A 57,671-nucleotide genomic window follows, 5' to 3' on the forward strand; every position below is an offset into this window, starting at 1 on the left:
AACCTGGGTCGGCTGAAGCCGGGGTGGCCTTGGTCGTGTCTTGAGCCTGGGCTAAGTATGCAGATGCGAACAGAAACGCACCGGCTAATAAAAATTTCTTTTTCATTGTGTGATAATTTGGAATTAATGGTTTGTTGTTGAATTAGGTGTGTGTTTATGTGATATAATAAGGACATGGCAATGGCTAACCGGCTGTTTTAGGCAACCTGGCAGTTATGCACAATAAATAACAATCATTATAACAAATAGATAATAATAGCACTGCACGGTTAAGGCATGCAGTGCTATTATAAATATTTACACAGTAAGGCGTTGTGATGTATAACGCTCGTCGTGCTGGCTGGCATCTAAACCAAGCTCTTCTTCTTCGGTGGTAACACGGATCGGTTCGATCAGGTTAACCAGCTTAAAGATCAGGAATGATACGATAAAGCTGAATGGAACTACGATGGCTAAACCCTTTAACTGGGTGATCAGGAAACCTACATCGCCATATAAAGCACCATTAGGACCGGCAGCATTTACAGTTTTGGTAGCGAATACACCGGTTAAGATCATACCTACTATACCTCCTACACCGTGGCAAGGAAATACATCAAGCATATCATCCAGGCTGGTAGTGGTTTTCCAGTGGGCAACCAGGTTAGAAATTATGGCGGCAATAAAACCGATAAAGATACTTTGCGGAATAGCTACAAAACCGGCACCAGGGGTAATAGCCACCAGGCCAACTACGGCACCAATACAAAAACCTAACACCGATGGCTTTTTACCGCGCAGTACATCAAAAAACATCCATGATAAACCGGCTGCACCAGCAGCGGTATTGGTTGTTAATAAAGCCGAAACAGCCAGGCCATCTGCATGCAAGGCCGAACCAGCATTGAAGCCAAACCAGCCGAACCATAACAAACCGGTACCTATTAATACGTACGGAATATTAGCCGGAGGTATAGCCAAACCTTCGATGTGAGCTTTACGACGTTTCAATACAATGGCACCTGCTAAAGCCGCGCAACCAGCGCTAATGTGTACTACAGTACCACCGGCAAAATCCCAAACACCCATAACGGCTAAAAAGCCTTTTGGATGCCAGCTCCAGTGTGCTAATGGCGCGTACACCAGTAAGCTGAATAATACGGTAAATAAGATGTAAGAAGTAAAACGGATACGCTCGGCAATGGCACCTACCACCAAGCCCGGGGTAATAATGGCAAACATTAACTGGAATACCGCGAACAATGAACGCGGGATAGTGGGAGCCAGATCCCAGGGACCGCTTGAATTTACACCTTTAAAAAACAAGTGGGTTCTTGGGTCGCCAATGAAACCACCAATAGAATCGCCAAAGCATAGGCTGTAACCTACCACGATCCATAATACGGTTACTACTCCTGCCGCTACCACACTTTTAATCATGGTTGACAGTACATTTTTACGGGTTACCATACCGCCATAAAAGAAGGCCAGTCCTGGTGTCATTAAAAATACTAAAGCTGATGCCACAATTATCCAGGCAATATCAGCACCGTTATACTTTGTAGCGTCGGCAAAGTCGGGCAATGCGGGGATAAAAATAGATGCGACCGCAATAAGCAGTAACACGATGAAGGGGAGATACCTTTTAAACGAATTTTCCATGCTTTTTTGTCTTTTGGGTTAGTTTTTAATCATTTAAGTGAATATTTAATTTAGTTTTTATAAATTTAGCATAAATAAAATAAAAATCAACAATATAATTTAATATAATTCTGAAAAAATAACATTTCTCACAATTATATACCTGCAATTTATCTTTCAAAACAATTATATTCTTCAAACAACAACATTTCTAACAATTACCCCAAATTATATTTTCCGGCTGCTTTTCATTAAAAAACTTTTTAGCTTACCTGTTTGTAAAGGCGATATTTAAAAAATTTCATTTAAATTTTACATGTTTATACCATATATATATAAGGTATAGCCATATATTTGATGCCGCAAGCCTTAAATACCTAAAAATACATGTCTAATATTCGTTTTCAAGCTCTACAAACTGTTTTAACCCGCACAATACCGGAGATAAAGACTCCTTCTGATAAAATTTCGGATTATTTTGGTGCTAATGTTTTCGATAAAAAGAAAATGAAAGACTACTTATCTAAAGAAGCCTTTCAAAGTGTCATTAATTCTATAGAAAACGGCGAGCCTATTCAGCGTGATATGGCCGACCAGGTAGCATCGGCTATGAAGGCCTGGGCCATTAGCAAAGCTGCAACACATTATACTCACTGGTTTCAGCCGCTCACCGGCACCACTGCCGAAAAGCACGATGCCTTTTTTGAACCCACAGCCGATGGCGGCGCTATGGAAAACTTTAGCGGCGATGCCCTTGCCCAGCAGGAGCCCGATGCATCGAGCTTTCCAAACGGCGGCATCCGTAATACCTTTGAGGCCCGCGGCTATACCGCCTGGGATCCCTCCTCTCCTGCCTTTATTATGGGCCGCACACTTTGTATCCCTACCGTGTTTGTATCGTACACAGGCGAGGCGTTAGATTATAAGGTGCCTTTGCTAAAAGCGCTGCATGCCTTAGATAATGCTGCAGTGGATGTTTGTCAGTATTTTGATAAAAGTATAGAAAAGGTAAATGCATCATTAGGCATAGAGCAGGAATACTTTTTGGTTGACGTGGCCTTATTTAACGCCCGCCCTGATATGTACCTGACCGGCCGCACACTGTTTGGCCACATGTCGGCCAAAAACCAGCAGTTGGAAGATCATTACTTTGGATCGATACCCAGCCGCGTGTATGCCTTTATGCAGGATTTTGAAACCGAGGCGCTGCAATTGGGCATCCCCTTAAAAACCCGCCACAACGAGGTGGCCCCATCGCAGTTTGAGTGCGCTCCTATTTACGAGGAAATTAACCTGGCTATCGACCATAACCAGTTATTAACCGATGTAATGGACCGCGTGGGCAAACGCCATAACTTTAAGGTGCTGCTTCACGAAAAACCTTACACCGGTGTGAACGGATCGGGCAAGCACAATAACTGGAGCATGATTACCAATACAGGTAAAAACCTGTTATCGCCCGGTAAAACGCCTAAGAGCAATTTGATGTTCCTCACGTTTTTTGTAAACACCATCAGGGCTGTTTATGAACATGCTGATATGCTGCGCGCTTCCATAGCCACCGTAAATAACGATCATCGTTTGGGTGCCAACGAAGCGCCGCCGGCCATTATTTCCATATTTTTGGGCAGTCAGCTGAGCGATGTGTTAGACGAGATCGAAACGTCGCGCATCAGCAAAAAAGCCAAGGAAGAGGCCATGCTATGGCAGGGCATTCCTAAAATACCGCAAATACTGCAAGATAATACCGACCGTAACCGTACCTCGCCGTTTGCCTTTACCGGTAACAAGTTTGAGCTGCGCGCGGTAGGCTCATCGGCCAACTCGGCTAATCCCATGACTATTTTGAATTTGATAGTGGCCGACCAGCTTAGGAAGTTTAAGGTGGATGTGGATAAGCTGATTAAAAAAGGCGAAAAGAAGGACGTAGCCTTGCTTACCATCATCAAAAAGTACATCAAAGAATCAAAAGCCATCCGTTTTGAGGGTAATGGTTACAGTGATGAATGGGAGAAAATGGCCGAAGAGCGTAACCTCTCGAACATTAAAACTACCCCTAAAGCGCTGGATGCCCTGGTGACCGAAAAAGCGGAAGCCGTATTTGAAAGCACCGGTGTATTCACCAAGCGGGAAGCCCACGCCCGTCACGAAATTTTACTGGATGATTTCTACAAAAAACTGCAAATTGAAGCCCGCGTAATGGGCGAACTGGTGAACAGCGTCATTATACCTACCGCCATTAACTACCAAAGCAAACTGGTAGCAAACGTTAAAGGTTTAAAAGATATTGGGCTGGACGAAGATACTTACGAAGCGCAGTTAGGCATTATTAAAAAGCTATCGGAGCATATTAATTTCATCCGCACCCATACCGAGCAAATGGTAGAAGAGCGCCGCACAGCTAATAAAATTGAAGATGCCCGCGACAAAGCCATTGCCTACGACGAAAAGGTAAAAACCTTTTTCGACCCTATCCGCTACCATGTAGATAAACTGGAGCAACTGGTAGACGACCAATTATGGCCGCTGCCTAAGTTCAGGGAGCTGCTCTTTATTAAATAAGCATACGAAGCCTCCGCGAAAGCGGGGGCTTTTTTATGAGGATGGTGTTTTGTAGCTACCGCAAGTTTTTAACATGTGATGATGATTACGAAAGTTATAAACTTCAGCATGCGGCTCCCACGAGTTAACTACGCTAAACTCGCGGGAGCGGGTAACAGATCCTCATAATAAAGTTTTTTCTTGCAAATTCACATTTGTTACTTAACTTACAAGCAATAAAACAAACTCTTATCACAACATGAAACAACCTTACCCTAAGCTATGCCATTATCTTGCCTTTTGCGGCTTCCTTTTATTATCAACCATTATTTACAGTTGTAAAAAGGGTTTCACCGATCAGTCAATAGATGCCAAAGCAGAAGTTATAGAAATGACAAAAGAGGTTGACGTAGCTGTACTAAAAAATCTTTATAACCAGGCCGTAAAACCATCAGGGTACCAAACCCGTGATTTGGCCGGTGATGCTAACCGTTATATTTATGGTACCGAGGTAGACTGGGATAATTTTGAACTGGTAGCCCGCCAAGCGAGTAAAATTATACAGTTTGATGTGAAGAATGATACAGCAGCACTCTCATTACGTAAAAGCACAGCAGGAGACCTAAGTAAATACCGCAACCGCACCAGCGTTGTATTTCTGGAATTTAATGATGGCAGCCGCCTGAACTTTTTTATGAAAATAATTGAAGACCTTAGCCAGGCAGGTTCAGTATCGGTAATAGATAAAGTAGGTTATGGGTACATGCCGGCTAAATTTAACGGCCTGGTGATGTACTTTGGCTTAGATAAAAAGTTTATTAACGGCTATCGCTTTACAGGTGGCAAACCAGTCAAAAAGGTAACCCTATCGGTAAAGGATGCGGGAAGTGCGGCTGTTACTAACACTAAAAAGCCTAACCTCATAGAAGTTTGCGAAATATTTGATGTGTATTACAGTTGGTGCAACTGGGTGGGCACTGCCGACAATCCGCATCAATCATACAATTGCACCGAACCTACTTATGTGTACACAGAAACAGAGTGCACTTACATAGAAGTGGGAGGTGGTGGCGGTGACAGCGGCGGTGTTGGCGGCGACACAGGCGGCGGCCCAGCTGGGCCTACCAATCCAGGCTGTCCGCAAGTGGGAGTATCATCGGTACAAAGTGGTAAAAAAGTATTTAAAGTTAGAGACGAGTGTGATCCCGTAGAGGAGGAAATTGTAACAACAGACATCATGCTTACTAGTAGCACAAGTGATTATGTAGATGACGATCTTTCTATTAATAGCCCAGCAACCGGTATTGCTGTAGGTGTACACTTTACTCCATTAGACTATAAATATCCGGTAACAATTGCATCAGGTGCTCAAACAGGAGAAATTAAATGGGTTTATATGAGTGATGCACTTTGTTATCCTGTTAATGAGACTTATATAGGTCCTAATTTAGAATATGTAACCAGGAATGCGCTAATAAGTACATTAACCAAGACTTGGGAACCACACGGGGCACATATGATAAAATGTTCTTGGCAGGCCACTGTATCAGCAAGGTACACCTATAATCCATCTGGTTACACCCGTACCAGAACTATAAATGCTAACTTTTTTGCCGACGTTTCTTACTAAAATATGTTCTTATTTGAAATACCATCATGATAAATGAAAGTACAAATAACATGTTATTCAATAAACTAATTGACAGCCTGGAATTGTTTATCATGACGAGGCAAAGAAACATGATGAAAATAACAAACAGTAGTATGGTAGAACTATTTTGGAAAGTAGGAAAAGTATTTAATAATGTTCTGTTAAAAGAAGGCAATTTGGAAACCGACAGACTAATTAACAATATTTCTTCCCATTTGACAAATTGGTTTGGTCCTTTTTTCAGTACGGAAAACATTATAATAATGCAAGAATTTGCTATCAAATGCCCACAAACTACTGCATCTCAAATTTCTTCTGTTATAGGGTGGGAGTATATTACCGAACTGCTTGTGCTGAATACGCCTGAAAAATGGATTTTTTACACAAGAGTTGTATTGCTTGAGCAATTGACTCCAATTGCGCTAAAAGATAAAATTGCAATAAAGCTTTACGAACATTCACAGCCGTTGAAACTTAAATTTCCAGACTCGCCGTTTTTTGATATTAAGATTATACCAAGTAAAAAAAACTCAATTGTTGAAGCGTATTTATCAAATATATTAGGCAAAAATTTTCGCCAAATATTAGAACCGAATTCGCGCCATAAAAACCGGAAGCCTAACTCATATAATTTATCAATTGTCGAGCACGATTTAATCAATATTACTATAAATCATGTTATCGATTTCCAAAAATTTCAGAATTTATGGCTTAATAGTTTCGTTAATCTCTCTTTTCGTGAAATAGGAACTCAAATTAAAGAAGAAATGAATAAAGCTCAGCTTAAAGAAGTTGAAAAAATTGATATATTAAATAGGCTTGCAGAATATTTTGATTTTAAATATGGACCTCCTTTTTCTAAGTTTCATCTGCTTAAAATTTTTAAAGTTGCTAATCAATCAGTAGATGATTTTATTCAAATTACAAGTTTGTTGCGGTGGGAACATATATTAATATTATCATTTTTAACAGATAAAAATGAACAATTCTATTATGCTACTTTGTCAGCAACAGAAGATTGGAGCGCTACTTATTTAAAAAAACAGATCAAAAATGGTCTTTATTATATAATTGCTAAAAAAACAAATGAGGATGTTGATGGGATTATTGAAAGTAGTTTATTAACAAAAAACATTTATAAAAATAAATATTTCATAGATTTTATGAGTGTTAATCCCTAATTCTATTTTGCTTTATCCGCGTTATATCCGTAGTCTTACTCCAAACGCACTGTCCGAATGTCTCTGACTTCAGATTTTTATGTAGTCAGTGTCTAACTTTACAGCTTATGGCCGGTATTATTAGCGCACCATTAACTCTTCATTATGGTGCTTTCACGTTAGGGTTAGTTTACTATTGTTTCTTAATAATACAGTAATTAACAAAAGTTAACATTAAAATTTCTTTTTAATTAAACAACTGATAACTATACATTTATTCTTCACTTTTTACCGTCCAACCCAAACATTGACCCTCTCTGCCCGTTTGCATGAAAATCATTATCATGAAAAAAGCAATTTTGTTAAGTGTATTTACGGCATCTATGCTGTTGTTTAGCTGCAATTCTAAAGACAAAGGACAAAGCACGGGCGATTCAACCGTTACCGTAGATTCTTCCTCTTCTACGTCGTCGACCACCGTACCTATGGAAACCCCTGCATCACCAGCTAATGAGCCAAAAACGTACACCGTAACATTTGGACCGGATACAGCCTCATTGGGTAAAAATAAAGAAGCCAGCATTAAACTCATAAACGGCAAAGCAACCGAACTGACCGACCCTGATGGTAAAGCTGAAGGTACTGAACTGAGCTTTAAAATGAGCCTTACCAATAAAAATAAGATCGGTGGCAACAGTATCAATGTATCTCCATCTGATTTCCGTTTAGTGTTAGATAACAATACCTCCATATCACGCTACAACGGCAGTTCGGTTTCTGCCGACCCGGAAGCAACCAAACAGTCGGACGATGTAATTACCTTCCGTTTGCCAGCGGGTGCTAAGCCAAAAGCGTTGAACCTGTTTTATGACGAAACCCGTGCTTCGGTATCAGTATCATTGAAATAATTTTGAATTTCTACTTTCACACGAAAGCCTGTTGCTCAGTTGCAATAGGCTTTCATATTTTAAGGCATTATTCGCATCAACCCGGTTAATACTTCCAGCGTTTCAACTGCTGCAAAACGCATCATGAAACATCTAAAAAAATGAAAAAATAGCTAATTATAGGTAAATTTTTGCAATTATTTGATAGGATTTTGAACCGGCCTGGCAAATAAATCGGCGTTTTTGTGTTGCTGTATAAACACCTGCCGGTATTGGCTCAACAACCCCGATTTGGAAATGAAACCCACAAACCGGCCGTCTTTCACTACGGGTAGTTGCCATACGTCCAGGTTATCAAATACGTTCATCACACTGTTTACAGGCTGATTATAGCTAATGATAGCCGGCGGAGTGGCCATAATATCGCCTACTGTGGTATTGGGTTGGGCGGCCTTAAACATTTGTTTACGGATCTCATCCATCCAAATAACACCCTCCAATTGCTGATTAGCACCAAGCACCGCAAATATATTAGCATTACTCTCCGACAGGATATTGTAGAACTCGGCCAATGGCATATCGCGGTTCAAAGCGGTGTATTGCTTGTTAATCACGCTATCTAACTGTATGTTATTCAGCATACTAAAATCCTGATCGGGGTGTATATCTTTTTCATGAATAAGGGCATGCCAGTACGCATTATGCGGGTTAAATAACCGCGCAATGATATACGATATGGCCGATACGATCATCAATGGAATAAAAAGCACATACCCACCCGTAATTTCAGCTATTAGGAATATAGCAGTTAGCGGCGCGTGTAATACGCCACTTAATGCACCGGCCATGCCCACGGCAATAAAATTACTGGTGTTCAGGTGGATGAGCCCCGTTTGGTTGATACCATAAGCCAGCAGCAAGCCTAAAAATGCACCAGTGAACATAGTAGGTGCAAAGGTTCCGCCATTACCGCCAGAACCTAAGGTTATACCTGCCGCTATAATTTTTATTAACACTAAAGCAGCAATAAACAGCAGCATTACCCAAGGCTCGGAGAGCCAATCGGCAAACAGCGATTCCTCTTTTAAAACATCGATATTACCATTTAATATAGCTTGCAGGTAATGATAACCTTCGCCCAACAATGGCGGAAATAACAGGATAAGCACACCCAACATTAGTCCTCCTGCCGCAGCACGTACGTACCGGTTTTGCTTCATTAGGATGCCTTTTTCGAGTCCGTGGCCAACTTTATTAATGTAAACGGCCACCAAGCCGCTCAATACGCCCAGCACCATATAAAAAGGCAAAGCCTCCACCAGCCAGCCCTCCGTTACCAGGTGAAACAGCTGACCAGAGTGCAGCAACTTGCCCACTACCACACCCGTAGCCGATGCTATTAATAGCGGTATAAATGTAGGTATGGTGATCTCCCCTATCAGTATTTCCAGCGCGAACAGCACGCCTGCTATGGGGCTGTTAAACACTGCTGCAATCCCGGCTGCCGAACCGGCGGCTAATAACACCGTTTTTTCGTAATTGCTTAATTTGAAAAACTTTGCTGTATTGGAACCAATAGCGGCACCGGTAACTACAATAGGTGCTTCTAACCCCGACGAACCACCAAATCCTACCGTTAACGAACTGCTAATTAGGTGTGCATAAGCATTATCGTGGGGAATATTACCTTTGTTTTTCTTGATATTCAATAATACATTACCTATGCCCTTTTGCATACTGTCGCGGTTCACCAGGTGCTGATAAACTACCGTTAGTAATATCCCTATTGCAGGTAAAAGTAAAAAGCTGTAATGGTAAGGAACCCGTAAAGCAATGTTCCGGCTTAATTCTTCCATCAGCTGCACCATGTACTTGAGGGCAACGGCGGCAAGTCCGCCTATAAAGCCTACCAGTACGCTGCAATAAATCAAAAAATTACGTTGCGAGGTTTGCCGGGAACGCCAATGGTTAATATGAACTAACAGTACTTTAAACATAGTGTAGAGCTGATGTAAAGCAAAGTAACGATTTTTACTGCCGTAAGCCGTATATTTGACCATGATTTCTGAGCAAAGATATGATCAGCGGGGGGTATCGGCCTCTAAAGATGATGTACACAAGGCTATCAAAAATATTGACAAAGGCCTGTACCCCAAAGCATTCTGCAAAATTATACCCGATATTTTAAGTAACGACCCCCTGTATTGCAATATTATGCATGCCGATGGAGCGGGTACAAAGTCGTCACTGGCTTATGTGTACTGGAAGCAAACCGGCGATATTTCGGTTTGGCGCGGCATAGCACAAGATGCGATTATCATGAACCTGGACGACCTGCTTTGCGTGGGCGCAACCGATAATATCCTGCTATCATCTACCATTGGCCGTAATAAGAACCTCATACCCGGCGAAGTGATTGCCGCCATTATTAACGGCACCGAAGAAATTTTAGAAGAGCTCCGTGGCTACGGCATAGGCATATATTCTACCGGTGGAGAAACTGCCGATGTGGGCGACCTGGTACGTACCATTATTGTAGATTCGACCGTTACGTGCCGTTTGAAGCGTGAGGATGTGATATCGAACCACCGCATACAAGCCGGCAATGTCATCGTGGGTTTAGCCTCTTACGGACAAGCCACTTACGAAAAGGAATACAACGGCGGTATGGGCTCTAACGGATTAACCTCCGCCCGCCACGATGTATTTAACAAAACCATTGCTCAACAATACCCCGAAAGCTTTGACCAGGCCGTACCCGAAAGCCTGGTATTTTCGGGCAGTAAAAACCTCACCGACCTTGTTGATATTGGTAACGGCCAAACCATAACCGCAGGTAAACTGGTACTATCGCCCACCCGCACTTATGCACCGGTTATTAAAACCATGCTCGATCAATATCGCGGCCAGATTGATGGCATGGTACATTGCAGCGGCGGCGCACAAACCAAGGTGCTGCACTTTGTAGATGACGTGCATGTGATTAAAGACAACCTGTTCCAGGTGCCTCCCCTGTTTAAATTGATCCAACAGGAATCGGGCACCAGCTGGCAGGAAATGTACAAAGTATTTAACATGGGCCACCGTATGGAACTATACGTGCCCGAAAGCATAGCGCAAGACCTCATCAGCATCTCGCAAAGCTTCGGCATTAAGGCGCAGATTATAGGCCGCGTGGAAAGCGCCGAACAAAAGCAGGTAACGGTAAGATCTGAGTTTGGGAAGTTTGTGTATAATTAACATATAGATCTTTTAGCATTTTTATATAAAAGCAAAATGCCCTGCTCAAAATTGAGCAGGGCATTTTTTTATGAGGCTTTTTAATTAAGTTTAGAAACCTGAGCCTATAGCAAAACCACGAACCTTTTTAGGGAACTCTAAGCCCGGAGTAGCGACACCTGATATAATACTTACGTTGTATAAGCGGGTTGTGGTGCCTACCGTAAACAATGCTATACCATTACCTGTAGCTACTGGAACAGCAGGGGCGGTTGGATTAGTAGTAGTACCAGCTATACCAATATCAAAACCGTTAACGGCATCAACATCAACACCCAAGGCACCTACAGAGGTAAGTATGCCTGTAGCTGCATCCTGGCGGTAAACCCTATCAGTAGCAGCATCAATACTAAATAATACAGTATTAGTAGTACCTGCAAAATTGTTAGAATAAGCCGATGCAGACACGGCAGGTGTACCTGTACCTGTTGAAAAAGTAACATTAGGGCTTGCAGTCACAGTTCCTAAGTTAGGATCTGCAACTAAATTTTGACCTGTGTTGCTCACAATCCTTATACGATCTGCACTCGGATTAAAATCAAACCCAAATGATGTACCAGCCAAGGCTGTAGTAAACGGCACTGTTCCTACAGCTGTTGCCGCACCTGTACCCAGGTTAATAGTGTATAAACGGCTTGTACTGCCTAAGGCATACAACTGACCATTAAATGGACGGAAATCTATACCTAATACATTTTCACCTGCCTGTAAACCGGTTATTGGTTTGGTTACCGCTGTAGATGGGCTTGAAGTGTTAAAATAGTATAAGGCGTTGGCTTCATCAACAGCGTAAGCAACTGGTGCTGTTGGTATGGCAATACCTATTATAGATGTACCAATAATACCATTGTTACCTGTTGTACTGTTGGGTATGGCAATAAGGCCTAATTCGGTAGCGGCACCGGTCTCCACATTAATTTGGTATAATGTTGTACCTGCTACCGCAAGCGCAACACCGCTTGGGTCAATATCAAAACCACCGTTTACAGTAGCCGCTACTGCTGGAATACCAGTTACACCAACTTCAACCAAAGTACCGTTATTAGGTGGCTCTTGGCGGTAAAGTTTACGGTTAACCAAATCCAGATCGTACAAAACTGTAGATGTTGCACCTGATATATTATTGGTGTATGCGGCTCCAGAAACCACACCTGCCGGGGTACCACCACTCAAATTACCGTCTACTGCAGCAACTGTTGCATCTTCTGGGTTCACCCTTAAGTTTTGACCAGTTGTAGTTACTATACGAATACGGTCTACCGTTGGGTTAAAATCAAATCCCGCAACTGTACCGCTTAACAACGTAGAAAATTGACCGCCTACAAGTCTTGCAGTGGTGCTTGTAGCCGTAACAGATGCCGGTATAGGTATCTGGTACAAACGGCTGGTGTTACCTAAGCCATATAACTGGCCGGTTGCCGGGCGGTAATCAATAGCTACAATACTTTCGCCAACTTGCAAACCATTTATGGTAATGGCCGCACTGGACGCTGCGCTTACATTGCTGGCACTATATCTAATTAGCTGACTTTGTATTGTAGTGGCTGCATTATTGGCAGTACCAACAACTGCTGTTGAATTGGTTAATGCCACAAAGGCTATACCTGGCTTGCTAACAGCCGGGTTTAAGGGCGAAAAATCATCCTTACAAGCACTAAATGTGCCTGTAATTAATAGTAATGCACCCATTACCAAGGATTTTGTTCTATTTATATGAATTGTCATAAATTTATTTTTAGTGGTGATAAGCTTTTTAAAACAACTTTGAATCCTGCAAATTACCAGTTTTTTGCTATTAGTTAAAAAGGTATCTTAAACCAATCTGCATGCTGTAAGTAGAGTTAAAACTAACGTTGTCGCGGAAAAACGTGGTATTGGTTGGTGTTAAACCGTCAAATCTTAAATTGAAAGTTGGTCTTGTAGCCGAACCCGGTACTAAGGAAGTAGCGTTAACCGGCGCTAAAATACTCGACTGAACAACTGATCTTTGAATACCCCAGTTTTTATTTAAAAGGTTACCAAAATTTTGTACAGTTAATTCAAATTGCAAGGTATTACGTTTTTTGCCAATGTTGGTAAATACATCCTGCAAAATTTTAATATCGAATAAGTTAACCCATGGAGCTACACCACCGGCACGTTCAGCATATTTCCCTTTACGTGATAACAGGTAAGAATCCTGCTCTATAAAGCGAAAGAATAAATCACTCTGTTGCTGAGCACTATAAGTTGTAGTTACACCGTTAACCGTTGTGGTAAACGGAACAAAAGTAATTTCGCTCGGGTCTTTTGGTACGTAAATTAAATCTGCCTGGGCACCATCACGGTTAAAGTCGGTAGAATAAGTGTAAGAAATACGACCATTGTTTTGACCTTCATAGAAAAGGGAAATGGTAGTACCTAATTTTTTAAGGTATTCTTTGCGGTAAGTAATGTTACCTACAACGCGGTTCGGCAATACAAAACTTGAGTAGCCCATTTCAGGATTATTACTTCCATTTACAGAAGTAGTACCTTGCCATGAACCTGAAGGCTGATCGCCGTTACCATCAAACAAAGTTTTTGCCTCGCTTCTGATATAGGCTATTGAGGCCGACAATCCTTTGCTGAGTTGTTTTTCTAACTTACCTAAAATTGACCAGTAATAACCTTTTGAAGCGTTATCAAGCACATAGGTATTAAATGGTTGCTGTGTACCTGTTGATGCACTAGTGTAAGCTTTACCTGATGCATCTAATCTATTAATAAATTTATCTGCTGTAGCATTTGGATAGAATAACCTGTTGTCTGGATACCCTGAAACATTTAAAGGTGTTGGGTCAACCAAGTTAGGGTTTCTGAACAATACGGTCCTGAAATCGCGGTTATATAAGCCCTCTAATGTACCGGTGAAACCATAAGGCAATCTAAAGTCAGCAGCTAAGTTGGCTTTGAATGTTTGCGGTGCCTTAATGTCAGGAGATATAATAGATATGGCACTTGGTATAGATGTACCAGCTGCAGGTGGTGTAGCTGGCAAATAGAAGTTGGGATCTGGATTGAACACACGTGAAAGCGGGCTGGTAGTTGGAAGCGTGGCACTTATATTTTGCTCAATCTGTGTAAACTGAACCAAACCAGCGTCACCAACCTGGCTAATGATCCAAACGTTTGGTATACCACCCGATACTATACTGGCACTACCGCGTATCTGGAAGGTCCTGTCTCCTTTAACATCATAGTTAAAACCAAAACGTGGAGAAAACAACAACGCCTTTTTAGGAAGCGCACCGGTATTAATGGTCTCCCCATTCTTAAATTGCAGGGCTGCAATTAGGGGATGGGTTAGCAGGTCTTGCTTATAGGTATAATAGTTTAACCTTCCGCCAAAGGTTAAACGTAACTTATCGGTTACGTTATAATCATCCTGCGCGTATATGGAATATTGCGCATTTTTAAAGGTAGGGAAAGCTTGAGAAAAATCAGGGTTTAAAGAATATGTTTTTGAATATGATAGCGGTTGCGCACCATTTTTAAAATCGTCAAAGCTATTAAATATGTAATAACTAGTACCAAAACGTTGGAAACCATTGATTACCGAAGTAAACTCGGCCTGTGCACCAGCTAATAAGTTGTGGCGGCCTTCGGTCCATTGTACATAATCAACCACCGATGTGCTTTTCACATCGCGCAGGTTACCAAAAGTAAACGGCTCGTAACCAAATGAAGTAAACGGACGACCGTCTCTTAGTATATCAACAAACGGAAAAATAGCACTTTCTGAACTTCTTGGCTCATTTTGTTTGTTGTAGGTAAACCTTAAGGTATTTGCAAATTTACTGGCAAACAACGATGAGTTTAACTCGGCAGATAGGGAATAAAAATTATAATCTGTAAAGTAGTTCGAGTTTTGAAATGCCAGGGCGTTATTATCTCCACGGTTACCAGTAACAGGATACACCGGGGCAACCAACGGGCTTGTAGATGTACTTACAAAAGAAGGCGTTTTACTTTCTAACTGACTGTAACGTACATTGAACCTATTTTTATCGTTAATATTCCAATCTAAACGACCAACAATGTTTAAACGCTCGCTATCAAAGTTGTAACCATCATAAGCACCGGTCTCATAACCGTAAGTAGTACGCAAGTAATTGCTGATGTCATCCAGTTCGGCTCGGCTGGGTCTTCTAACGTTTGGAGACGAAGGAAAAGGATTTTCCGGAGTTGAAGCAAATACGGTAGAACCTGCTCTCTGTTGCTTCTCTGACTCCACATTAGCAAAAAAGAATAATTTATTCTTAATGATTGGTCCGCCTAAACGGAAACCATAAGTATTAGACTTTTGTGCAGCAGGAACCAGTTCTGCATAATTTCTAACTTTGGTACCCAGGTAATTTTCATCCCTGTAATAAGTATAGGCCGAACCTGAGAACTCGTTAGTACCTGAACGGGTATTGGCGTTTATGGCCGCGCCAATAACGTTATTCTGTCTAACGTCTACCGGGTTAACGCTTACCGATATCTCATCTAAAGCATCTAAAGGTATAGGGTTACCGTTACCTGGCAGGTTGGTACCAATACCAAAAGCGTTGTTAAAGTTACCACCATCAATAGTGATATTGTTTTGACGGAAGTTACCACCGCCAATAGACGAACCGTTGGATTGTGGTGTTAAACGCGTAATATCGTTGATAGTACGGTTAATAGTTGGCAAAGTGTTAATGTCGCGGGTGCTTAAGTTGGTAACCGAACCCGAACGATCTGAGTTTAATACAGAACGGGTGTTACCGGTAACTGTAACCGCGTTAAGCGCTGTACCACTTTGCAATAAAGTTGCATTTATAACAAACGGCTCACCTAATTTAAGGTACACATCAGTAGCTTTTTGAGCCTCGTAACCTAAATAAGTAATTTCAATTAAGTAAGGACCACCAGGACGCATGTTCTGGATGGTATAACGCCCGTCGGCCCGGGTTGAGGTTGCGTACACTGTTCCGCTAGGAACGAATGTTGCCTTAACCGTTGCACCTATTAAATTTTCTTTTGAATCTTTAACGGTACCTGTTAAACTACTGGTGGTTACCTGTGCAAAGGTTACCGCCGTAGTAAACAAGAAAAGTAACGCGAGAAGTAAATTTTTCTTCATGCTTTTTGTTTTTGTTTAATGAACGTTTTAAGTTTTAAAATTCCCTGCAAATATATATAATGGCTTCAGTTTCAATGTTAAGTTAGTGTTAATAAATGTTATAAAATTTTCACATATTGTAAATAATTTGTTGGTATGCTTAATAAACACCTACCTCTTACGCACTTTTATTAAATAATGTGCAATAAAAATCGCGTTTTGTCCAAATATTTGCCCAAATTTTTAAGCTTTATTCATTAAAATATTCACCTGCATATCATATTCGTCATCAGGGGCTATTTCAGGCATTTAACATGCTTTATTGTATCATCCTTTTTATTTAGCTTTGACGCTGAACTGATAAAAAAAATATAATGAACTACGATGTAATTGTTATAGGATCTGGTCCTGGTGGTTATGTAGCTGCTATACGCGCTTCACAGCTGGGTTTAAAAACAGCCATCATTGAAAAAGAATCGCTGGGTGGCATTTGCCTTAACTGGGGTTGTATTCCTACTAAGGCATTGTTAAAGAGTGCCCAGGTGTTTGAATATATTAACCACGCCGCCGATTACGGTATTAACGTAGAAATAAAAGGTGAGCCCGATTTTGAAGCCGTTATTAAGCGCAGCCGCGGCGTAGCCGATGGCATGAGCAAAGGCGTTCAGTTTTTAATGAAAAAAAACAAGATTGATGTGATTATGGGTTATGGCAAGCTGAAAGGTAAAGGAGCGGTTGAAGTGAAAACTGCCGATGATGCCGTAACTGAGCATACCGCCAAACATATTATTTTAGCTACAGGTGGCCGCTCACGCGAGTTGCCAAACTTACCACAGGATGGTAAAAAGGTTATTGGCTACCGCCAGGCCATGGTATTGCCTAAACAACCTAAATCAATAGTAGTTGTAGGCTCGGGCGCTATAGGCATTGAGTTTGCTTACTTTTATAATGCCATGGGTACTAAGGTAACCGTGGTAGAGTTCTTAGATAATATTGTGCCCTTGGAAGATGAAGAAGTATCGAAGCAATTAGGCCGTATTTTAAAGAAACAAGGTATCAATATCATGACCAGTTCTACCGTAGAATCGGTTGATAGCAGCGGCGACTTATGTAAAGTAAGCGTTAAAACTGCTAAAGGCGTAGAAGTTCTGGAAGCCGAGATCGTGCTTTCGGCCGTAGGTGTTACCACCAACCTGGAAGGTATTGGCCTGGAAGAAGCCGGTGTTAAGTTTGATAAAGGTAAAGTACTGGTTGATGAGTATTATAAAACCAACGTTGATGGCATTTACGCTATTGGTGATATAGTTAAAGGACAAGCCCTGGCTCACGTAGCTTCTGCCGAAGGTATCCTTTGCGTTGAAAAAATTGCCGGTTTACATGTTGAGCCTATTAATTATAACAATATACCGGGCTGTACTTATTGCTCACCAGAAGTTGCTTCGGTAGGTTATACCGAAAAAGCAGCTAAAGAAGCAGGCTACGAAGTTAAGGTAGGCCGTTTCCCATTCTCGGCATCGGGCAAGGCTAGTGCTGCCGGTGCAAAAGACGGTTTTGTAAAGGTAATTTTTGATGCCAAGTATGGCGAGTTTTTAGGTGCTCACATGGTAGGTTATAATGTAACCGAACTGATTGCCGAAGTGGTAACTGCCCGTAAGTTGGAAGCTACCGGTCATGAGATCATTAAATCTATCCACCCGCACCCCACCATGAGCGAAGCTGTGATGGAAGCCGCTGCTGATGCATACGGCGAGGTGATACATTTGTAGCCCCCCAGCCCCCCTAAAGGGGGAGTTTTTTAAAACTTAAAGATAATTAAGATTCACAGCCCTTCGGATTTAATAATCAGAAGGGCTTTTATATTTATGGTATGACTGCAAATAATCAAACTTCTGCTCCCCCTTTAGGGGGCCGGGGGGCTAATCTATTTACCATCAACACCGGCTTATTTAAACTCGACGGTGGTGCTATGTTTGGCGTGGTGCCCAAAACCATCTGGAGCAAAACCAACCCGGCCAATGAACAAAACCTTTGTACGCTGGCTATGCGGTGTTTGCTGGTACAGGATGATGACCGGCTCATCTTGATAGATACGGGCATCGGCAATAAACTAAGTGAAAAAGTTTTGCCATACTACCACTTGTATGGCGATGATACGCTGGATAGTTCACTTGCCCAGCATGGCTTTAGCCGGGCCGATATTACCGATGTGTTTCTGACCCATTTGCATATAGATCACGTAGGCGGAGCTGTCATCAAAGAAGGCAATCAACTCCTCCCCGCTTTCCCTAATGCCACCTACTGGACCAATGAGCAACACTGGCAATGGGCAACCGTTAATCCAAACGACCGCGAAAAAGCGTCCTTTCTGAAAGAAAACTTCATGCCGTTAAAAGAGAGTGGCAAACTGAAGTTTTTAGAAGTTAAAGACGGAATACAATTTTCTACTAACATACAGGTGCAGTTTGTAAACGGCCACACCAAAGCCATGATGCTGCCATTGTTGCAGTATAAAGGTTGTAAGCTGTTTTATGTGGCCGATTTAGTGCCCACTACCGGCCACCTGCCTGTACCCTATGTGGCAGCTTACGATATGTTCCCACTCCAAGCAATGAATGAAAAACGTACTTACCTGCAACAAGCTTTAAATGAGGAATATATTTTGTATTTTGAGCATGATGCAATGATCGAATGCTGTACTTTAATGCAGACCGATAAGGGCATACGCGTAAAAGATGTATTTAAATTGACAGATATTTAACTCAAATACAGCTACTTGGTACGATTGCTGTGGTACAATTATCAACATTGAACGTGAGAATACAATTTTAACAATTATTATGTGATTGTGAAATTCTATTGTAAAATTAGCAACAATTTTATACCTTTGCACGTTCAATTCTAAATCAAGAATCGAGGTAATAAAGTAAATGAGACAACTCAAAATAACCCAATCCATTACCAATCGTGAATCGCAATCGTTAGATAAGTATTTACACGAAATTGGTAAGGTTGACCTGATAACTGCCGAAGAAGAAGTAATATTAGCCCAAAAAATACGCGAGGGTGACCAGGCCGCGTTAGAACGTTTAACCAAAACCAACTTGCGTTTTGTGGTATCGGTTGCTAAACAATATCAAAATCAAGGCCTTACCCTGGGCGATTTAATTAACGAAGGTAACTTAGGTTTAATTAAAGCGGCCAAACGTTTTGACGAAACTAAAGGTTTCAAGTTCATTTCTTACGCCGTTTGGTGGATCCGCCAATCTATTTTACAAGCCATTGCCGAGCAATCGCGTATTGTACGTTTACCCTTAAACCAGGTAGGTTCTTTAAGTAAGATCAGTAAAGCATTTTCTAAATTAGAACAGGAATACGAGCGCGAACCATCGCCCGAAGAACTGGCAGATATATTAGAGACTACCGTTGATAAAATTTCGGACACGTTAAGCAACTCGGGTCGCCATGTATCTATGGATGCACCGTTTGTACAAGGTGAAGAAAATACGCTTTTAGATGTACTGGAAAACCAGGAGCCAAATACCGACTCTATCTTAATCAACGAGTCCTTATCTGAAGAAATTAAACGCTCACTTTCAACCTTAACCGAGCGTGAGCGCGAGATCATTGTATTGTTCTTTGGTTTAGGTTCTAATCACCCTCTTTCGTTAGAAGAAATTGGTGAAAAATTTAATTTAACCCGCGAGCGTGTACGTCAAATTAAAGATAAAGCTTTACAGCGTTTGCGTCATACATCACGTAGCAAGATCTTAAAATCATACTTAGGTTAATCGCCTGATATTTATTACAAAGCCTTCCCGGCACATCGGGAAGGCTTTGTTGTTGATATAGGTTATGAAACCAGCCTATTATGAGCAGCTTACCGCCGCCCAGGCCGTAGCTTATCAACAGGAATTAAGGCAAATGATAAAATAATGCTTCGTAAGAGATCTGTGATCGAAACAGTCAATGATGAATTAAAGAATATGTGCCAGGTAGAATACTCCAGGCCTTCATTGGTGCGTTTGTAAACTCTTGATATAGGTACATCATACTGTTATTAATCAAGAGTATAGTTCATAATTAAACACCAGGAAATATTCTACAAAAAATTCCCTGGTGTACATCTTTTCCCCTACTTATCCTCCACCTCAAAAAAATCAAAATCAGCAAACCCCTTTTTTACCGGAGCCAGATTAGGATTTACACAGGCAATTCCCATTTTTGCGCCAACCCAACGGCCTTGCTTAATTTTTAAACGCTGAGGAATTTCTGTAAAGTCTTTTCCGTTTAAACTATAACTGTACGAGCAAGTTTGATCCGCATAGATATGGCATTTTAACCAAACCTGGTTTTGTTTAACATCTACACCAAACAGCTCTTTAGGTACAAAGCCTTCGCTTTTATAGCCACTTTCAACTAATGATAAACGTAGCTGATTTTTAATCTGGCGCAAGCATAAAAAGGTATAATACTGGCCAAAAACTGTGAGTCCGGCCATTTCATTTTCCTCTGAAGGATTAAAAACCAGTTTTGTTGTACAAGTTTGTTCTGGTGCAGAAACCTTTTGCAAAAGCAAATTGCCCGCATACCATAAATTACCCAACTCTGTAGGTGAATTATCAGCAAATAAACGTATATAACCAGGCTTTGCCGACAATGAATACCAGGCCGGATTGGGATTAGCCTGCCACTGCCATTGCAAACCGAGTTTGGCAGAGTTAAAATCATCAGAAGTTTGCGGCTTAGCTACAGGGTATATTTTGCCTACATTGGGCTTTTTAAACGTTTTTACCGGAATTCCACAACCATTACCGTCGTCATCTATACCAATTACAGGCCAATTGTTTGACAGCCACTTGCCTGGTTGCAGGTGAGCGATCCTGCCGAATGCGCCTCGATCCTGAAAATGGATAAACCACCATTCTCCTGTTTGGGTATCTACAAAACCGCCTTGATGAGGCCCGTTAACATCGGTATTACCCTGATCTAAAACCTTTTTACTTTCGTAAGGGCCGTAAATATTTTTTGATCTTAAAACGGTTTGCCAGCCAGTTGACACACCACCAGCGGGAGCAAAAATATAGTAGTAGCCGTTCCGTTTCATCAGTTTTAAGCCTTCTAATGTTGGGTTTTCTACTTTGTTTTGATACACAATTACACCATTATCCAACAGCTTTGTACCGTCTGCACTCATTTTATGAATTATCACCGGACCACCTGCCAGTTTGGAATGAGCTAAATAAGCGTTTCCGTCTTCATCCCAAAACGGACAAGGATCTTCCCATTGCGCAATGTCTGCAACATGAAAAAATTCCCAGGGCTCTGCGGGATTGGTAGTGCGTGCCATAAACAAACCTTCATCTGGCGAGCATACATACACATAAAACATCCCTTTATGATACCGGATAGACGGAGCCCACGAACCTTTTCCATGCTTTGGTTTATTATACCAGGAGAAAGGAAGTTTTTGGTACACATGATTAATGATCTTCCAGTTTACCAAATCTTTGGAATGTAAAATAGGAATACCCGGAAATGCCGTAAAACTGGATGCAACCATATAATAATCATCCTTTACACGGATTACATCTGGATCCGAATAATCGGCGAATAAAATGGGGTTTGTATAAGTACCGTTGTTATCTTGAGCTTTGGATATGGTTAAAAGTGTAACAACAATTAATGTAAGCAATAATTTTAGTTTCATTTGAGAATAGATATGAGATATAGACCTGAGTTCAATCAATATGTTAAGAAAAATAGCGAGTAAAAGTGTATATTTTAATTATCTGAAGGCCAAATATTTTAACAAAACCCAATGATTACCTACAATAAAGCTACTGAAATTTTCTGTATAACTGATGAATGTGCAAGAACTTTGAAGAAACCACAAAAAGTTTCATTTAGGTAAACCCTTTAAGCGTACTCTAAAATGGCAACCAGCGAGGTGATGAGGCGAATACGGAAATGACCCCCAACTTTCTATTTTTTAATTCGCTTGTAACTAATAACTACTTTTGAGCGTCATAACCACAACACATCACTATTAAATGCGCGGAGTTGGTTTACTGATCTTACTGTTAACAGCGCTGCTGAATGCCAAAGCTGCGCCTAAACCACGTTTGATTTTTCACACCACTAAGCCAACCGCCCTCAGCCCTCCCGAACCTATTTTCCCTAAAGGCCTTAATACACTGGTTATTCCTATAAAAAGAGCTGGAAATTTGATCATTATTGAGGCTCAGGTAGATTCGGTAGCAGGTAACTTTGTGTTAGATACCGGGGCACCCTACCTGGTTTTAAACGCCACCTATTTCAGGAACATGCCCAATTACAGCGACCAGGAAGCTAACGGCGTTAATGGTAATTCGGCAGGTACCTTTCGCACCGAAGTTAAAAACTTTTCGTTAGGGCTCGATTTGAGCTTTAAAAGATTGACCGCCGATGTTGCCGATCTTTCGGCCATAGAAAACAGTAAGCACATCAAGATATTAGGGTTGCTGGGTACGCAAATTTTCAGAAAGCTGGCCATAACGGTAGACCACTTTCATAATGTGTTATATATACATAAGCTGGATTCAAAAGGTGAGATACCCGCTGGCGAGCGTATTTTTAATAACCCGGAAATGACCACACCGTTCAAATACATGAATGATGTTATTTTTTTACAAGGAAGCATCAATCAAAAAAACTTATGGTTTGCTTTTGATACCGGCGCCGAATGTAACCTGCTATCGGCCGATGCACCAAAAAACGTAATGAGTGTAATGAAAAACATCAACACATCAACCGTAATTGGTGTAGGTGGCGCAGGCAAAAATCAGTTGGTGTATGCTAATTTTAAAGAACTGTTTATTGGTAATTACCGCTTTTTAAATAACCGGGTATTGATCACCAACCTCGATCACCTGGGCCGTGCTTATGGCAATAGTATGGATGCGGTATTAGGTTACGACTTTTTTGCGAGGGGCATATTTACCATAAACTTCGTGAAAAAAGAATTTGAAATGTACATTTACAGGCATTGAGATGAAACAGCTGAAACATTATATATTGATGCTTTTTGTGCTTTGCTGTTTAATTACGGTTGCGGCCATACATCCGGCTGCTCGTTTGGTTACTGGCAGCAGAAACCAGGCTGCTGGCACACCAGGCTACCCGGGCGAACGGCTGTATGGCGTAAATAATTTTTCAAAGATCACCGTACGTGAACTTTCATCGGGCTATACACGTTTCTTTTTCCCTGGCAATACCAACGCCCGGCGGGTACAATTATCGGGTAGTTTTAACAGCTGGACCACCCAAAAAGGCATCATGACCAAAACCGACAGCGGCTGGGTAGCCGATATAAAGTTGGAGCCCGGCCCCTATGCTTACAAATACATTGTAAACGGTCGTTGGATGCGCGATGTCTCTAATAATTTAAAAGAAGAAGACGGCTTCGATAATTACAATTCCATTTACTACCGCTACAACTATACATTCAGGCTTGCCGGTAATAGCAATGCACATCGGGTGGTAGTAGCAGGCAATTTTAACAAATGGAATGCCAACGAATTAATTATGACCTTTAACGGCAAGGGCTGGGAAAAATCAATTTACCTGCATGAGGGCACTCACCTCTACCGTTTTATGGTTGATGGCCGTTGGATTACCGACCCGGCTAACAAAAATATATCGAACAGTGAAAAAGCGCCAAGCTCGGTTTTAGCATTAGGCGAAAACTTAACATTTAAGCTGAATGGTTATACCAATGCCCGGAACGTTTGCCTGGCCGGTAACTTTAACAACTGGAAACCCAATGCGCTCTATTTGAAAAAAACAGCTAACGGCTGGGTATTACCTTATGTATTACCTGCCGGTAATTACCTGTATAAATTTGTGGTAGATGGCCAATGGATAGTTGATCCGGCTAACCCGCATACCATAATAACCGACGAAACAAATTCTTTCATAGCATGTAAACCCAACTACACTTTTATACTTAAAGGATATGATAACGCCAGGCAAGTATGCCTCTCGGGCGATGTGAATAACTGGAACGAGCGAGGCTATACCATGCAGCACCTGGGTAACGAGTGGCGCATCAATATGCATTTAAAACCGGGTAAATACCGCTATAAGTTTATTGTAGACGGCAATTGGATATTAGACCCCGGCAATAAGCAATGGGAGCAAAACGAATTTAATACCGGCAACTCAGTTTTGTGGATGGATAACTAAACCCGTTGGCTACGTTTACCTCATGCTATTTCCTTCCTGCAATACTAATTCTGTATAAAAGGAGTTTGTATGTCTTAACCTTTATCCTCCATGCAAAACCTGCGCATTTTAGTATGGCAATTTTATAAACCTTTTTTGTATTACAACCTGTTTTTTACATGCTTCGGCGCGTTCCTTTTATTTGGAAAAACGGCAGCATTCATCCTGGCATTGGCAGCTAAAATGGTAAGCTACGGCGGCATGATTTTTTACCAACATTTCTTTAACAAGCAGCAGTACTTTTATTACCGTAATGCGGGTAGGCCGGTTAGGCAAATGTACGTTTATACCCTCACCCCCGATTTTTTCATCTTCCTGATATTAAGCTTTCTTATAATCACCTTAAAGCAATATGGCATATGCTGAAGGTAGATAGTGTTTACCTGGAGTTTGACAGCAGAAAGGTGCTACAGGACATTTATATAGACAGCACCGCAGGGAAGGTAACAGGTTTACTTGGCAGAAATGGCTGCGGAAAATCCAGCTTATTAAAAATTATTTTCGGAACGCTGCAACCTGCACATCAATACATCAGCATAAACGGTCAGCACGTTTCAAAAGGATACTTAAAAAACAAAATAGCTTACCTGCCTCAGCATAACTACCTGCCCGGGCATTTGAGCATCAGGCAGTCGGCCCAAATGCTGGTAGATGAACAGGCCTGGGAAGAATTCACCTCGCACGATGTGTACAGCCGGTTTGAAAAGATGAAACCCGGTGAGCTATCGGGCGGTGAATTACGCAAACTGGAAACATTAATGATCTTGTACAGTAAAGCTACCTACATTCTCCTCGATGAGCCATTTACCCATATATCTCCCTTACAGGTCGAAGAAATTAAGGCTATTATACGCAAAAGATGCGCAGTGAAAGGATTTATTGTAACCGATCATCAGTACCGCAATATTTTAGAGATTAGCGATAAGCTGGTGTTGCTGCAAAATGGCGCAACAAAAATAATTAATGATGCTAACGAATTAGTAGCATACGGTTATCTTAGCAATATCTAATTCATATACTCATGACCATCCCTATTTACCAGGCCGATGCATTTACCAATCAGTTATTTGGTGGCAATCCTGCGGCTGTTTGTCCGCTTACAGAATGGCTGCCCGATGAACTCATGCAACATATAGCAGCCGAAAACAACCTGGCCGAAACCGCTAACTTCGTAAAAACAGATGAAGGCTTTCACCTCCGCTGGTTTACGCCCGAACTGGAGATAGACCTTTGCGGCCATGCTACGCTGGCAACGGCACATATTATTTTTACCGAATTAGGTTTTATTGGTGACGCCATCCATTTCAGTACCGAAAAAGCCGGAACGCTTATCGTCACTCAAAACGGGGACCGTTATACGCTCGACTTCCCATCACGCCCGCCCTACCCAACCGAAATGCCCGACGGACTACTGGAAGGGCTTAACTACAAAACACCTACATCGGTTATGCGCTCTCGCGATTACTTTTTAGTGTACGATGATGAGCAGGACATTGTAGATATGCAGCCTAACCATTACGCTTTATCTAAAATAAACGCCATAGGAATTATAGTAACGGCACCGGGCAAAAATGTTGATTTTGTATCCCGTTTTTTTGCCCCCGCCTGCGGCGTTCCCGAAGACCCGGTTACCGGTTCGGCACATTGTAATTTAATACCTTACTGGGCCGAAAAGTTGGGTAAAACCCAATTGCACGCCTACCAGCTATCGACGCGTAAAGGTGAGCTATGGTGCGAGCACAAAGGCGACCGTGTACTCATGAGCGGCCAGGCGGTTACTTACTTAAAGGGGGAAATTTATATTTAAGCGATACATAACCCAGGATTTGTATATTTGGTATATGATACGGACTTTGGTAAAGCCTGACAAGCAAAGCATTTCTATAATATTACCTGAAAATTTTATAGGTAAGCAGGTGGAAGTTATTGCTTTTACAGTAGATGAAGCTACGTCTGTTCCTGAAAGCCAGGCAACCTATGTGGCCAGTGAAAAAGTTTTAGCTAAGGACTGGTTAACCGCAGAAGATGATTTAGCATGGCAGGATTTGTAAAAGGCGATGTTGTAGTTATTCCTTTTCCATTTTCAGATCTGTCGGGCAGTAAAAAACGGCCGGCATTGGTATTAGCAGATCTGCCGGGCAATGATATTGTACTTTGCCAAATCACCAGTCAGCAAAGCAATGATGCATCGGCTATCTATATCACATCAACCGACTTCAAAAACGACGCGTTGCCAGTTTCATCTTACATACGTCCTACACGCATTTTACCGCTGATAAAAATATCATCATTCGTAAGGCCGGAACGGTTCAATCTTCCATTACCAGTCAGGTTTCGCAAATATTAATTAAGCTGTTGAGTTAACTATATTGAATCAACTGCCAGGTCGTTGCAATAAAAATATTTCAGACGAACAAACTTATAAGAAAATATTGCTACACATTTAGATCCGTTGGATTTACGACTCGCAATTACTATTTTCGTTCATAAATGTGTACCTATTACGGCAAGCACAATAATAATATTTTGATAGCCCCTTTAGGGGTTGGGGTATGCAGTTAACAAAGTTAGAGGTCAAGGGCTTTAAAAGCTTTGGCGATAAGATCACCATTAATTTTAACGAGGGGGTTACCGCTATTGTGGGCCCTAATGGCTGCGGTAAATCTAACGTGGTCGATTCTATTCGCTGGGTTTTAGGCGAGCAGAGCACCCGTGCCCTGCGGTCGGAGAAGATGGAGAACATCATCTTTAACGGTACCAAAAGCCGAAAACCCGCTAACCTGGCCGAAGTATCACTCACGTTCGATAATACCAAGAATGTACTGCCTACCGAATTTTCGCAGGTAACACTCACCCGCAAACTTTACCGCACCGGCGAAAGCGAATACCGCTTAAACGATGTGCAGTGCCGCCTTAAAGACATAACCGACCTTTTTTTAGATACCGGTATTGGTGCCGACTCCTACTCTATCATCGAGTTAAAAATGATAGACGAGATTATTACCAATAAGGAAGGTAGCCGACGTAATTTGTTTGAAGAAGCGTCGGGTATATCCAAATACAAGCTCCGCAAAAAACAGACATTCAATAAATTAAAAGATACGGAAGCCGATCTGGAACGCGTACAGGACTTGCTTTTCGAAATAGAAAAGAACCTGAAAACGCTGGAGAACCAGGCAAAAAAAACCGAGCGTTATTACCGTTTAAAAGATCAGTATAAATCACTCAGCATAATGCTGGCCTCGTTTCGTATTGTCTCCTTTAGCGATGCCTTGGTACGTATAGAAGAACAGGAGCAAAAACACCGGGAGCAGCGGTTGGGCATTACCACACAAATTGACACACTGGAAGCGGCTCTGCAAAAGCAAAAACTGGATAATTTAACGCAGGAAAAGAACCTTTCGCTACAACAAAAGACTACTAACGAATTCATCAGCAAAATTCGCGCTTATGAGAGCGAGAAGAAGATCAAGAACGAGCAGCTTAAATTTCAACGGGATAAGGAAGCCCGGTTGACTGAAGAACTGGAACGTGACCGCAACCAGCTGAACCACGTTTTGTATAACATTAAACGCCTTAACGAAGAAAAGCTACAGGAGGAGGAAAACCTGGATACGGTTAGCCGTAAAGTAGCCGACTTAAAACAAGCAGTTGAAGAACTTCGGCAGGAACAAACCGGTGCCCGTGCCCAACTTAACGAGGTAACCAGCATAAACAACCGCCTACAAAACCAAATTTACCAGTCCGAAAAAGACCTGGAGATATTGCGCATACAACAACAGGCCCTGGAACAGGAAGGCCAGCGCAATATGGAAGACACGGCCAGCCGCGAGGTGGAGTTATCGCACTTTAACCAGTTGGTAGCCGAGTTGGAGAATCGTACCCAAACAGCCGAGGGCGAACAACGTACCGCCATAGAGTTTGAAGCGCAGTTACAGGAACAAATTAAAGAAACAGAAGGCAGCATTAATACTCTTAAAGATAAATTAGCGCAGCAAACCCGGCAGTTAGATGCCAAACAAAACGAGTATAATTTAACCAAAAGCATGGTGGATAACCTGGAAGGTTTCCCCGAATCTATCCGGTTTTTAAAGAAGCATGCCGAGTGGGCCAAGCGCGTTATGTTGTTTAGCGACATCCTGTTTTGCAAGGAGGAATACCGCATTGCCATTGAAAATTACCTGGAGCCGCTCATGAATTACTTTGTGGTAGACGATTACGACAATGCCATTAAAGCAATCAACCTGCTTCGAAGTTCATCGAGAGGACGTGCGCAGTTCTTTATATTGAACCACTATGCCGGCTTGCCCAATGTGCCTGTTACTTCGCCTAATGCAAACTGGTTGCCAGCGCTGGAAGTAATTGAGGTTGAGCCGCGTTACCGCCCTTTGTGCAACTATTTGCTGCGCAATGTATATTTAGTGAACGATGCCGCCGAAAACGATCTGAATCCTACCCCCGTTCCGCAAGGTATTGTGTTGCTGGGCAAAACCGGAAGGTTCAGTAAATCGGTGTTTAGCATGGCGGGCGGATCGGTTGGGCTGTTTGAAGGTAAGCGGATTGGCCGGGCAAAAAACCTGGAAAACCTGGCTAAAGAAATCCGCCAAACCGAGCAGCAGATAGGCGCTTACAAAACCGAACAGGAAACGCTGCAAAGCAAATTAGCGGCGCTGAAAGCATCGGGCAAAGTAACCGAGATCCAGCAAAAGCAGCAGGAACTCAACCGCCTGCATACCGAACTGGTTACTGTGACCACCCGCCGGGAGCAGTATCAAACCTTCATTACCAACAGTCGCAACCGTAAGGAAGATATCGCGCAAAAAATCCGAACTATACAGGAAGAAGAACAAAAACTTATTCCGCAGGTGGCCGAACTCAAAACGCAAAAGCAGATACAAAGCGATTTATTATTAGATAAGCAGGAGGCCTTTAACGAGCTCAACGAGTACACCACCGTACAAAACAACGCCTTTAACCAGGAAAACATCCGCTTTCATCAGCAGCAAAATAAAGTATCGGGTTTGGTGAAAGATCTGGAGTATCGCGAATCGCAGCAATACAGCTTAGAGGTACGCCTGCAAACCAACACCAACGAAATGGAAAAGGTACAGGCCGCTTTGCTGGAAACGCTGCAGCATACCGATTTTTCGGACGATGAACTGCTGGAAATGTACACGCAGCGCGAAGAACTGGAAAAAGCCACCAAAGCCGCCGAACAGGATTATTACACTTCACGCGGACAGATTAACGAAACTGAAAATGAGATAACCCAGCTGCGCCGCCAAAAAGACCAGGCCGATGTGATAGAAAACGAACTGAAAGACAAACGCACCAATTTAAAGTTAGAACTGAACGCGTTGAAGGAACGCCTTTCGGTAGAGTTTAACATTGATATACAGGATTTGATGGAGACTGAGATACCAGCCGAAGAGAATGAAGCTGACCTGCGTGACCGTACCGAAAAGCTAAAAAAACAACTGGACGATTTTGGAGCCATTAACCCCATGGCTTTAGAGGCATTTAAGGAAATGAATGAGCGGTACGACTTTATTCAAAGCCAGAAAAAAGATTTGATGGAGGCAAAAGCTTCCCTCCTTTCTACCATACAGGAGATTGACGATACAGCTAAAGAGAAGTTTATGTCGGCATTTACAATGGTACGCGAAAACTTCATTAAGGTATTCCGCTCGCTGTTTAATGAAGAAGATTCCTGCGACCTGATCCTGAACGATCCCGACCGCCCGCTGGAATCGGATATTGATATTATTGCAAAACCTAAGGGTAAACGGCCGCTGTCTATCAATCAGCTTTCGGGCGGCGAAAAAACACTGACGGCTACGGCTATATTATTTTCACTTTACCTGTTAAAACCGGCACCTTTCTGTATTTTCGACGAGGTAGATGCTCCGTTGGATGACACCAATATTGATAAGTTCAACAATATCATTCGTAAGTTTTCTTCTAGTTCGCAGTTCATTATTGTATCGCACAATAAAAGAACCATAGCCAGTACCGATGTGGTTTACGGCGTAACCATGGTAGAGCAAGGCATATCGCGCGTGGTGCCGGTAGATTTGCGCCAACTGACCGACTAATTTTGGGAGTCATAATCAGCTATCAAAACGTATTCTATAATTAGTTGTTAAACAACAAACATAATTATCATGGCAACATTTTCAGAAATAATAAATTCTGCTCAACCAGTACTTGTTGATTTTTCGGCCGAGTGGTGCGGCCCGTGTAAAATGATGGCTCCTATCTTAAAACAGGTTAAGGACAACATGGGCGAAAAGGTGAAGATCGTTAAAATTGATATTGATAAAAACCCATCAGTAGCCGAAGCTTATCGCATACAAGGTGTACCTACGCTTATCCTTTTTAAGAATGGCGAAAATAAGTGGAGACAAAGCGGAGTGCTACAAGCCAGCCAAATACAGCAGGTAATTGAGCAGCATTTGTAAATCTCGCTTAAGCGTTAAGGATTGAAGCGGATACCGGCCTGTGGCTAAGGCCTGTGCAGTATGAGCGGAAAGCCTGACCCGGAGGGAAACGCCCCAAATATTAATTGTATTGGCTATCCGTTGCCTACCATATTAAGGTAAAAACAAAACTTTACTGTACCCTATGAAAGCCCATGGTGCGCCCTATAAATTTAAAATGCCAGTAGCCGGTTACCTTGAGTGTTCCTTCGAGTGTTAAGGATGCGGATGAGTTCCACTTTTTACCGGATTGGGCATCATAGATCATCCCATTCTCCCAGCTATTGGTTTTAGGTTTATAGGTTAAATCTTCCAGCACGTTCATGCCAATAAGTTTGCGCGAGCGTAAGTTGACATCAGGGTTTTTAATATCGGTACGGGTTTCCATTGGTTTGCCGGGTTCGTCCGAGTCGTCGAACCAAAGCAGTTTTGCCTTGTAAGCCTCGCCATCCTTAAAAACCTGCACTATACAATTCTTTTTATCCGACCGCCATTTGCCACAAATCCTGTCGCTTGGTTGTATAGTAATTTGCGATGCATCAATGGAAATGCATACTAAAATAAGCAATAAAATACTGAGCGTGAATTTCTTAAACATAGCAATTATTGCTTTTTACAAGTTAAGAAATAACCTTCAGAATTTTACAATTGTTTTACAATAAATAATTAAACAATAAACATTTGTTAGAACTATGAACAGGACAATGAGCAATATTAATAACGCGATACATAACCATCGTCGGGGTCTATACCGGCATCTCTTCGCATTTCTACCGCATCCTGTACTGCTTTGGGGAGCTTGGATAACAAGTTGTACCCCGTAGCTTTTTCAATATCGCGAACGGTGCATAGGTAGTTGGTCCAGTTGGGTTTAACCGCATTATTGTTGGGTGTTATTACGGCTATTACCCTGGTAGTGGCATCTACCCTGTGCAAATCATTATTGCCGTTAGGCAACACCACAACCACCTTCCATATATAAGCAGGAACAGTGATGCGCCCGCTATCAATGGTGGTGTGAAAGCCACGGGTGCCATAACCGCCGCTGCCGTAGCTACCCATCATTACATAAACCTCATTACCCTTGTTCACCAGCATGCGTTCATAGCCCTCCAGGTTACCCCAGGTATGCTGATTGTTGGCGGGTGCCTGCGGTATCATATTGGTCATTAAAAAAGTTGCTGAGTTGGCTTTTAACGAATTGGAACGATCGGCAGATGGGCAGTTATGCCCGCGCTCGAAACCGCTTCCCTGGTAGCTGGTATTTTGCACATGATACCAGTTGCGCGGAAGCGCATCGTCGGCCCTGAAATCGTTTACCCGCTTAATATCGCCCAACCATTCCTCACCCACATACCAGCTCACCCAATTAGGGCCGCCCCTGCTGCGGTTGTAGCTTAGCGTATAGTATGGCTGTGTAATTAAGTAATTATCGGGCATGCGGGTGCTGGTAACGGCGTTACTTGGATTACCTAAAAGCAGGTTACCGTTATCGCCCACAACGGGTGTATCAGTGGTTGGTGATGTGCTTTTTCGGTCAATAGCGGGCACATGGTCATCAAAACTGTAAACTGTAAAATCATCAATATTAATGCGGTTACCACCGCCCGAGGTTTTGCACAGTTCGAAACGTATAGTACCCTGGTGGTTAATAATGAAGGTTACTGTTTGCAAATGGTGCTCGTTAGTCACCATATCGGCCCCGGCCTGGGTGTATGTTTTACCTCCATCAACGGATATTTTTAGCTGCCAGCCCAAGGTTTTGTTACGGGCATAAGCAGCATGTTTTACCGTTACTTTAGATGCGCCATTTACATCGAACTCCATACGCAGCATGCCTTTGTTGCGCATTCGTACCGAGTGCCGGCCTGCCCGGGCATCTTTATCGGTACTGGCTATCAACGCATCATCAAGGTACCAGGTACCGCTATTGAGCGTTACTTTTGCAGGGTCGTAACTATTTTTAACACCTGCTTCAAAGGTTTCTTTTATAATGGGCGAAACACCTTTATTGATGACGGTATTGTTACCTTGCTGCTTGCTGTTATCGCAAGCGGATAGCAGCACGAGTGCTATAAAGATAATATTATATATAATACTTTGCTTCATGTAAATTAATTAAATACCTAAAGCATAAAGTGTTAAATTACTATTATTGCAAGGAGTTAATGAACGCTTGCGGTTGCTACGTTGCTATCGCTCCTCGCAATAACATAATAATTCAGAACTCAAGACTCTGTACTCTCGCCTCAGATTTTATCCAGTTCGCTTTTTACAAAAGCGGCGAGCTCTTTTACATAACCCGCGCTGAAATCAAATTTAACGCCGGCCGTTTCGTAAATTTCTTTGATGGTTTTGGTATAACCCAGTTTCAGGGCATCCAGGTATTGTTGCAGTCCTTTTTCAGGATTTTCTTTATAGTTTTTCCAAACGGCAATAGCGCCTAACTGGGCCATGCCATATTCAATATAGTAAAACGGCACTTCAAATATATGCAATTGCTTTTGCCATAGGTTGGCTTCGGCTTCAGGGTGTTCGCTCCAGTCAATAAAACCGGCACCAAAACGCTCGTATATCTGTATCCAGGCATCGGTACGCTGGGCATCGGTATGGTCGGGGTTGGTGTATAACCAGTGTTGAAACTGATCGACCACGGCTACCCAGGGCAGGGTTTTCAACACATCTATTAATTGATCACGCTTGGCACGTTTCAGCTCTTCTTCATTGTCGAAATAAACATCCCAATTATCCATAGAAATTAACTCCATAGACATTGATGCCAGTTCGGCCACTTCGCTCGGGCAATGTTTAAAATCGTTCAGTTCAAGGTCGGCAGTGAGGAAAGTATGTACCGCGTGGCCCCCTTCGTGCACCATGGTGGTGAGGTCGCGGAATGTATTGGCCGAGTTCATAAAAATGAATGGCGCACCGGTTTCGGCCAGTGGGTAATTATAACCACCTGGAGCCTTTCCCTTGCGGCTCTCCACATCGAACAACCCGTTGGCCTTCATGAGTTCTAAACGCTCGCCCAAGTAAGGGCTAATGCGGTTAAAACAATCGATAGACTTGTTTACCAGGTCGGCACCATCGGTAAAAGGTTTTAAAGCAGGCTTTCCGGTGATGTCTACATCCATATCCCAGGACTTCAAAGAATTCAAACCCAAAGCTTCCTGACGCTTGTGTGCCTGCTCGCGCAAAATGGGCACTATCTCGGTTTCTATAGCTTCATGAAAAGCATAGCAATCCTGAGGGGTATAATCAAACCGGCCCAATGCCTGGAACATGTAATCCCGGAAGTTTTCGAAACCGGCATTCAGCGATAGTTTATGACGCAGCACCAGTAACAAGTCGAACAGTTCGTTCAGTGGCTTACGGTCTTGCAAACGGCGGGCAGTTATCTTTTCCCAAACCTCCTGCCTTTTGCTGCGATCGGTATCTTTCATTAAAGCACCGGCCTGTTCCAGCGTAAACTCCTTATCGTTTATTAATACCGACATGGCACCGGTGATGCTCTGGTACTTTTGCTGCTCTACCTGGATCTCCGTTTGTACCGGGATATTCTCCTCCCTGAATAGTTCTAAAGCTTTTTTAACACCACGCAAGTATATAAAGTATTTATCGTGGTCAAGATTGCTAAAATATTCACTATCAACTAATTTCTCATTAAGCTGATTATTGAACGGCGCAATTTTAGGTTCTATCTCGGTAGCAAAATATTGAAAGTTGACTAATAGTTCTTCGCTGGCCGTATCGCAGGTCATGCGGATGTAACGCCAGGCAAAATCTTCTTCCAGGGCTGCTTCCAGTTCGCTGCGGTCGCGCAGCCAATACTCCAGTTCTTCAACTGAATTAATAACGCGGGTACTCAGTTCCTGGTAAAACGGCTCCAGGGTTTCCCACTTAATTTCCAATTGAGCGGGTATGTATTTTCTTTCTTTTACAGGTATCATAGTTTAAAAATATGCAGATGTGCAAATGTGCAGAAAATTGTTTGAACCTGAATTTACAGAATATGTCGGAATCAGAATTTACAGTACTTTAGGGTTAGCTGAATTTTGAAAGAGTAGTCATCATTCTGTCAATTCATCAATTCAGCGAATTAGGATCAGGCTTTAAATAAGGTTTGTGATAAGTGCTTAATTCCATCGGCATAAGAAACAGGTTGCACGCCGAATGCCTTTTCAAACTTTGTGGAATTAAATATATAGTGGTGGTTGTACTGGTAATACATTTCAACTGCGCCTCCAGTCACCTTATCAAACAAACCCAGGAGTTGCAGCATCAGTTTGTTTACCTTCATATATTTAGGTTGAACATTAAATACGCTTGCTGCTAAGTTCATAAACTCAGTACCGGTTAAAGGTGGAGCTGTAGGCAGATGCCAGATCTGGTTATCCGTCTCCGGGCTTTGCCCTAACAGGTACATAGCGCGGCCAGCATCGGGTATGTATGTAAAGCTATGCTTAGTGTTAGGTTTACCCAGCCACATGGCTGTTTCGCCTTTGGAATATTTACTTAAAACCATTTTATCCACAAAGCTGTTTAAGCTTTCGGAACCATAAAAATCGGCGGCACGAGCTATGGTAGCCTGTAAGTTACCAGCCTTTACCTCATCCATTAATTGAGTTGACACTTTTGCCCTCACCTCTCCTTTTGCACTTATTGGATTGTATGGCGTTGTCTCTAACATGGGCCCGTCAACCAAACCGTACATGTACACATTATCGAAAAATATAAGCCGGGCGTTGTTTTCTTTAGCGGCATTGATCACGTTTTGCATAATAACCGGCCACTGCTGCTTCCATACGTCCTTATCGTAAATCAAACCCGCGCACAGGTAAATCACTGTCGAACCTTTAGTGGCTGCTATAACTTCAGCCGCTTGCAAGAGATCGGCCTTGTGCCATTGAACTTTAGGGTTGGTTATGTTAACCGGCCGGCGACTAAGCAGGCGAATATTTTGATTGGCTTGAATCAATTGGGCGGTAAGAGCGTTGGCAACCGGTCCACCGGCTCCTAATATAGTATGCATAGTTTTGTTTATTTGTTGAAACAAAACTATGCTAAACCCTAACGTTAAAACGTTAACAAAAGATAAGAAAAACGACTATTTATTTAACCGGTTCGAAAATACGTTTGCGGATGCGCGAAAGCGATACCGGCGTTATGCCCAGGTAATTAGCCAGGTAGTGCTGCGGTATGCGTTGCAACAAAGGCGAATTGCAATTTAAAAGCGTAGCATAACGCTCTTCGGGGGTTTGGGTAACGAAGGATTGCACCCGTTCTTCATAACAGCAAATTAAATACTCCGCAATGAGCCTGCCGAAGCGTTCCATTTTGTAAGCCGTTACCGGGTTATCTAAAAGTTGCTTTACAGCTTTATTGGAGAATGTAATGAGCAGAGTATCTTCTAAAACCTGTATGGATGCCTGGCTGGGTTCCTGCCTCAAAAAACTTTTATAAGAACTAACGAATTCGGCATCTAAACAAAAATAGTTAGTTATCTCTTCACCATTTTTAACAAAATAATAACGTGCCGATCCGGCGATAATCAAGCCTACCTCTTTGCAAATTTCACCAGCGCAGGTAAAGTACTCTTTCTTTTTAAGCGTTTTAAGGCGCAAATACTGTTTAAAGACGTTCCATTCTTCATCGTTAAAAACCACCAGCTTATTGAGGTACTCACGGTAAAAAAGAAGATGCTTCTCTATTTGCGTATCCATAACCTATCTATTAAAAAAAAGGCAGCAAAAACCACACTGGCAATACCGTTGGTGGTCATAAATGCAAAATTAACACGGCTCAAATCGGTAGGCTTAACTAAGCGATGCTGATATACCAACATGCTGCAATAAACGGCTATGCCAATGTAATAAGGAATGCCAAAGCCGCCCGGTGTAATAACCGCAGGAAGTATGACAAACACGGCCGAAAGCACATGCAATAAGGTAGATAAGGCTAAGGCTTTTTCGGTACCCAACGCACTGGGAATGGAATGCAGCTTTTCGTTACGGTCAAAGTCTTCGTCTTGCAGGGCATATATAATATCGAAACCACTTACCCAGCAAACCACCGCCAGCGAAAAGAGCACCGGCAACATGGCAAACTCTCCTGCTACAACCAGGTAGGCCCCTATAGGAGCTAACGAAAGCCCCAGCCCCAATACCAGGTGACATAACGCCGTAAAACGCTTGGTAGCACTATAACCCAGTACTACCAGCAAGGCCACCGGCGAAAGGTAAAACACCAGCAGGTTAATAAACCAGGTAGTGCCAATAAATAACAGGCAGTTAGCGATAGTGAACGTTAACGCCGCACTTGGTGAAATTCTTCCGGCGGGAATATCACGCACCTTGGTGCGTGGGTTTTTAGCATCGATGTCTCTATCCAGATACCGGTTAAACGCCATGGCCGAGTTACGGGCAAATACCATACATAGCAGCATTAGCACCAATTTACTCCACTCAAATGAATGACTGGTGGTAGTTACTGCCAAAAAGAAGCCGATAAAAGCAAACGGCATGGCAAATATGGTATGCGAAAAAGTAACTAAGGAAAAGTATTTTTTCATTTTTATTATCAATTTGATTCGCCTCCTGATAGGGGCAAGTTCCACTACCAATTCTTCACAAAAGCCTTGTTTACACTATCAATGAAGCCAAGCACATCATCCCGACCCAGTTTATTTTCGGCAGAAGTTACAAAGCATTGTGGTACTTCCTCAAAGGTTTCTCCTAAAGCTTTTTTAAACAGGGCCACATTTTGGTCTGTTTTTAAGCCCGATTGCTTATCGGCTTTAGTAAATACCAGCACAAATGATAATCCTTTTTCGCCAAGCCAATTGCAAAAGGCAAGGTCTATTTTTTGAGGCTCGTGCCTACCATCTATCAGTACGAATACACATTGCAGGCTTTCACGTTTATCCAGGTAGGTACGTATAAACTTATCCCAATCCTCTTTTTTACTTTTAGAGATCCGTGCGTAGCCATAACCGGGTAAATCAACCAAATACCATTCTTCGTTGATGTAAAAATGGTTAATCAATTGGGTTTTCCCGGGCGTTTGAGAAGTTTTGGCCAGGCCTTTTTTGTTCACCAGCATGTTGATCAATGAAGATTTACCCACATTAGATCGGCCGATGAAAGCGTATTCGGGCTTTTCGGGTGGCGGGAGTTTAGAAATTTGCGTGTTACTGCAAATAAATTCAGCAGATTTGACAATCATGGTACAAAGGTAACTGTTGTATCCTGTAAATTTGATGTTTAAACATATATTATTATGGATGATTACCAAATACCTGTGCAAACCCGTATAGGTCACGTGCATTTAAAAGTAAGCAATCTGCAACGCTCCATTGATTTTTATTGCGGCTTACTGGGTTTTGAATTGATGATGAAGTACGGTAGCCAGGCGGCCTTTATATCGGCCGGAGGTTACCATCACCATATTGGTTTAAATACCTGGCATAGCTTAGGTTCGGGTCCTGCTCCCGAGCAGTATCCGGGTTTATACCATACCGCAATATTGTACCCGCAGCGTAAAGACCTGGCCGCCATTTTTCAACGCCTGATTGATGAAAAATACCAGCAAATTACCGGCGCATCAAACCATGGCGTATCGGAAGCCATATACCTGAACGACCCCGATATGAACGGCGTTGAACTGTACTGGGACCGCCCTAAAGACCAATGGCCCCAAGACGAAGCGGGCGAACTAACCATGTTTACCCAGCGGTTAGATGTGGAAGATTTACTGGCAGAGTTAAAATAATTAAATAAAGTTAAAGTTGATATAATTTATTCAAATACTTCTTTAACAGTAACTTAATTTACTATTATTACTTTAAGTGATGACTTGAAAAGCTATTTAATAGGGCATGTAACTGCAAACAGTGATTAATTTTTTAAGAATTTAAAATAGTTTAAGGGTTTACACATGCTTTTAATTTTCATGCTAAAACTTCAGACAGGCAGTTTGCTTTAGATATGAACCAGGAATGCAGCTTACCTAAATAAGGGGACAGATAGCCCTGCCGAAAGTACCGTATAGGTTCTCAAAAATACTTCTCTACTTTTAACCCGTAGGTAAGCAACAGGTTTTCGCTTTGGGTGCGCGATATTTTATTGTACGACAGGTTACTGTTGAGATTTAACCAGTTGCTAATTTTAAAACCCAGGCCAAATGTCGAACGCAGTATATAATCGCCCTTGCGGTTTAAAGAATTTTGCAGAAAGTTGCCGCTATCTAAGGTAATGAGGTTACCGATCACAAAGTGAAGTTGCACCCGGAAGGAATTGCGGTACGTGTTGTACACCTCGCGGGTGGTATCGTTGGTGTTAATATCACTCAGGTCGTACAAAATACCGTTGCTTACATTAAGGTAAGCATTGGGGCGGTCATAAATACTATAGGCAATACCACCACCTGCCAGCAGTTGCTTGTTTATTTTGAGCGAGTAGCTGGTGTTATAGTTCACCAATCCCCAATAATAAGCATGCGGTATGGCTTTATACAAGTTAAAATCGATAGATGAAGAAAAATCATTATTGGTAAGATCACCATTGAATTTACCGTAAACCCAGCTATTAGTAGCGTTAAAGGCAACGCTTTTCTTTTTCACCTCAAAGCGCAGTCCGTTATTAAGCAGGTAAGCATTACCATCGCGTGCGCGGTTCACCGAGCCGGTTGAATTGTAGATGACGTGGTAATTTGTGGTATCATTAAACTGGGCCCGGGCGGTGTAGGCGGTTTGTAAAAAGAGCAGAATAATTAAGCATTTATACATACGCGGTAGTTTGTTTGCCTTATACCCGACAACCCAACAGCCGGTATTGTTTGTGGTTTTAATGTGGAAATGGCTTCGCCCCTACCCTATGATCTAATATGATATAACGTTAAATATTTGTTAGTCTGAGCTTGTCAAAGACTTGTACGGCTTTCTAAGTCCTCCGCCCTCGCCCGGCTCCAGCCGAGTGAGCACTATGAAGCTACCTCCGGCCGCCATCGACCATTAACGACAAAAGTACAGAGTGTCGGCCGGAGGCCGTTCAATATTTGCCACTCGGCTGGAGCCGAGCGGCAACTGCTTTGCAATTTTACCCTAACATCAGCAGATCCTCATCATCGGTCAAACTCAGCTGAATATTTTCACTGCCGGCTATGCCTTCAATAGAACCCTGAATGTGTACGGCGCTCAGCAATACTTTTTCCAGTTGCTTCTCGCGTACCTTCCACATTTTTTCCATGGCTTCACGTTCGCGGTGTATGGACATGCGCATACTGGTAAATCCTTCGCGCAGGGCTTTCCACTGCTCTTTAAACTCGTTACTCATCAGGTAATCATACAGCAAGTGCATTTTGTCACCCTTACCTTCCTGCGCCTTTAAAATGGCCGAGGTTTTCATTACACTTTCGCGCAAAACGTACGATACCGCCTTAACCTCGGTAAACGAGCAAATCCATACCCCATCCTTTTCGCCAAAGCAGTCCATATCTTTAGGGTAGCATTGAGTTACAATTACGGCCACATCGGCACCGGTATGGCGCATGTCTTTTTTAAGCTTCTCTATCCAGTCTATCCCAAAATCTTTAGTGCGTTTGCTTTCGTAAATAATTTTGCCGCATTCCTGCCCAAATTGGTTGCGCACGGTTTGCACACAATCGGCCCCGCGGATGCCCTTGCCTACCTCGTTCACCATATCGAATGGGAAATAGCTGCGCAACTGCTCTTCCAGTATCAGTTCCTGCACTTCGCCTTGCAATTGCATAGAACCCTGCTCGGCCTTACGCTTCATTTCATCGGCCAGTTTCTTTTGATCGTCCAGTTGTTTTTCCAGCTCGCGTACCTTAAACTGGTACTCGGTATCGCGCATCGAAAACTTTTCGGCTTCCTGCTTGCGAATCTGCTCGGCCAGGGCCTCGCGCTGTTCCTGCAATTTGCGCTGGGTTACCAGCTCCAGTTCTTCTTCGCGTTGTTTGAGGTTTTGTTCTTTCTGTAAAAACTCCAGCTCTTTTTGTCGGGAAGTACGCAGTTTTTCGTCCGATTCCTTCACCGAATTTTCGAGCATCCGCATTTGGTTCTCTACATCTGCTTGTATAGACCGGCGCAAACTTTCTTCCATGCTCTGCTGCAACTCGCGTTTCTCCTCATTTAAACGAACCTCGAACTGGTGTTGCTGCTGACGTTGTTTAGTAGCAAATTCTTCTTCTTTCTTCCTAAACTCATCTTCCTTTTGCTGGGTATATTGCTGCATTTGCTTGCGCAGCTGCTTTTTATATTCTTCGGTCATCACTTCCTCAATAGGAAAGCTGTGACTACAATTAGGACATTTTACTTCGGTTGCCATACATCAATTACCTTAAAGGTGAGTTAAAGGTAGCGGTAATTTTGATAAAAATATTAGTAAAAATTAAATTGACTTGCCGCAACTATTATTAGTACAGCTTTTAATAGAATAGTTATTTTAGCAGCGTATGAAATTGGGCCTATTTGCTTTATTACTTATTATTAGTAACGTTTATTGCCGGGCTCAAACTGGCTTTAGTTGTCAGCAGGCTATAAACTTAACTCAGTTAAGTAATTTTTGCTCAAACGCAAACCAGTATTCTAACACCGATTTAAGCCAGAATGGCCAAACCTGGTTCAAATTTACCGCTACCAAAACCGATGTTAATATCACTGTAAAAGGCAATAAGGCCGATAGTCTTTTTATACCGGTGCTAACCCTCTCTCAAGACTGCCTGGGCGGGTCAATCGTTGGATCTCTTAATACTATAGACAATATAAGCACTTACTATAAAGGTGGTTTAACCGTTAGCTCAACCTATTACATCAAAGTAAATGATGCCAACGGAAACAAGGGTTCTTTTCAGCTTTGTATCAATAATTTCAGTTCGCCTGTACAGGCCGGGCAAGATTGTTCAACAGCCTTATACCTATGTAACAATTCCACTTTCCGGCAAAATGTAGTGAGTGGTGCCGGCATCAGCAACAACGAAAGTGCGGGCACTTGTATGGGTGGTACCGAATCGAACTCGGTTTGGTATAAATGGCGTGCAGCCACCAGCGGCCCATTGGTGTTTACCATTACCCCCGATAAAACTACTGATGATATTGATTTTGTATTATACGATCTGGGTACTTCGGATAATTGCGCCAACGCCAATGCGGCTAACGTTTTACGCTGCGCGGCGGGCCACGGCGTTGATAACAGCTCCTGCCCAAACGAGCCGCTGTATTATAAAACCGGGCTTTCATTTACCGAGACGGACGTTAGCGAACAATCGGGTTGCGGCAGCGGGCAAAATGGCATGTTACGCTACCTTGATATGCAGGAAGGCCACTACTACGCGTTATTAATCAACAATTTTACCAGCATTAACGCCGGCCTCACTTTAAGTTTTGCCGACCAGAACGGCGTTGGCGGTACCAGTACCTTTGCCAGCCCTGATGCTGATATTGAAGTTTCACTGGCCGATTCGTGCTTGGCTAACCGTACTTATTATGTAAAGAACAACAGCGCCAATTACACTGATTTAAAATGGGATTTTGGCAGTGGCGCGCAACTTATTGATGTGGATGCCACCGGAAAATACACCGTATATTATTCCAGCCCTGGTATTAAGAACATTACCCTAACGGCCACAAACGATATAGGTTGCAGTGCCCTTACTACAAAACCTTTAGACGTTCCTGTGGTAATACTGCCCGAAAAGCCGGTTATAGTTATTAACCAAAATAACTTTTGCATAGGTGATGTTATGGAACTTAGTGTAACCGAACAACCCGGTATAAATTATAGGTGGACCGGTCCTGATAATTATTCAGCAACATCAGCTAAGGTAAGCATCCCTGTTACCAGCATGTTACAGGCCGGAACCTATAATGTAACCGCTTATTTAGATTATTGTCCGGGCGAAACATCCAGTATTGAGGTAACCGGGATCTATAATAAACCGGTCGCTACGTTTACTACCGATCCAAAAATGGGTACTAAACTGGATCTCCCGGTTAGTATAACCTTCAATAACCGATCGTTATATGCCGACCGCTACCTGTGGGACTTTGGGGACGGCTCCACCTCAACGCTTGAGAACCCGGTACATCAATATACCAAGCCTGGTTCATACTACATCAGGCTTTTTGCATTTAATAACTTTTGTTCGTCTTTTACGGTACAGGGGCAGTATGTAGTAGATGCCGAAAACATCATTTTCATCCCTAACACATTTACTCCCAATGCCGATGGTGTAAACGATTTATTTGGTGTAAGTATTTCTAATATTAACACTTACCAGCTAATTATATATACGCGCTGGGGCCAGCAGGTTTTCCAATCACGTGATCCACTTAAAAAATGGGACGGCACCTATGGCAACAATCAAATGCCAACAGGCACTTATTATTATATACTTACCGCAACGGGCCTAAAAGGTAATTACATTAAAAACTCAGGATTTGTAACGTTAATACGCTGATGAGCCATTACATGGTAATGCCAGCCATTTTTTATTTATTAAAAATTTGTAATATATCTTTTAAATATACATCTAATATAAAACTTCAATTAGTTATGCAAAACCACGAAATTGACTACCGCATTTTTGGCGAAGAGATGCAATATGTAGAAGTTGAGCTCGACCCGAGTGAAACCGCCGTTGCCGAAAGTGGCGCGTTTATGATGATGGACGACGGCATACAAATGCAAACCATTTTTGGCGACGGCAGCGATCAGCAGGGCGGCGGCGGACTGATGGGTAAACTCTTTAGTGCGGGCAAACGCCTGCTTACCGGCGAAAGTTTGTTTATGACCGCCTTTACCAATGTAGGCCACGGCAAACGCCGCGTGAGTTTCGCATCCCCTTACCCGGGTAAAATTATCCCGTTAAATTTAATGACCTTAGGTAATTCGGTTATTTGCCAAAAAGATGCCTTTTTGTGCGCGGCTAAGGGTGTGGCTATTAACATTGAATTTCAGCGCAGGCTGGGTACCGGTTTATTTGGTGGTGAGGGCTTTATTATGCAGCGCCTGCAGGGCGATGGCATGGCCTTTATGCACGCCGGCGGACATGTATTTGAACGCAACCTGCAAGCCGGCGAAATGATTAAGATTGATACCGGTTGCCTGGTAGGCTATACCTCGGGCGTACAGTTTGATATTGAATACATAGGCGGCATCCGCAATAAAGTGTTTGGCGGTGAAGGTGTATTTTTTGCCACCCTGCGCGGACCGGGCAAAGTATGGATACAAACCCTGCCGGTAAGCCGCTTAGCCAGCCGTATTTTAAGTTTTGCCGCACCCGGTGGAAGGCGCGAAGAAGGCAGTATTTTAGGCGGCCTTGGCAATTTGCTGGACGGGGACGGGAGATAGGTTTTGAGTCAGAGGAGTCTTTGGTCGGAGAGTCCGAAGTAAATAAGAAGTCCGAAGTTTTCAGTCCAAAGTCGGTATAACTTCAGGGTAAAAACTTCGGACTTTCCCGACCAAGGACTTCTGACTTAAAACTAAAGACTTATCGACTTAAGACTTTAGACTCCCTCCTCAACTCCTGCTTCAGTTCCTGAATATTTTGCTGGGCCTGGCGGTTTTCGAGGTAGAAGTAAATGGCGCAGCCTAAAAATATCTTACCTAAAATAAACACCGCAGCAAAAACATATTTCCAGTTTTTATGGATGCGCATGTGGGTACTTTCCGACTCCACATGAATATATTGATTCTCTTTATTTTCACGCTCCCGGTATTGTCTTTTCTGTCGATCTCCAATTTCTAACGGGTTATTGGGGATAGTGGCTATTTCATTAAATTCGGTTTCAATGCGGTTCCACATATTTGGTGGCGGCGGTACGGCAATGCTACGGGCCAGCTCTTCCAGATCTGTTTCCAGTTCGGTTATAGCTTCCTGCACTTGCGCATAGTTATTTTTCATACGCAACACCTCTTGCTCTTCACCTGCCGATGCCGATCCCATTACGTAAGCCTCCAGTACGCCGCTTTCAATAAATTCTTTAACGTTTCTGTTCATTTCTAATAATGATCAAAGCTTCCCTTAATAATTGCCTGATGTGCTCCTGGGTTTTGTTCAACTCGGTTGCCAGCATATCCAAATTTTTTTGCTGGTAATGTATGCCGCAAAAAACCTGCTGCTGCTCAGCGCTCATTAACCCGGTGTATTTGTTGGCAGCCGCGGTCCAGCTATCACTACCGTTTTCCTTGGTAACTGCCGGTTTATGATGGCTGCAAATCACATTTCTGGTTAGTCGCTGCAACTTTAACCAGGGATTATCGGCATAAACGTACTCTCCAACTTTAGCCTGCACCTGTTTAAATACTTCAATTAAACACTGCTCGGCCAGGTTGGCGTCTTTCAATACTTCAGTAATATAGCCTAATAACAAGCTTCCATAACGCTGGTATAAAGCGTATGTTGCATTATAGTTGTTAACGGTACTTTGAGGTTGGTTAAATTTAAGGTCCACAGTAATGGCTTACAATAACTTTGTTACAAATATAGCATCAACTGCAGTTGAAAAAAGTGCTTTATTAATTATGTTTTAATTTTATGCGCAATTTTTGAAAATAAATTATTTATTCGTTACCCGGTAACATAGCGTAATCCTTATTTATTTAAAGAAATGCTTAAACGCCGAGGTCGGGAGTCGGGAGTCGGGAGTCGGGAGTCGGGAGTCGGGAGTCGGGAGTCGGGAGTCGGGAGTCGGGAGTCGGGAGTCGGGAGTCGGGAGTCGGGAGTCGGGAGTCGGGAGTCGGGAGTCGGGAGTCTCAAAAGCACATCCTTGGATGTACTTTTGAGACTCTTTGTTTTCATGTTATTGCGAGCGATAGCCACGTGGCAATGACATGTTTTTTTATAATCTGCCGGCGAATGGATCCAGCCAAGTGGCAACTATTAACCGGCCTTTGGCCAACTGTATTTACTCGCGCAACTAATTGTCTGTATAATCAGCTAAAACAAATTTTTTGTTGATAGATAACGGCTTCAAATAATCAATTAAGGCATACTTGTGGTAAAATCCAACCATAACTGCAATCTTTTTCCGGGGGTACATTTTAATATATTTTAAAATATTTTTAGTCATTATTTTGTTACGTAATTCCCAGAAATCAGCATTTTCTTTTGCAAAGCTGTACCAACTTTTCAAGTATTGGTTATAATGTATAATTTCTGTTTCGCGTTTATACAGCAAAGTTTGCCGTAAGGATGCTGCTTGCATACATAGCGCTGAATTGATGTCTTTCAATTTCATGTGGCTGAAATTGTTTAGTATCTGATTAGCACTATATAGAGCATTTACAATAAACCAAGTCGTATCATTTAGTAGATTTTTCTTATACATACTATCTATTAAATTACCCATTTTAATTTCGTTGGAAAAGGTATTATGTTCTTTGTAAAACTTATTTCGATAGTCTATGTCAAAACCTCTAATTGCAGTTTGTGGATGTTGTTGTATGTAAAACTGTGCGGTTTGGCCTTCCAAAGAATTAGCCATCTGCTGTTTAGTCAATTTAATATTTCCTTTATCGTCAATGAGCGATGTATCCCATTCCATCAAAATAATATCAGGTTTAAAAGCCTCAAGCACCTTTATTAAGGAATCTTGTGTTATGTACTTTGTTGGATTGTGTACCGTTGCAATTATACGCAGACGTGTTTGAGCATGAGCTAAAATTGTAAGTGAACAAAAAATAAAGCAAAATGTAACTCTTCTTTTCATCGTTTTAAGATATTTTCTATTAGACACAATAAAGACAAAAAGTGTGACAAATTTCAAGATTAATTTGAAGGTTATTGATGTTTTTGTTCGGTGTTATCACCGTACTACTTTTGTAAAAATTGTTTATTAATACCAACTATTTGCTCAAAGTGTGAGATTATTGAAAGCGACAATATGTAAACCGCACACGTTTAGATTCAAATTTTCGTCATAAAAACCAACTACCCGCTTTTCTTCCTTAACACCTTCTATTTTTGACCCATATTATAACGAAAACATGATAACCAACGATCGCATAGCCCAATTAAAGCACCAAATAGAACCTTTAAGGGCACAACTCATTCAGCATCCGTTGTACCGCCAAATGCAAACACTGGAAGACCTGACCAACTTTATGGAGCATCATGCCTTTGCCGTGTGGGATTTCATGTCGTTGTTGAAAACGTTGCAGCAAAAACTAACCTGTACCAAGGTGCCGTGGATGCCGGTGGGCAGTGCCAATACCCGTTACTTAATTAACGAGATAGTGACCGGTGAGGAAAGCGATGTGGACGAGCAGGGTAACCGTACCAGCCATTTTGAGCTATACTTGCGTGCCATGCAGCAAGCGGGCAGCAGTGCTCAAGCTATAAATGCCTTATTTAATAAATTGCAAAGCGGTAAGCCTATTGAGGAAGCATTAAGTGTTGCCGACATACCTGTAGCGGCACGTAATTTTGTGCAGCATACCTTTGAGGTAATAGATACCAACCAGGCGCACATACAGGCAGCCGTATTCACTTTCGGTCGCGAAGACCTGATACCCGGTATGTTTATCAGCATGGTTAAAGAGATCAGCAGTCAGTTTCCGGGCAAGGTAGATCTGCTGTTGTATTACCTGGAGCGCCATATTGAGGTAGACGGCGACCATCACTCCCACCTGGCTTACCAGATGACCGCCGAACTTTGCGGTACTGATGATATTAAATGGCAGGAAGCCACAAAGGCCGTAGAAGCTTCCCTACAGGCACGTATAGCTTTATGGGATGGCATATCGGCAGTTATCAGCATACCGGTAAACGGGTAGCTCCTGATATTAATAAAAGAGAAGGCCGTTAAAACTTTGGAATAACCCCTTTAATTACGTAGTGGTTAGCGCCCAAAAACTTTACCTGCTGCAGCTTATCGATCAGGTATAACGAATCGGGGTAGTAAGTAAGGTGTTCTGAAGTTTTATACAACAGGTTTTGAGTAAAATTATCTACCCGGATCTTTTTCACCTTACCATTAACCGTTTGTACCACCATGCGGCGGGTTATTAAATGCGGATCGGTAGCGGTATAAACCACCGAATCGCCCTGATTCAGTGTTTTGTAGCTATCTCTCCAGGCCGGCTTATTAATGTCCGACGCGGCGAACAGGCTTAGCTCCTGCCCCCAGTTGTTAACCTTTATTTGCTTGGTTTGCGGGGCACTTTCATTATGCCATACCGTTTTGCTGACCACAACATGGTTCTTAATTAAACGGGCCGAATCGGCGTTCACAAAACTTTTGAGGTCGAAATAACGCTTAGCGCCGTTCACTTGTACATCTGGCCGGCAAGCTGCCAGCACAGATATACAGATCATGATGCTAAATATCAGCTTAATGCTGTTGAAAAAAGTTTTACACCAATACATCACCCGTCATCACTTCAGGTATTTGCACACCTAATATACTTAAAATGGTTGGCGCTATATCGCCCAGTTTACCGTCGTTAATGTGCTGAATATCTTTATCAATCAAAATACATGGCACCAGGTTAGTGGTGTGTGCCGTGTTTGCCGAACCATCCTCATTGATCATGTAATCGGCGTTACCATGATCGGCAATGATGATGAATGAGTAGCCGTTTTGCAATCCGGTTTCCACCAGGGTTTTCACACAGGCATCAACCGTTTCGGCAGCTTTAACCACAGCATTAAATACACCGGTATGGCCCACCATATCGGTATTGGCAAAGTTGAGGCAAATAAAATCGGCCCAGCCGCTGTGCAGTTCGGGCAGTATGGCATCACGGATACCTTCGGCGCTCATTTCGGGCTGCAGATCGTAAGTAGCCACTTTAGGCGATGGCACCATCAGGCGTTTTTCGTTGCTAAACTCACGCTCACGTCCACCTGAAAAGAAAAAAGTAACATGCGGGTACTTTTCCGTTTCGGCAATGCGGATCTGGTTTTTACCGGCGTTCTGTAAAACTTCGCCCAGGGTGTTGCTCAAATCATCTTTAGTGAAGATCACCTGTACGTTATTAAACGTTTCATCATACGTGGTCATGGTAATATACCGCAGGTTGAGCGCGTGCATATTTTGCTCCGGGAAGTCTTTCTGACACAAAGCCTGGGTAATTTCGCGGCCACGGTCGGTACGGAAGTTAAAGCAAATCACCACATCACCATCTTTAATAGTAGCAATAGGGTTGCCGTCAACATCGGTGCGAATAATAGGCTGTATAAATTCATCGGTTACGCCATCGGCATACGATTCTTTAATAGCTTCTACCATGTTCATGGCAGGTCGGCCGGTGCCGTTCACCAGCAGATCGTAAGCCAGTTTAACACGCTCCCAGCGGTTATCGCGGTCCATGGCGTAATAACGGCCAATGGCAGAGGCCAGTTTAACCGGCTGCTGGCTTATGGCAATTTCCAGGTCGGTAATGTAACCAATACCCGAATTAGGGTCGGTATCACGGCCATCTAAAAAGGCATGAATAAATATTTTTTCCAAACCAAAACCTACGGCTGCGTCGCACAGGCCTTTCAGGTGTTTGGTATGTGAGTGTACGCCCCCGTCAGATACTAAGCCTATCAGGTGTACATCTTTATCGTTTTGCTTAGCGTATTCAAAAGCTTCCTTAACCACATTAATATTAGGAAACTCATTATCGTCTACCGCTTTGTTAATACGGCCCAGTTCCTGGTAAACTACACGGCCAGCGCCTAAGTTCATGTGGCCCACTTCCGAGTTGCCCATTTGCCCTTCGGGTAAACCTACAGCAGTGCCCGAGGTTACCAGTTTGGAGTTAGGGTACTTTTGGAGCATCTCATCAAAAAACGGGGTATTGGCCATATATATGGCGTTCGATTCGTCCTGACGGCCGTATCCCCAGCCATCTAATATTAATAAGGCAACTTTTTTATTTTCCACAGGGCAAATATAGTTGATTAGTTGATTGGTGGGAAGTTGAATTGTGAGTAGTTGAATAGTTATTTACCGGTTGCTGTTAACCACATAAGCAGTTAACTACTTAACCAATCAACTCACTCAACCACTCAACTAATCATAAATTCGAAAAACTAAATCCTAACTAATTGTTTTACTTTTGAAACGTAAATACTTACTATTTTGGATAAAGAACTTGTTGATGCTTTTATTGAGCGGGCCATGGCCGAGGATGTAGGCGATGGCGATCATACCTCGTTAGCTACTATTCCCGAAGGTACTATGGGCAAAGCCCGCCTGTTGGTTAAAGATACCGGCATACTGGCCGGCGTTGAACTGGCCGTGGAAATCTTTCGCATGGTTAGCCCCGATCTTAAAGTGGATGTTTTAATACAAGACGGCGCATGGGTTAAACCTAAAGATATAGCCTTTACCGTAGAAGGCAGCGTGCATTGCATATTACGCGCCGAGCGTTTGGTGTTGAACTGTATGCAGCGCATGAGCGGCATTGCCACCAAAGCGCGCCGTATAACCGATATGCTGAAAGGCACCAATACCAAAGTACTCGATACCCGCAAAACCACGCCCGGCTTCCGTTACCTCGAAAAATGGGCCGTACAAATTGGCGGCGGTGTAAACCACCGGTTTGGATTGTACGATATGATCTTGATTAAGGACAACCATGTAGATTACTCAGGCGGTGTGCGTGAAGCTATCTATAATACGCACGAATATTTAAAAGCCGAAAACAAAAAGCTGCCAATTGAAATTGAAGTACGCAACCAGGAAGAGCTTGACCAGGTTTTGGAAACCGGCGGTATCGACCGCATTTTGTTAGATAATTTTAAGATCCCCGATCTAAAAAATGCGGTAAATATTATATCGGGTAGGTATGCTACTGAGGCATCGGGAGGTATTACCGAAGACAATATACAGGATTATGCCGCCTGCGGTGTGGACTATATATCGGTAGGCGCGTTAACCCATTCGGTAAAAAGTTTGGACCTGAGTTTAAAAGCCGTTAAGCAATAAAAACCTTGATATTGCATTCATTTAGTATTATTGTGGCAAAATGATAACTATCTACTCTGTTTTAGTGCTTATACTGGCCTACTTGTTTGGCTCTATTCCTACCGCAGTATGGATAGGTCAAGCTTTTTATGGGATAGATGTGAGGGAATACGGCAGCGGTAACGCCGGTGCTACTAATACGTTTAGAGTACTGGGCAAAAAGGCCGGCATACCCGTTATGCTAATGGATATACTAAAGGGATGGACGGCCACCAACCTAGCTTATTTTTTGAGCGTTACTACCACCGGTGGGCACCAATCGGCAGCCTTTATTAACTATGAGCTGGCTTTAGGTATTGCCGCGGTAATGGGCCATTTGTTCCCGGTTTTTGCAGGTTTTAGAGGCGGCAAAGGTGTGGCTACACTTTTTGGAATGGTTTTAGCTGTTAACCTGCATGCCGCCTTACTTTGCGTGCTGGTTTTTATTATTGTTTTGCTGTTAACCAAATACGTATCGCTCAGCTCCATATTGGGCGGCTTTACCTATTCTATAGGCGTAACTTTTATATTTCCGATGTATATTAAATCGGTTATTATATATAGTATGTGTATATGTGTGCTTATTTTGGTAACCCATCAAAAAAATATTGAACGTTTGCTCAAAGGCAAGGAGTCGAAAGTAAACCTGTTTAAAAAAAAATTAGCCTAAAACATCTATCTTATGAAAATTTCAAAACTTATCCTGGCGTTAACAACCGCCGTTGTATTTTACTCGTGCTCTACGGTACCGTTAACCGGCCGTAAACAATTTTTAGCCGTTGGCGATGCCCAGGTTAACGAATCGGCTGCGGCAAGTTACAAGCAACTCCTGTCCGACCCTAAAACCAAAGTAATTAGCAGCAGTGCCGATGCCCAGCGTGTTAAGCGTGTAGGCAATCAACTGGCATCGGCTATTCAACGTTACCTAAGCCAAAACGGTTATGGCGACCAATACAACTTTCAATGGGAATTTAACCTGATTGAAAGCAACGAAGTAAACGCCTGGTGTATGCCCGGCGGTAAAGTAGCTGTGTACAGCGGCATTTTGCCTATTACTAAAGACGATGCCGGTTTAGCTACCGTTATGGGTCACGAAATTGGTCATGCTATTGCCAAGCACTCCGCCGAACGTATTTCACAGGAATACGTAGCGCAGGGTTTGGGCGCCGCGGTTGGTGTGGCTTCAAATAGCTCACAATCAGGTTTATTAAAAATAACGAATGCCTTGTATGGTACCGGCAGTCAACTGGCGCTGTTACATTATGGTCGTGGCCAGGAAACCGAAGCCGATCGCTTAGGTTTAACCTTTATGGCTATGGCCGGTTATGATCCAAACGCCGCTGTTGGTTTTTGGCAACGTATGGCTGCTAAAAGCGGCGGTGCGGCACCACCAGAGTTTTTAAGTACTCACCCGTCAGATGCCACCCGGATCCGCGAAATTCAAAACCGCATACCCGAGGCGATGAAATATTATAAGAAATAATAAAAGAAGCCCCTCCCGGGGAGGGTTAGGGAGGGGCTACGTACATGATTTATGCCTAAAATCAAATTTCTGCAAGCCGAATGGCGCGATCTGTTAATGATCAATTACGAGGTAGACCCTGAAGTGCTCAAGCCCTACCTACCTGCCTATACCGAACTTGACCTTTGGCAAGGCAAGGCGTTGGTGAGTATGGTAGGCTTTATGTTTTTAAACACCAAAGTGCTGGGGGTGAAATGGCCGTTTCATGTAAACTTTGAAGAAGTAAACCTGCGCTTTTACGTGCGTTACTTTAACGGAAAGGAATGGAAACGCGGTGCTGTTTTTATCAGCGAAATTGTACCAAAATTAATAATACCGCTTGTTGCCAATAACCTTTATAACGAACACTACAAAGCCCTGCCCATGAGGCACTCGGTAAAGTTATTGCCAAACCAGCAATCTGAATATTTATACGAGTGGAAATACAATGGCTGGTGGAACAAACTGGGTGCTACGGTAAGTGATGCATACACCCCTATGCAAACAGGTAGCGCCGAACAATTTATATTTGAGCATTACTGGGGGTATAATTCTATTAATGCCAGCACTACTTTAGAGTATGCTGTAGAACACCCTTCGTGGGAAATAGCACTGGTTACCAATCCCGTTTTTGAAGCCGAAGTGGGCATGCTCTATGGTAAAACATTGGAGCCGTACTTAAAGCAACCTTTTTCAGCATTTTTTGCCAAAGGATCTGCCGTGGCGGTTAGGGTAGCGCAGAAGATTAGGAAAGGTAGTGATTAGTGTTTGAGAGTTTCTTAATTATCCTAAATTTCATGTTATTACCAGCAATAGCATGGCAATAACATTGCTACCGCTCCTCGCAATAACAGGTTATTTAGTAAACTCAGAAAAGTAAGATTATTTTATAATTTACCTGTGCCCCAACACTGTAGCCAGTTTTTCTTTGCAAACCTCTAACAAAGACGAAATATCACTTCGACTGGGATTGCCATCCAGCACACGTTCAAAATCGCCTATGGCGGCTTTAAGAGCGGTTGCTGCGCGGGCTTTGTCAAACGATGCGGTTTGCATTTTCAGCGTCGCGTAATCTTTGTAATTAATACCCCGGTTCTGGTAATAGCTGTCTTCCGCTTTAATTAATATAGCTTTGGTAAGGTCGGCAATGGCTCCCAGCAGGCATTTCTCCTTTTCGTTAGCCGGTATCTGCAAATCTTTCGCCATGTTACTTTTAGCCTTCGATCTAAAAAAATACGCAGCCTGATCGGTTGGATTGATAGCCAGCACTTTGGTGTAAGCCGTTATAGATTTTTTATAGTTTTCGCTGTGAAAATAAGAATAACCCAGCATCCACAATGCATTAGTGTTATTGGTGTCAACCACACACGCTTTCTCCAGCTGGCGTACGGCAGTTTTAAAGTCCTTGTCCATTAACGCCTGGTAACCTAATTTAAGGTAGGCGTTTTGGGCCGAACTTTCTAAAGTGGATACAATAAGAAAGGACAATATGACCGACAGTCTCATTATTAAAATATGCTAAACCAATTCACATACATATAACTGGTATGTATGTTATTTATTGTAGGATAATAAGTAATATAAATTTAATACAGCAATTTGTACACTCCCAAGTAAATCAATCTTAAAATTTCAGTCCCCTTTTGATAGGGGAGAGCTACACTAAACGTTGGCAGGAGTGTATTACAGGGCAGTATGTCAACCAAAACCTGTAAAAGGTGTACAAGTCCCTCCACCCTGCTTAAAAGAGGAAACACCCAGCTTTTAAAAGCATTTTCCCTGGGTATGCTTCACCCTACTTTCACCTGAATGAGTTGGCAATAATAATAAATCAATTACAATTAACTATGCAAAAATTACTTCTTTGGGAGTTTATTGTACTATAATGGTAAATTGTCACATCGCCACACATTGGCATATCAATTGAACAACTACCTTATTAGCGCATAAAAGCGTATTTTTGTTATACTGTCAACAGCCGATATTAGTACAGGCTGACAACATGACGTTTTTTACTACTATAATTAGAAAGGTACTTGATGAGTTTCGATCCATTTGATTTTAAAAATACATTACCCATTATAAACGAGGATTCAGAATTCTTCCCGCTGATGTCAACAGAGGACGAAGAAGAAATGAATAATGAGCAAGTACCTGAATTTTTATCCATACTTCCCTTACGCAATACCGTACTATTCCCCGGTGTGGTTATACCCATAACCGTAGGCCGCGATAAATCTATCAAACTCATACGCGATGCCAACAAAGGCGACCGTATTGTGGGTGTTGTTGCCCAGCGCGAAATAAACGCTGAAGACCCCGAATTTAGCCAGTTGCATAATGTAGGTACCACAGCATTGATTATTAAAATGCTGCAAATGCCCGATGGTAACACCACGGTTATTTTACAAGGCAAAAAGCGTTTCATTCTTAAAGAAGAGATACAGAACGAACCTTATTTAAAGGCCACTATTGAGCCTTTTAAAGAAGTTACCTTTAAAGAAGATAAAGAATTTAAAGCCATGGTATCGTCGGTTAAAGACATGGCCATGAGCATTGTACAGCTATCGCCCAACATACCCAGCGAGGCAGGCATTGCTATCCGTAATATTGAAAGCACTTCTTTTTTGATCAACTTCATTGCATCCAACATGAATGCTGATATGGAGGCCAAGCAGTTGCTGTTGGAAACGCCCAGCCTGCGCGACCGTGCCCGTATCGTTTTAGAGCATTTGACCACCGATTTGCAAATGCTGGAGCTTAAAAACCAGATCCAAACCAAAGTACGAACCGATTTAGACAAGCAGCAGCGCGATTACTTTTTAAACCAGCAGCTAAAAACCATACAGGAAGAATTGGGTGGTTCATCGCCCGATCTGGAAATCGAAAACCTCCGTACCCGTTCGCTCAAAAAGAAATGGTCGAAAGAGGTAAGCACCCATTTTCATAAAGAACTGGAAAAATTACAACGCATTAACCCTGCCGCGGCCGATTACTCGGTACAGATGAATTACCTGGAACTTTTGCTCGATTTGCCCTGGAACGAGTTCACCAAAGATAACTTCGACCTGAAACGCGCCCAAAAGGTTTTAGATAAAGACCATTTTGGAATGGACAAGGTTAAACGCCGTATTATTGAGTACTTGGCTGTATTAAAGCTGAAGCACAACATGAAGGCGCCCATACTATGCCTGGTTGGCCCTCCGGGAGTAGGTAAAACCTCGTTGGGTAAATCTATTGCAAAAGCCCTGGGCCGTAAATATGTACGCATGGCTTTAGGCGGCGTGCGCGATGAGGCCGAGATACGCGGTCACCGTAAAACTTACATCGGCGCTATGCCGGGCCGTATTGTGCAATCTATTAAAAAAGCCGGTGCTGCCAACCCGGTGTTTATTTTAGATGAGATAGATAAGGTAGGTAACGATTTCCGCGGCGACCCATCATCGGCCCTGCTGGAAGTTTTAGACCCTGAACAAAACAGTACCTTTTATGACCATTACGTAGAGCTGGATTTTGACCTGAGCAACGTGATGTTTATTGCCACTGCCAACTCGCTAAGTACCATACAACCCGCCCTGCTGGATAGGATGGAGATTATAGAAGTGAACGGTTATACCATTGAAGAGAAAATTGAGATAGCCAAACAGCACCTGCTGCCTAAACAACGCGAAGCGCATGGCGTAAAAACCAAAGACGTGGTTATTAAAAACGACGTAATGGAAAAGGTGATAGAAGATTACACCCGCGAATCGGGCGTACGTGGTTTAGAAAAACAAGTGGGCTCTGTAGTGCGGGGCATTGCCAAAAGTATTGCTATGGAAGAGCCTTACACCCCTGTAGTAAGTAAAAAAGATGTAGAGCGCTTTTTAGGAGCACCTATTTACGATAAAGACCTGTACGAAAACAATGAGGTTGCCGGTGTGGTTACCGGCCTGGCCTGGACCCAGGTAGGCGGCGATATTTTGTTTATTGAGGCCAGTTTAAGTCCGGGTAAAGGTCGTTTAACCTTAACCGGCAGCCTGGGCGATGTGATGAAGGAATCGGCCACTATTGCCCTGGCTTACCTGCGGGCGCATGCCGGTTATTTTAATATAGACCAGAAGCTGTTTGAGCAGTGGGATATTCACGTACACGTACCGGCTGGCGCTACCCCTAAGGATGGGCCATCGGCTGGTATTACCATGCTTACGGCTTTAACATCGGCATTTACGCAGCGCAAGGTAAAACCACACTTAGCCATGACAGGCGAAATTACCCTCCGCGGCCGTGTGTTGCCGGTTGGTGGTATTAAAGAAAAGATCTTAGCCGCCAAACGAGCCAATATCAAGCAGATCATTTTGTGCCAAAGCAACCAAAAAGACATCCTCGAAATTAAGGAAGACTATATTAAAGACCTCGAGTTTCATTACGTAAAAGAAATGCGTGAGGTAATTGATTTGGCCTTATTACAGGAAAAAGTGAATGAGCCTTTGAATCTTACCGTTAAGGAAGACCAAAAGCCTCATTTAAATTATGCTGATTAATCCTTATAGCCTGTACGCGTTTTAGTATTGGAAACGCTTCAGCAAATCATATTTATTATTCAAAAGCCGGCATGTGCCCGGCTTTTGTTGTTATAAACTTCAAACAACTGCTATGAGGAAAAAATATAATTATAGTAGCATATTGCTATCAAAGTTACTTGTAATTAAGTATCTTGGATTCAAATTTTGAACCTTAATGAAAACCTTTATCAACCTCACATGGGTAACCCTATTAATGTTATTGCTAAACCAAGCCAGTGCGCAAACATCCGACGGTAAAACAGATTCTACATTATTCAAACGTGTGCAAAATGTTTATGTAGAACTTGGAGGCCCCGGCTTGCTTTTTTCCGCTAATTACGATACCCGCTTTCAAAACCGTCAGGATGGTATAGGCGGGCGTGTCGGCTTGGGTTTATTTGCCACCGGTGGATTTTCCCTGACTACCGTTCCTGTTCAGTTGAACTATTTACTGGGTAAAAAGGGTAAATATTTTGAAATAGGCCTGGGTGGTACGTTTGTAAAAGCAAACAACAATAACGATAACGACAATGATGACTTTTTTGATTTTAACGAATCTACTACCATAGGCACCATGACTTTCGCCTATCGGTATCAACCGGTAAACGGTGGTTTTAATTTCAGAGGCGGGTTAAATACACTTTTTAACAGCTCAAATTTTGTCCCTTTTTATGGTGTTA

At 42.6% G+C, this 57,671-nt stretch carries 47 protein-coding genes and 1 pseudogene (1 of these 48 running past the window's edge); 28 read left to right on the forward strand and 20 right to left on the reverse strand.

Features of this window, described 5'->3' with window-relative positions; all coding sequences use genetic code 11:
- Window positions 1-297 precede the first annotated feature (297 nt).
- Window positions 298-1,641, reverse strand: coding sequence for an ammonium transporter (locus tag ACFQ3S_RS06225; RefSeq protein WP_377162395.1), 1,344 nt, complete (start codon window positions 1,639-1,641; stop codon window positions 298-300).
- A 366-nt stretch (window positions 1,642-2,007) separates the two neighbouring features.
- Here ACFQ3S_RS06225 and ACFQ3S_RS06230 point away from each other — a divergent pair, with 366 nt between their 5' ends.
- From ACFQ3S_RS06230 to ACFQ3S_RS06245, 4 genes are all read left to right on the forward strand, one after another.
- The gene (locus tag ACFQ3S_RS06230) at window positions 2,008-4,182 is read left to right on the forward strand and encodes a glutamine synthetase III family protein (protein ID WP_377162397.1); all 2,175 of its coding nucleotides are present in this window, start codon (window positions 2,008-2,010) and stop codon (window positions 4,180-4,182) included.
- Window positions 4,183-4,420: 238 nt separating this feature from the next.
- A complete protein-coding gene (locus ACFQ3S_RS06235) occupies window positions 4,421-5,791 on the forward strand; it encodes a hypothetical protein (RefSeq protein WP_377162399.1) in 1,371 nt (456 codons plus the stop codon).
- A 92-nt stretch (window positions 5,792-5,883) separates the two neighbouring features.
- Window positions 5,884-6,993 carry a DUF1016 N-terminal domain-containing protein gene (locus ACFQ3S_RS06240; RefSeq protein WP_377162651.1) on the forward strand — a complete coding sequence of 370 codons (1,110 nt, stop codon included), beginning with the start codon at window positions 5,884-5,886 and terminating at the stop codon, window positions 6,991-6,993.
- A 323-nt stretch (window positions 6,994-7,316) separates the two neighbouring features.
- Window positions 7,317-7,880, forward strand: a complete 564-nt coding sequence (locus ACFQ3S_RS06245; RefSeq protein ID WP_377162401.1) for a hypothetical protein — start codon at window positions 7,317-7,319, stop codon at window positions 7,878-7,880.
- Window positions 7,881-8,056: 176 nt separating this feature from the next.
- Here the strand turns inward: ACFQ3S_RS06245 and ACFQ3S_RS06250 are convergent, their stop codons facing one another.
- A complete protein-coding gene (locus ACFQ3S_RS06250; protein ID WP_377162403.1) occupies window positions 8,057-9,919 on the reverse strand; it encodes a chloride channel protein in 1,863 nt (620 codons plus the stop codon).
- Between ACFQ3S_RS06250 and ACFQ3S_RS06255 the strand changes: the two genes are divergently transcribed.
- A complete protein-coding gene (locus ACFQ3S_RS06255; RefSeq protein WP_377162405.1) occupies window positions 9,918-11,099 on the forward strand; it encodes an AIR synthase related protein in 1,182 nt (393 codons plus the stop codon). The genes ACFQ3S_RS06250 and ACFQ3S_RS06255 overlap by 2 nt on opposite strands.
- A gap of 90 nt (window positions 11,100-11,189) precedes the next feature.
- Here the strand turns inward: ACFQ3S_RS06255 and ACFQ3S_RS06260 are convergent, their stop codons facing one another.
- Together ACFQ3S_RS06260 and ACFQ3S_RS06265 are read right to left on the reverse strand one after the other, a co-directional pair.
- A complete protein-coding gene (locus ACFQ3S_RS06260; protein ID WP_377162407.1) occupies window positions 11,190-12,827 on the reverse strand; it encodes a DUF4394 domain-containing protein in 1,638 nt (545 codons plus the stop codon).
- Window positions 12,828-12,933: 106 nt separating this feature from the next.
- Window positions 12,934-16,266, reverse strand: a complete 3,333-nt coding sequence (locus tag ACFQ3S_RS06265) for a TonB-dependent receptor (RefSeq protein WP_377162409.1) — start codon at window positions 16,264-16,266, stop codon at window positions 12,934-12,936.
- A gap of 353 nt (window positions 16,267-16,619) precedes the next feature.
- On the opposite strand from ACFQ3S_RS06265, the gene lpdA reads away from it, so the two are divergent.
- From lpdA to ACFQ3S_RS06285, 4 genes and pseudogenes are all read left to right on the forward strand, one after another.
- Entirely contained in the window at window positions 16,620-18,011 is a 1,392-nt protein-coding gene (gene lpdA, locus ACFQ3S_RS06270; protein ID WP_377162411.1) for a dihydrolipoyl dehydrogenase, read from the forward strand.
- Window positions 18,012-18,112: 101 nt separating this feature from the next.
- A complete protein-coding gene (locus ACFQ3S_RS06275) occupies window positions 18,113-19,003 on the forward strand; it encodes an MBL fold metallo-hydrolase (protein WP_377162413.1) in 891 nt (296 codons plus the stop codon).
- Between the two features lie 169 nt (window positions 19,004-19,172).
- Complete coding sequence (locus tag ACFQ3S_RS06280; protein ID WP_078348167.1) at window positions 19,173-20,033, forward strand: sigma-70 family RNA polymerase sigma factor; 861 nt, start codon at window positions 19,173-19,175, stop codon at window positions 20,031-20,033.
- 123 nt (window positions 20,034-20,156) lie between these two features.
- A pseudogene (locus ACFQ3S_RS06285) lies at window positions 20,157-20,252 on the forward strand (transposase); the annotation flags it as partial.
- Between the two features lie 125 nt (window positions 20,253-20,377).
- On the opposite strand, the gene ACFQ3S_RS06290 reads toward ACFQ3S_RS06285, so the two are convergent.
- The gene (locus tag ACFQ3S_RS06290; RefSeq protein WP_377162416.1) at window positions 20,378-21,952 is read right to left on the reverse strand and encodes a glycoside hydrolase family 43 protein; all 1,575 of its coding nucleotides are present in this window, start codon (window positions 21,950-21,952) and stop codon (window positions 20,378-20,380) included.
- 343 nt (window positions 21,953-22,295) lie between these two features.
- Here ACFQ3S_RS06290 and ACFQ3S_RS06295 point away from each other — a divergent pair, with 343 nt between their 5' ends.
- The 9 genes from ACFQ3S_RS06295 (at window position 22,296) to trxA (ending at window position 30,968) form a co-directional block, all read left to right on the forward strand.
- Window positions 22,296-23,273, forward strand: a complete 978-nt coding sequence (locus tag ACFQ3S_RS06295) for an aspartyl protease family protein (RefSeq protein WP_377162418.1) — start codon at window positions 22,296-22,298, stop codon at window positions 23,271-23,273.
- Between the two features lies 1 nt (window position 23,274).
- Entirely contained in the window at window positions 23,275-24,468 is a 1,194-nt protein-coding gene (locus ACFQ3S_RS06300) for a hypothetical protein (RefSeq protein ID WP_377162420.1), read from the forward strand.
- 90 nt (window positions 24,469-24,558) lie between these two features.
- Window positions 24,559-24,873, forward strand: a complete 315-nt coding sequence (locus ACFQ3S_RS06305; RefSeq protein WP_377162422.1) for a hypothetical protein — start codon at window positions 24,559-24,561, stop codon at window positions 24,871-24,873.
- Window positions 24,867-25,517, forward strand: a complete 651-nt coding sequence (locus tag ACFQ3S_RS06310) for an ATP-binding cassette domain-containing protein (RefSeq protein WP_377162424.1) — start codon at window positions 24,867-24,869, stop codon at window positions 25,515-25,517. The genes ACFQ3S_RS06305 and ACFQ3S_RS06310 overlap by 7 nt, the downstream gene beginning before the upstream one ends.
- An 11-nt stretch (window positions 25,518-25,528) precedes the next feature.
- On the forward strand, window positions 25,529-26,314 hold the full coding sequence (locus tag ACFQ3S_RS06315) for a PhzF family phenazine biosynthesis protein (RefSeq protein ID WP_377162426.1): 786 nt from the start codon (window positions 25,529-25,531) through the stop codon (window positions 26,312-26,314).
- Between the two features lie 34 nt (window positions 26,315-26,348).
- A complete protein-coding gene (locus tag ACFQ3S_RS06320; protein ID WP_377162428.1) occupies window positions 26,349-26,558 on the forward strand; it encodes a hypothetical protein in 210 nt (69 codons plus the stop codon).
- The gene (locus tag ACFQ3S_RS06325; protein WP_377162430.1) at window positions 26,543-26,854 is read left to right on the forward strand and encodes a type II toxin-antitoxin system PemK/MazF family toxin; all 312 of its coding nucleotides are present in this window, start codon (window positions 26,543-26,545) and stop codon (window positions 26,852-26,854) included. Before ACFQ3S_RS06320 ends, ACFQ3S_RS06325 begins: the two co-directional genes overlap by 16 nt.
- 205 nt (window positions 26,855-27,059) lie before the next feature.
- Complete coding sequence (gene smc, locus ACFQ3S_RS06330; RefSeq protein WP_377162432.1) at window positions 27,060-30,602, forward strand: chromosome segregation protein SMC; 3,543 nt, start codon at window positions 27,060-27,062, stop codon at window positions 30,600-30,602.
- A 69-nt stretch (window positions 30,603-30,671) separates the two neighbouring features.
- Window positions 30,672-30,968: a thioredoxin gene (gene trxA, locus ACFQ3S_RS06335; RefSeq protein WP_377162434.1), complete on the forward strand. Its 297-nt coding sequence runs from the start codon at window positions 30,672-30,674 to the stop codon at window positions 30,966-30,968.
- A 151-nt stretch (window positions 30,969-31,119) separates the two neighbouring features.
- Here trxA and ACFQ3S_RS06340 read toward each other — a convergent pair whose 3' ends face one another.
- The 7 genes from ACFQ3S_RS06340 to yihA all read right to left on the reverse strand — a co-directional run bounded on the left by ACFQ3S_RS06340 (window position 31,120) and on the right by yihA (window position 38,210).
- The gene (locus tag ACFQ3S_RS06340; RefSeq protein ID WP_377162436.1) at window positions 31,120-31,584 is read right to left on the reverse strand and encodes a DUF2147 domain-containing protein; all 465 of its coding nucleotides are present in this window, start codon (window positions 31,582-31,584) and stop codon (window positions 31,120-31,122) included.
- A gap of 116 nt (window positions 31,585-31,700) precedes the next feature.
- Window positions 31,701-33,095: a DNA/RNA non-specific endonuclease gene (locus tag ACFQ3S_RS06345; RefSeq protein WP_377162438.1), complete on the reverse strand. Its 1,395-nt coding sequence runs from the start codon at window positions 33,093-33,095 to the stop codon at window positions 31,701-31,703.
- A gap of 140 nt (window positions 33,096-33,235) precedes the next feature.
- Window positions 33,236-34,936 carry a M3 family oligoendopeptidase gene (locus tag ACFQ3S_RS06350; RefSeq protein WP_377162440.1) on the reverse strand — a complete coding sequence of 567 codons (1,701 nt, stop codon included), beginning with the start codon at window positions 34,934-34,936 and terminating at the stop codon, window positions 33,236-33,238.
- A gap of 155 nt (window positions 34,937-35,091) precedes the next feature.
- Complete coding sequence (locus tag ACFQ3S_RS06355) at window positions 35,092-36,018, reverse strand: NAD-dependent epimerase/dehydratase family protein (protein WP_377162442.1); 927 nt, start codon at window positions 36,016-36,018, stop codon at window positions 35,092-35,094.
- A 79-nt stretch (window positions 36,019-36,097) separates the two neighbouring features.
- A complete protein-coding gene (locus tag ACFQ3S_RS06360) occupies window positions 36,098-36,709 on the reverse strand; it encodes a Crp/Fnr family transcriptional regulator (RefSeq protein WP_377162444.1) in 612 nt (203 codons plus the stop codon).
- Window positions 36,694-37,557 carry a UbiA-like polyprenyltransferase gene (locus ACFQ3S_RS06365; RefSeq protein ID WP_377162446.1) on the reverse strand — a complete coding sequence of 288 codons (864 nt, stop codon included), beginning with the start codon at window positions 37,555-37,557 and terminating at the stop codon, window positions 36,694-36,696. Before ACFQ3S_RS06365 ends, ACFQ3S_RS06360 begins: the two co-directional genes overlap by 16 nt.
- Window positions 37,558-37,601: 44 nt before the next feature.
- On the reverse strand, window positions 37,602-38,210 hold the full coding sequence (gene yihA, locus ACFQ3S_RS06370) for a ribosome biogenesis GTP-binding protein YihA/YsxC (protein WP_377162448.1): 609 nt from the start codon (window positions 38,208-38,210) through the stop codon (window positions 37,602-37,604).
- A 54-nt stretch (window positions 38,211-38,264) separates the two neighbouring features.
- Here yihA and ACFQ3S_RS06375 point away from each other — a divergent pair, with 54 nt between their 5' ends.
- The gene (locus ACFQ3S_RS06375) at window positions 38,265-38,756 is read left to right on the forward strand and encodes a VOC family protein (RefSeq protein WP_377162450.1); all 492 of its coding nucleotides are present in this window, start codon (window positions 38,265-38,267) and stop codon (window positions 38,754-38,756) included.
- Window positions 38,757-39,039: 283 nt separating this feature from the next.
- Here the strand turns inward: ACFQ3S_RS06375 and ACFQ3S_RS06380 are convergent, their stop codons facing one another.
- Window positions 39,040-39,771, reverse strand: coding sequence for a DUF481 domain-containing protein (locus ACFQ3S_RS06380; protein WP_377162452.1), 732 nt, complete (start codon window positions 39,769-39,771; stop codon window positions 39,040-39,042).
- Window positions 39,772-40,081: 310 nt separating this feature from the next.
- Window positions 40,082-41,332, reverse strand: a complete 1,251-nt coding sequence (locus tag ACFQ3S_RS06385; RefSeq protein ID WP_377162454.1) for a DUF2130 domain-containing protein — start codon at window positions 41,330-41,332, stop codon at window positions 40,082-40,084.
- Between the two features lie 127 nt (window positions 41,333-41,459).
- On the opposite strand from ACFQ3S_RS06385, the gene ACFQ3S_RS06390 reads away from it, so the two are divergent.
- Window positions 41,460-43,463, forward strand: a complete 2,004-nt coding sequence (locus ACFQ3S_RS06390) for a gliding motility-associated C-terminal domain-containing protein (protein ID WP_377162456.1) — start codon at window positions 41,460-41,462, stop codon at window positions 43,461-43,463.
- A 95-nt stretch (window positions 43,464-43,558) separates the two neighbouring features.
- Window positions 43,559-44,356 carry a TIGR00266 family protein gene (locus ACFQ3S_RS06395; protein ID WP_377162458.1) on the forward strand — a complete coding sequence of 266 codons (798 nt, stop codon included), beginning with the start codon at window positions 43,559-43,561 and terminating at the stop codon, window positions 44,354-44,356.
- A gap of 139 nt (window positions 44,357-44,495) precedes the next feature.
- Here the strand turns inward: ACFQ3S_RS06395 and ACFQ3S_RS06400 are convergent, their stop codons facing one another.
- The 3 genes from ACFQ3S_RS06400 to ACFQ3S_RS06410 all read right to left on the reverse strand — a co-directional run bounded on the left by ACFQ3S_RS06400 (window position 44,496) and on the right by ACFQ3S_RS06410 (window position 46,716).
- A complete protein-coding gene (locus ACFQ3S_RS06400) occupies window positions 44,496-45,005 on the reverse strand; it encodes a hypothetical protein (RefSeq protein ID WP_377162460.1) in 510 nt (169 codons plus the stop codon).
- Window positions 44,989-45,459 (reverse strand): sigma factor-like helix-turn-helix DNA-binding protein, encoded by a 471-nt coding sequence (locus ACFQ3S_RS06405; protein WP_377162462.1) that lies wholly within the window; start codon window positions 45,457-45,459, stop codon window positions 44,989-44,991. The genes ACFQ3S_RS06400 and ACFQ3S_RS06405 overlap by 17 nt, the downstream gene beginning before the upstream one ends.
- 465 nt (window positions 45,460-45,924) lie before the next feature.
- Window positions 45,925-46,716: a hypothetical protein gene (locus ACFQ3S_RS06410; RefSeq protein ID WP_377162464.1), complete on the reverse strand. Its 792-nt coding sequence runs from the start codon at window positions 46,714-46,716 to the stop codon at window positions 45,925-45,927.
- Window positions 46,717-46,993: 277 nt separating this feature from the next.
- Between ACFQ3S_RS06410 and ACFQ3S_RS06415 the strand changes: the two genes are divergently transcribed.
- Window positions 46,994-47,782, forward strand: a complete 789-nt coding sequence (locus ACFQ3S_RS06415; RefSeq protein ID WP_377162466.1) for a DUF3050 domain-containing protein — start codon at window positions 46,994-46,996, stop codon at window positions 47,780-47,782.
- 28 nt (window positions 47,783-47,810) lie between these two features.
- On the opposite strand, the gene ACFQ3S_RS06420 is transcribed toward ACFQ3S_RS06415, so the two are convergent.
- Both ACFQ3S_RS06420 and gpmI read right to left on the reverse strand, forming a co-directional pair.
- A complete protein-coding gene (locus tag ACFQ3S_RS06420; RefSeq protein WP_377162468.1) occupies window positions 47,811-48,323 on the reverse strand; it encodes a hypothetical protein in 513 nt (170 codons plus the stop codon).
- A gap of 37 nt (window positions 48,324-48,360) precedes the next feature.
- Complete coding sequence (gene gpmI / locus ACFQ3S_RS06425; RefSeq protein ID WP_377162470.1) at window positions 48,361-49,881, reverse strand: 2,3-bisphosphoglycerate-independent phosphoglycerate mutase; 1,521 nt, start codon at window positions 49,879-49,881, stop codon at window positions 48,361-48,363.
- Between the two features lie 198 nt (window positions 49,882-50,079).
- Between gpmI and nadC the strand changes: the two genes are divergently transcribed.
- From nadC to ACFQ3S_RS06445, 4 genes are read left to right on the forward strand one after another with little or no spacing between them, the layout of a single operon-like run.
- Window positions 50,080-50,928 (forward strand): carboxylating nicotinate-nucleotide diphosphorylase, encoded by an 849-nt coding sequence (gene nadC, locus ACFQ3S_RS06430; protein WP_377162472.1) that lies wholly within the window; start codon window positions 50,080-50,082, stop codon window positions 50,926-50,928.
- Window positions 50,929-50,968: 40 nt separating this feature from the next.
- Window positions 50,969-51,616, forward strand: coding sequence for a glycerol-3-phosphate 1-O-acyltransferase PlsY (plsY, locus tag ACFQ3S_RS06435; protein WP_377162474.1), 648 nt, complete (start codon window positions 50,969-50,971; stop codon window positions 51,614-51,616).
- A 12-nt stretch (window positions 51,617-51,628) separates the two neighbouring features.
- Complete coding sequence (locus ACFQ3S_RS06440; RefSeq protein ID WP_377162476.1) at window positions 51,629-52,429, forward strand: M48 family metallopeptidase; 801 nt, start codon at window positions 51,629-51,631, stop codon at window positions 52,427-52,429.
- A 51-nt stretch (window positions 52,430-52,480) separates the two neighbouring features.
- Window positions 52,481-53,212 (forward strand): YqjF family protein, encoded by a 732-nt coding sequence (locus tag ACFQ3S_RS06445; RefSeq protein ID WP_377162478.1) that lies wholly within the window; start codon window positions 52,481-52,483, stop codon window positions 53,210-53,212.
- 129 nt (window positions 53,213-53,341) lie between these two features.
- Here ACFQ3S_RS06445 and ACFQ3S_RS06450 read toward each other — a convergent pair whose 3' ends face one another.
- On the reverse strand, window positions 53,342-53,953 hold the full coding sequence (locus tag ACFQ3S_RS06450) for a tetratricopeptide repeat protein (protein WP_377162480.1): 612 nt from the start codon (window positions 53,951-53,953) through the stop codon (window positions 53,342-53,344).
- Between the two features lie 533 nt (window positions 53,954-54,486).
- Between ACFQ3S_RS06450 and lon the strand changes: the two genes are divergently transcribed.
- Entirely contained in the window at window positions 54,487-56,970 is a 2,484-nt protein-coding gene (gene lon, locus ACFQ3S_RS06455) for an endopeptidase La (protein WP_377162482.1), read from the forward strand.
- 196 nt (window positions 56,971-57,166) lie between these two features.
- Window positions 57,167-57,671, forward strand: partial view of a hypothetical protein gene (locus ACFQ3S_RS06460; protein WP_377162484.1) — the 5' portion only. It continues 20 nt past the right edge of the window; the window shows 505 of its 525 coding nt (coding positions 1-505); its start codon is at window positions 57,167-57,169; its stop codon lies beyond the right edge, outside the window.

This window comes from Mucilaginibacter terrae (assembly GCF_042679325.1).
Classification (GTDB): Bacteria; Bacteroidota; Bacteroidia; order Sphingobacteriales; family Sphingobacteriaceae; genus Mucilaginibacter; species Mucilaginibacter terrae.

Bases quoted from the DNA above. Each gene is read 5' to 3' on its own strand.
- ACFQ3S_RS06225 (WP_377162395.1), bottom strand. From the start codon at position 1,641: ATGGAAAATTCGTTTAAAAGGTATCTCCCCTTCATCGTGTTACTGCTT.
- ACFQ3S_RS06230 (WP_377162397.1), top strand. From the start codon at position 2,008: ATGTCTAATATTCGTTTTCAAGCTCTACAAACTGTTTTAACCCGCACA.
- ACFQ3S_RS06235 (WP_377162399.1), top strand. From the start codon at position 4,421: ATGAAACAACCTTACCCTAAGCTATGCCATTATCTTGCCTTTTGCGGC.
- ACFQ3S_RS06240 (WP_377162651.1), top strand. From the start codon at position 5,884: ATGACGAGGCAAAGAAACATGATGAAAATAACAAACAGTAGTATGGTA.
- ACFQ3S_RS06245 (WP_377162401.1), top strand. From the start codon at position 7,317: ATGAAAAAAGCAATTTTGTTAAGTGTATTTACGGCATCTATGCTGTTG.
- ACFQ3S_RS06255 (WP_377162405.1), top strand. From the start codon at position 9,918: ATGATTTCTGAGCAAAGATATGATCAGCGGGGGGTATCGGCCTCTAAA.
- ACFQ3S_RS06250 (WP_377162403.1), bottom strand. From the start codon at position 9,919: ATGGTCAAATATACGGCTTACGGCAGTAAAAATCGTTACTTTGCTTTA.
- ACFQ3S_RS06260 (WP_377162407.1), bottom strand. From the start codon at position 12,827: ATGGGTGCATTACTATTAATTACAGGCACATTTAGTGCTTGTAAGGAT.
- ACFQ3S_RS06265 (WP_377162409.1), bottom strand. From the start codon at position 16,266: ATGAAGAAAAATTTACTTCTCGCGTTACTTTTCTTGTTTACTACGGCG.
- lpdA (WP_377162411.1), top strand. From the start codon at position 16,620: ATGAACTACGATGTAATTGTTATAGGATCTGGTCCTGGTGGTTATGTA.
- ACFQ3S_RS06275 (WP_377162413.1), top strand. From the start codon at position 18,113: ATGACTGCAAATAATCAAACTTCTGCTCCCCCTTTAGGGGGCCGGGGG.
- ACFQ3S_RS06280 (WP_078348167.1), top strand. From the start codon at position 19,173: ATGAGACAACTCAAAATAACCCAATCCATTACCAATCGTGAATCGCAA.
- ACFQ3S_RS06290 (WP_377162416.1), bottom strand. From the start codon at position 21,952: ATGAAACTAAAATTATTGCTTACATTAATTGTTGTTACACTTTTAACC.
- ACFQ3S_RS06295 (WP_377162418.1), top strand. From the start codon at position 22,296: ATGCGCGGAGTTGGTTTACTGATCTTACTGTTAACAGCGCTGCTGAAT.
- ACFQ3S_RS06300 (WP_377162420.1), top strand. From the start codon at position 23,275: ATGAAACAGCTGAAACATTATATATTGATGCTTTTTGTGCTTTGCTGT.
- ACFQ3S_RS06305 (WP_377162422.1), top strand. From the start codon at position 24,559: ATGCAAAACCTGCGCATTTTAGTATGGCAATTTTATAAACCTTTTTTG.
- ACFQ3S_RS06310 (WP_377162424.1), top strand. From the start codon at position 24,867: ATGCTGAAGGTAGATAGTGTTTACCTGGAGTTTGACAGCAGAAAGGTG.
- ACFQ3S_RS06315 (WP_377162426.1), top strand. From the start codon at position 25,529: ATGACCATCCCTATTTACCAGGCCGATGCATTTACCAATCAGTTATTT.
- ACFQ3S_RS06320 (WP_377162428.1), top strand. From the start codon at position 26,349: ATGATACGGACTTTGGTAAAGCCTGACAAGCAAAGCATTTCTATAATA.
- ACFQ3S_RS06325 (WP_377162430.1), top strand. From the start codon at position 26,543: ATGGCAGGATTTGTAAAAGGCGATGTTGTAGTTATTCCTTTTCCATTT.
- smc (WP_377162432.1), top strand. From the start codon at position 27,060: ATGCAGTTAACAAAGTTAGAGGTCAAGGGCTTTAAAAGCTTTGGCGAT.
- trxA (WP_377162434.1), top strand. From the start codon at position 30,672: ATGGCAACATTTTCAGAAATAATAAATTCTGCTCAACCAGTACTTGTT.
- ACFQ3S_RS06340 (WP_377162436.1), bottom strand. From the start codon at position 31,584: ATGTTTAAGAAATTCACGCTCAGTATTTTATTGCTTATTTTAGTATGC.
- ACFQ3S_RS06345 (WP_377162438.1), bottom strand. From the start codon at position 33,095: ATGAAGCAAAGTATTATATATAATATTATCTTTATAGCACTCGTGCTG.
- ACFQ3S_RS06350 (WP_377162440.1), bottom strand. From the start codon at position 34,936: ATGATACCTGTAAAAGAAAGAAAATACATACCCGCTCAATTGGAAATT.
- ACFQ3S_RS06355 (WP_377162442.1), bottom strand. From the start codon at position 36,018: ATGCATACTATATTAGGAGCCGGTGGACCGGTTGCCAACGCTCTTACC.
- ACFQ3S_RS06360 (WP_377162444.1), bottom strand. From the start codon at position 36,709: ATGGATACGCAAATAGAGAAGCATCTTCTTTTTTACCGTGAGTACCTC.
- ACFQ3S_RS06365 (WP_377162446.1), bottom strand. From the start codon at position 37,557: ATGAAAAAATACTTTTCCTTAGTTACTTTTTCGCATACCATATTTGCC.
- yihA (WP_377162448.1), bottom strand. From the start codon at position 38,210: ATGATTGTCAAATCTGCTGAATTTATTTGCAGTAACACGCAAATTTCT.
- ACFQ3S_RS06375 (WP_377162450.1), top strand. From the start codon at position 38,265: ATGGATGATTACCAAATACCTGTGCAAACCCGTATAGGTCACGTGCAT.
- ACFQ3S_RS06380 (WP_377162452.1), bottom strand. From the start codon at position 39,771: ATGTATAAATGCTTAATTATTCTGCTCTTTTTACAAACCGCCTACACC.
- ACFQ3S_RS06385 (WP_377162454.1), bottom strand. From the start codon at position 41,332: ATGGCAACCGAAGTAAAATGTCCTAATTGTAGTCACAGCTTTCCTATT.
- ACFQ3S_RS06390 (WP_377162456.1), top strand. From the start codon at position 41,460: ATGAAATTGGGCCTATTTGCTTTATTACTTATTATTAGTAACGTTTAT.
- ACFQ3S_RS06395 (WP_377162458.1), top strand. From the start codon at position 43,559: ATGCAAAACCACGAAATTGACTACCGCATTTTTGGCGAAGAGATGCAA.
- ACFQ3S_RS06400 (WP_377162460.1), bottom strand. From the start codon at position 45,005: ATGAACAGAAACGTTAAAGAATTTATTGAAAGCGGCGTACTGGAGGCT.
- ACFQ3S_RS06410 (WP_377162464.1), bottom strand. From the start codon at position 46,716: ATGAAAAGAAGAGTTACATTTTGCTTTATTTTTTGTTCACTTACAATT.
- ACFQ3S_RS06415 (WP_377162466.1), top strand. From the start codon at position 46,994: ATGATAACCAACGATCGCATAGCCCAATTAAAGCACCAAATAGAACCT.
- ACFQ3S_RS06420 (WP_377162468.1), bottom strand. From the start codon at position 48,323: ATGATCTGTATATCTGTGCTGGCAGCTTGCCGGCCAGATGTACAAGTG.
- plsY (WP_377162474.1), top strand. From the start codon at position 50,969: ATGATAACTATCTACTCTGTTTTAGTGCTTATACTGGCCTACTTGTTT.
- ACFQ3S_RS06440 (WP_377162476.1), top strand. From the start codon at position 51,629: ATGAAAATTTCAAAACTTATCCTGGCGTTAACAACCGCCGTTGTATTT.
- ACFQ3S_RS06445 (WP_377162478.1), top strand. From the start codon at position 52,481: ATGCCTAAAATCAAATTTCTGCAAGCCGAATGGCGCGATCTGTTAATG.
- ACFQ3S_RS06450 (WP_377162480.1), bottom strand. From the start codon at position 53,953: ATGAGACTGTCGGTCATATTGTCCTTTCTTATTGTATCCACTTTAGAA.
- lon (WP_377162482.1), top strand. From the start codon at position 54,487: ATGAGTTTCGATCCATTTGATTTTAAAAATACATTACCCATTATAAAC.